Annotated in this window: 57 protein-coding genes (2 of these 57 cut by a window edge); 9 read left to right on the forward strand and 48 right to left on the reverse strand. The window is 71.6% G+C overall.

The annotated features are described in order from the left end of the window. The 9 genes in view from ACIP5M_RS28165 to ACIP5M_RS28205 are tightly spaced (at most 49 nt apart) and all read right to left on the reverse strand, a layout consistent with a single transcriptional unit that may run on beyond the window. Positions 1–9, reverse strand: the start of a protein-coding gene (locus ACIP5M_RS28165) for an AGE family epimerase/isomerase (protein WP_401201919.1). 1815 nt of this gene lie to the left of the window's left edge; 9 of the gene's 1824 nt are visible here — the first part of the coding sequence; the start codon lies at positions 7–9; its stop codon lies off the left edge, out of view. A 1-nt stretch (position 10) separates the two neighbouring features. Beyond that, complete coding sequence (locus ACIP5M_RS28170; protein ID WP_401201921.1) at positions 11–505, reverse strand: VOC family protein; 495 nt, start codon at positions 503–505, stop codon at positions 11–13. Continuing rightward, positions 505–1116 carry a DJ-1/PfpI family protein gene (locus ACIP5M_RS28175; protein ID WP_401201922.1) on the reverse strand — a complete coding sequence of 204 codons (612 nt, stop codon included), beginning with the start codon at positions 1114–1116 and terminating at the stop codon, positions 505–507. Before ACIP5M_RS28175 ends, ACIP5M_RS28170 begins: the two co-directional genes overlap by 1 nt. Further along, positions 1109–2713 carry a GMC family oxidoreductase gene (locus ACIP5M_RS28180; RefSeq protein WP_401201923.1) on the reverse strand — a complete coding sequence of 535 codons (1605 nt, stop codon included), beginning with the start codon at positions 2711–2713 and terminating at the stop codon, positions 1109–1111. Before ACIP5M_RS28180 ends, ACIP5M_RS28175 begins: the two co-directional genes overlap by 8 nt. A gap of 13 nt (positions 2714–2726) precedes the next feature. Next, complete coding sequence (locus tag ACIP5M_RS28185) at positions 2727–3116, reverse strand: nuclear transport factor 2 family protein (RefSeq protein WP_401201925.1); 390 nt, start codon at positions 3114–3116, stop codon at positions 2727–2729. Between the two features lie 14 nt (positions 3117–3130). Next, a complete protein-coding gene (locus ACIP5M_RS28190; RefSeq protein WP_401201926.1) occupies positions 3131–3586 on the reverse strand; it encodes a nuclear transport factor 2 family protein in 456 nt (151 codons plus the stop codon). A gap of 23 nt (positions 3587–3609) precedes the next feature. Then, positions 3610–4044, reverse strand: coding sequence for a nuclear transport factor 2 family protein (locus ACIP5M_RS28195; RefSeq protein WP_401201928.1), 435 nt, complete (start codon positions 4042–4044; stop codon positions 3610–3612). Between the two features lie 27 nt (positions 4045–4071). After that, positions 4072–5715, reverse strand: a complete 1644-nt coding sequence (locus tag ACIP5M_RS28200) for a thiamine pyrophosphate-binding protein (RefSeq protein WP_401201929.1) — start codon at positions 5713–5715, stop codon at positions 4072–4074. Positions 5716–5764: 49 nt separating this feature from the next. Next, a complete protein-coding gene (locus ACIP5M_RS28205; RefSeq protein WP_401201931.1) occupies positions 5765–6589 on the reverse strand; it encodes a type 1 glutamine amidotransferase domain-containing protein in 825 nt (274 codons plus the stop codon). Between the two features lie 272 nt (positions 6590–6861). Here ACIP5M_RS28205 and ACIP5M_RS28210 point away from each other — a divergent pair, with 272 nt between their 5' ends. From ACIP5M_RS28210 to ACIP5M_RS28230, 5 genes are all read left to right on the forward strand, one after another. Then, positions 6862–7134 carry a UBP-type zinc finger domain-containing protein gene (locus ACIP5M_RS28210; RefSeq protein WP_401201932.1) on the forward strand — a complete coding sequence of 91 codons (273 nt, stop codon included), beginning with the start codon at positions 6862–6864 and terminating at the stop codon, positions 7132–7134. Further along, positions 7131–8855 carry an FAD-dependent oxidoreductase gene (locus ACIP5M_RS28215; protein ID WP_401201934.1) on the forward strand — a complete coding sequence of 575 codons (1725 nt, stop codon included), beginning with the start codon at positions 7131–7133 and terminating at the stop codon, positions 8853–8855. The genes ACIP5M_RS28210 and ACIP5M_RS28215 overlap by 4 nt, the downstream gene beginning before the upstream one ends. Before the next feature lie 67 nt (positions 8856–8922). Then, positions 8923–9423, forward strand: coding sequence for a hypothetical protein (locus ACIP5M_RS28220; protein WP_401201935.1), 501 nt, complete (start codon positions 8923–8925; stop codon positions 9421–9423). An 88-nt stretch (positions 9424–9511) separates the two neighbouring features. Then, entirely contained in the window at positions 9512–9835 is a 324-nt protein-coding gene (locus tag ACIP5M_RS28225; protein WP_401201937.1) for a putative quinol monooxygenase, read from the forward strand. Positions 9836–9837: 2 nt separating this feature from the next. After that, on the forward strand, positions 9838–10305 hold the full coding sequence (locus tag ACIP5M_RS28230; RefSeq protein ID WP_401201939.1) for a group II truncated hemoglobin: 468 nt from the start codon (positions 9838–9840) through the stop codon (positions 10303–10305). Between the two features lie 46 nt (positions 10306–10351). Here ACIP5M_RS28230 and ACIP5M_RS28235 read toward each other — a convergent pair whose 3' ends face one another. The 7 genes from ACIP5M_RS28235 to fmt all read right to left on the reverse strand — a co-directional run bounded on the left by ACIP5M_RS28235 (position 10352) and on the right by fmt (position 16104). Continuing rightward, on the reverse strand, positions 10352–10813 hold the full coding sequence (locus tag ACIP5M_RS28235) for a barstar family protein (RefSeq protein ID WP_401201941.1): 462 nt from the start codon (positions 10811–10813) through the stop codon (positions 10352–10354). Beyond that, positions 10810–11256, reverse strand: a complete 447-nt coding sequence (locus tag ACIP5M_RS28240; RefSeq protein WP_401201943.1) for a ribonuclease domain-containing protein — start codon at positions 11254–11256, stop codon at positions 10810–10812. Before ACIP5M_RS28240 ends, ACIP5M_RS28235 begins: the two co-directional genes overlap by 4 nt. Before the next feature lie 49 nt (positions 11257–11305). Continuing rightward, the gene (locus ACIP5M_RS28245; protein WP_401201945.1) at positions 11306–11527 is read right to left on the reverse strand and encodes a CarD family transcriptional regulator; all 222 of its coding nucleotides are present in this window, start codon (positions 11525–11527) and stop codon (positions 11306–11308) included. 93 nt (positions 11528–11620) lie between these two features. Further along, complete coding sequence (locus tag ACIP5M_RS28250) at positions 11621–12670, reverse strand: sugar-binding transcriptional regulator (protein ID WP_401201946.1); 1050 nt, start codon at positions 12668–12670, stop codon at positions 11621–11623. Positions 12671–12775: 105 nt separating this feature from the next. Continuing rightward, positions 12776–13462 carry a ribulose-phosphate 3-epimerase gene (gene rpe / locus ACIP5M_RS28255; protein WP_401201948.1) on the reverse strand — a complete coding sequence of 229 codons (687 nt, stop codon included), beginning with the start codon at positions 13460–13462 and terminating at the stop codon, positions 12776–12778. Positions 13463–13604: 142 nt separating this feature from the next. Beyond that, positions 13605–15077: an RsmB/NOP family class I SAM-dependent RNA methyltransferase gene (locus ACIP5M_RS28260; RefSeq protein ID WP_401201950.1), complete on the reverse strand. Its 1473-nt coding sequence runs from the start codon at positions 15075–15077 to the stop codon at positions 13605–13607. Between the two features lie 82 nt (positions 15078–15159). Next, on the reverse strand, positions 15160–16104 hold the full coding sequence (gene fmt / locus ACIP5M_RS28265; protein ID WP_401201952.1) for a methionyl-tRNA formyltransferase: 945 nt from the start codon (positions 16102–16104) through the stop codon (positions 15160–15162). Positions 16105–16353: 249 nt separating this feature from the next. Here fmt and ACIP5M_RS28270 point away from each other — a divergent pair, with 249 nt between their 5' ends. After that, a complete protein-coding gene (locus tag ACIP5M_RS28270) occupies positions 16354–16875 on the forward strand; it encodes a hypothetical protein (protein WP_401201954.1) in 522 nt (173 codons plus the stop codon). Between the two features lie 324 nt (positions 16876–17199). Here the strand turns inward: ACIP5M_RS28270 and ACIP5M_RS28275 are convergent, their stop codons facing one another. The 14 genes from ACIP5M_RS28275 to pyrR all read right to left on the reverse strand — a co-directional run bounded on the left by ACIP5M_RS28275 (position 17200) and on the right by pyrR (position 33860). Continuing rightward, a complete protein-coding gene (locus ACIP5M_RS28275; protein WP_401201956.1) occupies positions 17200–19332 on the reverse strand; it encodes a primosomal protein N' in 2133 nt (710 codons plus the stop codon). 93 nt (positions 19333–19425) lie between these two features. Continuing rightward, on the reverse strand, positions 19426–20634 hold the full coding sequence (metK, locus tag ACIP5M_RS28280; RefSeq protein ID WP_385406392.1) for a methionine adenosyltransferase: 1209 nt from the start codon (positions 20632–20634) through the stop codon (positions 19426–19428). 196 nt (positions 20635–20830) lie between these two features. Continuing rightward, positions 20831–22045 (reverse strand): bifunctional phosphopantothenoylcysteine decarboxylase/phosphopantothenate--cysteine ligase CoaBC, encoded by a 1215-nt coding sequence (gene coaBC / locus ACIP5M_RS28285; RefSeq protein ID WP_401201958.1) that lies wholly within the window; start codon positions 22043–22045, stop codon positions 20831–20833. Positions 22046–22160: 115 nt separating this feature from the next. Continuing rightward, positions 22161–22433 (reverse strand): DNA-directed RNA polymerase subunit omega, encoded by a 273-nt coding sequence (rpoZ, locus tag ACIP5M_RS28290; RefSeq protein ID WP_004948662.1) that lies wholly within the window; start codon positions 22431–22433, stop codon positions 22161–22163. 64 nt (positions 22434–22497) lie between these two features. Then, entirely contained in the window at positions 22498–23061 is a 564-nt protein-coding gene (gene gmk, locus ACIP5M_RS28295; RefSeq protein WP_401201960.1) for a guanylate kinase, read from the reverse strand. Between the two features lie 61 nt (positions 23062–23122). Then, a complete protein-coding gene (locus ACIP5M_RS28300; protein ID WP_008740406.1) occupies positions 23123–23446 on the reverse strand; it encodes an integration host factor in 324 nt (107 codons plus the stop codon). A gap of 331 nt (positions 23447–23777) precedes the next feature. Further along, positions 23778–24617, reverse strand: coding sequence for an orotidine-5'-phosphate decarboxylase (pyrF, locus tag ACIP5M_RS28305; protein WP_401202057.1), 840 nt, complete (start codon positions 24615–24617; stop codon positions 23778–23780). Between the two features lie 2 nt (positions 24618–24619). After that, a complete protein-coding gene (locus tag ACIP5M_RS28310; RefSeq protein WP_401201962.1) occupies positions 24620–25738 on the reverse strand; it encodes a quinone-dependent dihydroorotate dehydrogenase in 1119 nt (372 codons plus the stop codon). An 84-nt stretch (positions 25739–25822) separates the two neighbouring features. Beyond that, complete coding sequence (gene carB / locus ACIP5M_RS28315) at positions 25823–29131, reverse strand: carbamoyl-phosphate synthase large subunit (RefSeq protein ID WP_401201963.1); 3309 nt, start codon at positions 29129–29131, stop codon at positions 25823–25825. Beyond that, the gene (carA, locus tag ACIP5M_RS28320) at positions 29124–30281 is read right to left on the reverse strand and encodes a glutamine-hydrolyzing carbamoyl-phosphate synthase small subunit (RefSeq protein WP_401201967.1); all 1158 of its coding nucleotides are present in this window, start codon (positions 30279–30281) and stop codon (positions 29124–29126) included. The genes carB and carA overlap by 8 nt, the downstream gene beginning before the upstream one ends. Continuing rightward, positions 30278–30859, reverse strand: a complete 582-nt coding sequence (locus ACIP5M_RS28325) for a hypothetical protein (protein WP_401201969.1) — start codon at positions 30857–30859, stop codon at positions 30278–30280. Before ACIP5M_RS28325 ends, carA begins: the two co-directional genes overlap by 4 nt. Next, positions 30856–32142, reverse strand: a complete 1287-nt coding sequence (locus tag ACIP5M_RS28330; protein ID WP_401201971.1) for a dihydroorotase — start codon at positions 32140–32142, stop codon at positions 30856–30858. The genes ACIP5M_RS28325 and ACIP5M_RS28330 overlap by 4 nt, the downstream gene beginning before the upstream one ends. A 2-nt stretch (positions 32143–32144) precedes the next feature. Further along, complete coding sequence (locus ACIP5M_RS28335) at positions 32145–33134, reverse strand: aspartate carbamoyltransferase catalytic subunit (RefSeq protein ID WP_401201973.1); 990 nt, start codon at positions 33132–33134, stop codon at positions 32145–32147. Positions 33135–33284: 150 nt separating this feature from the next. Beyond that, complete coding sequence (gene pyrR, locus ACIP5M_RS28340) at positions 33285–33860, reverse strand: bifunctional pyr operon transcriptional regulator/uracil phosphoribosyltransferase PyrR (protein WP_401201975.1); 576 nt, start codon at positions 33858–33860, stop codon at positions 33285–33287. Positions 33861–34132: 272 nt separating this feature from the next. On the opposite strand from pyrR, the gene bldD reads away from it, so the two are divergent. Next, positions 34133–34633 carry a transcriptional regulator BldD gene (gene bldD, locus ACIP5M_RS28345; RefSeq protein WP_030026184.1) on the forward strand — a complete coding sequence of 167 codons (501 nt, stop codon included), beginning with the start codon at positions 34133–34135 and terminating at the stop codon, positions 34631–34633. A 167-nt stretch (positions 34634–34800) separates the two neighbouring features. On the opposite strand, the gene nusB is transcribed toward bldD, so the two are convergent. The 14 genes from nusB to ACIP5M_RS28415 all read right to left on the reverse strand — a co-directional run bounded on the left by nusB (position 34801) and on the right by ACIP5M_RS28415 (position 48660). Further along, positions 34801–35232, reverse strand: coding sequence for a transcription antitermination factor NusB (gene nusB / locus ACIP5M_RS28350; RefSeq protein ID WP_048477873.1), 432 nt, complete (start codon positions 35230–35232; stop codon positions 34801–34803). 2 nt (positions 35233–35234) lie between these two features. Then, the gene (gene efp, locus ACIP5M_RS28355; RefSeq protein WP_401201977.1) at positions 35235–35801 is read right to left on the reverse strand and encodes an elongation factor P; all 567 of its coding nucleotides are present in this window, start codon (positions 35799–35801) and stop codon (positions 35235–35237) included. Positions 35802–35860: 59 nt separating this feature from the next. After that, entirely contained in the window at positions 35861–36967 is a 1107-nt protein-coding gene (locus ACIP5M_RS28360) for an aminopeptidase P family protein (protein WP_401201979.1), read from the reverse strand. A gap of 863 nt (positions 36968–37830) precedes the next feature. After that, positions 37831–38586 (reverse strand): AAA family ATPase, encoded by a 756-nt coding sequence (locus ACIP5M_RS28365; protein WP_401201981.1) that lies wholly within the window; start codon positions 38584–38586, stop codon positions 37831–37833. Between the two features lie 92 nt (positions 38587–38678). Further along, positions 38679–39119 (reverse strand): type II 3-dehydroquinate dehydratase, encoded by a 441-nt coding sequence (gene aroQ / locus ACIP5M_RS28370; protein ID WP_401201982.1) that lies wholly within the window; start codon positions 39117–39119, stop codon positions 38679–38681. Beyond that, positions 39116–40207, reverse strand: coding sequence for a 3-dehydroquinate synthase (aroB, locus tag ACIP5M_RS28375; protein ID WP_401201984.1), 1092 nt, complete (start codon positions 40205–40207; stop codon positions 39116–39118). The genes aroQ and aroB overlap by 4 nt, the downstream gene beginning before the upstream one ends. Further along, a complete protein-coding gene (locus tag ACIP5M_RS28380) occupies positions 40204–40722 on the reverse strand; it encodes a shikimate kinase (RefSeq protein ID WP_401201986.1) in 519 nt (172 codons plus the stop codon). Before ACIP5M_RS28380 ends, aroB begins: the two co-directional genes overlap by 4 nt. Further along, positions 40719–41903, reverse strand: coding sequence for a chorismate synthase (aroC, locus tag ACIP5M_RS28385; protein ID WP_401201988.1), 1185 nt, complete (start codon positions 41901–41903; stop codon positions 40719–40721). Before aroC ends, ACIP5M_RS28380 begins: the two co-directional genes overlap by 4 nt. A 190-nt stretch (positions 41904–42093) precedes the next feature. Further along, positions 42094–42927, reverse strand: a complete 834-nt coding sequence (locus ACIP5M_RS28390; protein ID WP_401201990.1) for a shikimate dehydrogenase — start codon at positions 42925–42927, stop codon at positions 42094–42096. A 6-nt stretch (positions 42928–42933) separates the two neighbouring features. Beyond that, positions 42934–44616 carry an endolytic transglycosylase MltG gene (gene mltG, locus ACIP5M_RS28395; protein ID WP_401201991.1) on the reverse strand — a complete coding sequence of 561 codons (1683 nt, stop codon included), beginning with the start codon at positions 44614–44616 and terminating at the stop codon, positions 42934–42936. Positions 44617–44717: 101 nt separating this feature from the next. After that, positions 44718–45188 carry a Holliday junction resolvase RuvX gene (gene ruvX, locus ACIP5M_RS28400; RefSeq protein ID WP_030028999.1) on the reverse strand — a complete coding sequence of 157 codons (471 nt, stop codon included), beginning with the start codon at positions 45186–45188 and terminating at the stop codon, positions 44718–44720. A 3-nt stretch (positions 45189–45191) separates the two neighbouring features. Then, positions 45192–47861, reverse strand: coding sequence for an alanine--tRNA ligase (gene alaS / locus ACIP5M_RS28405; RefSeq protein WP_401201993.1), 2670 nt, complete (start codon positions 47859–47861; stop codon positions 45192–45194). Further along, on the reverse strand, positions 47861–48223 hold the full coding sequence (locus ACIP5M_RS28410; RefSeq protein WP_401201995.1) for a DUF6167 family protein: 363 nt from the start codon (positions 48221–48223) through the stop codon (positions 47861–47863). Before ACIP5M_RS28410 ends, alaS begins: the two co-directional genes overlap by 1 nt. 8 nt (positions 48224–48231) lie before the next feature. Beyond that, positions 48232–48660 (reverse strand): DUF948 domain-containing protein, encoded by a 429-nt coding sequence (locus ACIP5M_RS28415; protein WP_401201997.1) that lies wholly within the window; start codon positions 48658–48660, stop codon positions 48232–48234. A 157-nt stretch (positions 48661–48817) separates the two neighbouring features. Here ACIP5M_RS28415 and ACIP5M_RS28420 point away from each other — a divergent pair, with 157 nt between their 5' ends. Continuing rightward, on the forward strand, positions 48818–50989 hold the full coding sequence (locus tag ACIP5M_RS28420) for an ATP-binding protein (protein WP_401201999.1): 2172 nt from the start codon (positions 48818–48820) through the stop codon (positions 50987–50989). A gap of 97 nt (positions 50990–51086) precedes the next feature. On the opposite strand, the gene rpsD is transcribed toward ACIP5M_RS28420, so the two are convergent. Beyond that, entirely contained in the window at positions 51087–51698 is a 612-nt protein-coding gene (gene rpsD, locus ACIP5M_RS28425; RefSeq protein WP_150520470.1) for a 30S ribosomal protein S4, read from the reverse strand. A 295-nt stretch (positions 51699–51993) separates the two neighbouring features. Between rpsD and ACIP5M_RS28430 the strand changes: the two genes are divergently transcribed. After that, complete coding sequence (locus ACIP5M_RS28430; RefSeq protein WP_401202001.1) at positions 51994–52644, forward strand: DUF2470 domain-containing protein; 651 nt, start codon at positions 51994–51996, stop codon at positions 52642–52644. Positions 52645–52742: 98 nt separating this feature from the next. Here ACIP5M_RS28430 and ACIP5M_RS28435 read toward each other — a convergent pair whose 3' ends face one another. The 3 genes from ACIP5M_RS28435 to hisS all read right to left on the reverse strand — a co-directional run. Next, on the reverse strand, positions 52743–54098 hold the full coding sequence (locus ACIP5M_RS28435) for a replication-associated recombination protein A (protein WP_401202003.1): 1356 nt from the start codon (positions 54096–54098) through the stop codon (positions 52743–52745). A gap of 40 nt (positions 54099–54138) precedes the next feature. Continuing rightward, positions 54139–54753: a vitamin K epoxide reductase family protein gene (locus ACIP5M_RS28440; protein WP_401202005.1), complete on the reverse strand. Its 615-nt coding sequence runs from the start codon at positions 54751–54753 to the stop codon at positions 54139–54141. Between the two features lie 139 nt (positions 54754–54892). Then, on the reverse strand, positions 54893–55709 hold the 3' portion of the coding sequence (gene hisS / locus ACIP5M_RS28445) for a histidine--tRNA ligase (protein ID WP_401202006.1). The gene runs 446 nt beyond the window's last position; only the last 817 of its 1263 coding nucleotides appear in the window; the start codon falls outside the window, past its right edge — the gene reads right to left on this strand; it ends in the stop codon at positions 54893–54895.

Genomic DNA, 55709 nt, shown 5'->3' on the forward strand with positions numbered 1-55709 from the left:
GTCCGCCATGTCATGCACCGTCCTTGTCGTGAGAGCCCTCGTGAGTGCGTACGTCCTCGTGTCCCTGGCCGGCTTCGCCCTCGTGTCCCTGGCCGGCTTCGTCCTCGTATCCCTGGCTGATCTCGACGATCACCCCGTCCGGGTCGCGGACCCAGACGGTCCGCCAGCCGCAGATGAAGTCGTCGAAGTCCAGCGGCCCCAGGGTCACGTCGGCCGCGCCCCCCAGCCGCGCCAGGAACGCGTCCACGTCGTCGGTCTGAAAGGCCAGGTGGCGCATCCGGCCCGGGGCCTGCGGCCCGTCGTCGTGCGCGGGGCGCGCCGGTTCGGCGCCGGCCGCGAAGAGCTCCAGGTACGCGTCCCCGTTGCGCAGGAACACGATCTGCGACTCCCCGAGGTCGACCACCCGGGCCCGGGCGAAGCCGAAGTAGCGGGTGTAGAACTCTTCGGTGGTCTTCTGGTCCGTGCAGTTCAGGCCCACGTGCGACCAGCGCAGACCGGCCGCCATCAGCCGGCCCCCCGGCCCCGCCCGGCCGCGATGAGCTCGATGATCCGGCGGGCGAAGAGGTGGTGGTGGGCGCCGGTGCGGCCGGTGACCAGGTCCCCGTCGACCACCACGTCCTCGTCGACGTACTGCGCGCCCATGTTGCGGACGTCGCCGATGAGGTTGTTGTGGCAGACCACCTTGCGGCCGCGCACCTTGTCGGGGATCGAGGCCGCCAGCCACATGCCGTGGCAGATGATCCCCTTGAGGACCGTCGGCTCCTCGAACGCCCGGCGCAGCAGCTCGGTCGCCGGCGCGAGGACGTCCACGTCCTCGGTGTAGCGCAGCCGGTCGGCCACCATGCCCGAGGGCACGATGAGCGCCGCGTACCGGCGCAGCTCCTCGTCGCTCAGCCCCTCCAGGGACCGGTCGGCGGTGAAGGGCGCCCGGTACTCGTGCCCGGAGAAGGTGATGGAGTCGTTGCCCCACAGCCGGGTCAGGAAATCGACCTCGGCTCCCTCCTCCGCGAAGCGGTGCCCGTAGTAGAAGATCTCCGGCTCGTAGAAGTCGCTCTCGACCAGGACCGCGATCCGGGTCCCCGTCAGCGCGCCCTCGCGCAGGACCGCGTCAGACACGGGAGGCTCCCTTCAGGAAGTCCGCCGCGCGCTCGGCGATCATCGCGATGGCGGTGTGGCAGTTGCCCGACGGGACCGCGGGCATCACGCTCGCGTCGACGACGCGCAGGTTGCGTACGCCGTGCACCCGCAGCTGGGGGTCGACGACGGAGAGGTCGTCGATGCCCATGCGGCAGGACCCGGCCTGGTGGTGGTAGCTCTCCGACTTCTGCTTCACGAAGGACCGCAGGTCCTCGTCGGTCGCGTGGCCGGGCCCGGGCTGGAGCTCCTGCTTGTACCAGGGGGAGAACGCGGAGGTCGCGAAGAGCTCCCGGGCGATCTTGACGCCCTGCACCATCCGCTCCAGGTCCCACCGGTCGCCGAGGTAGTTCGGGTTGATCAGCGGGTGGGCCAGCGGGTCGGCGCTCGCCAGCTTGATCCAGCCGCGCGAGACGGGGCGTACCACACCGGGCAGGATGGACACCGTGTTCGGGTGGTCCTGGCCGACGATCACGTCGAACGGGACGTGGACGAAGGCGATCTGGAGGTCCGGCGCGGGCAGCCCGGGCCGGGAGGAGAGGAACAGAGCGCTCTCCGACAGGTTCTGCGCCGGCGGCGGCAGCTCCTGGGTGACCTCGGCCATCAGCCCGGTCAGCACGTGGTTGTGGAAGTTCTCCCCGACCCCGGGCAGGGCCGCGGTGACCTCGATGCCGTGCTCGCGCAGCTGGTGCGGGTGGCCGATGCCGGAGAGCAGCAGCAGCTTCGGGGACTCGATCGCCCCGGCGGCCACGATCACCTCCCGGCGGGCCCGTACGGTGTGCAGCCCCGGCTCGGCGGCGCCGCTGTGGGCGTCCGCGACCGTCCGGCCGGGGAACTCCGCGGGGGCCCTGAGCTGGACGTACTCGACGCCCGTGCAGGTGTCCCCGTCGAAGAGCAGCCGGGTGGACTGGGCGCTGGTGCGCAGGGTCAGGTTGGGGCGGCCGAGCGCGGGCTCCAGGTAGGCGGCGAGGGCGCCCTGGCGGCGGCCGTCGGCCACGTCGATGTGGTGCCAGCCGGTTCCGAAGAGGCCGCGCCGCGGCCCGTCCGTGTTGAAGTCGGCGATCTCCTCGTGCCCCAGCTCGACGGCCGCGTCGATGAAGGCGCGGGAGACCGGGTTGGGGTCGTGCCGCCCGGCATGGGTGATCCGCTGCGGCCCCCGGGTGCCGGTGGTGGCCGCGGTGGCGTCCTCCTGGCCCTCCAGGAGGGCGAAGTACGGCAGGACATCCTCGTGCGCCCAGCCCGCCGCGCCCTGGTAGGCCCAGTTGTCGAAGTCCGAGGCGTGTCCCCGGATGTGCATCATGATGTAGAGGTTGCTGCTGCCGCCGGGGGCCTTGCCGCGCGGTTCGTAGGTACGGCGGCCGCCCAGGCCGGGCTGCGGGGTGCTGGTGTAGCCCCAGTCCACGGGCCCGCCGAGCAGCTTGTACCAGGACGACGGGTCGTCCACCTCGGGCGGGATCCGGGAGCCGCCCGCCTCCAGGACGAGGACGGACACCTCCGGGTCCTCCGAGAGGCGGCCCGCGAGCACGCTGCCGGCCGTGCCGGATCCCACCACGATGTAGTCGTACTCTTCGGCGCTCACGGATCGGCCCCCCTCAGCCCTGGCTCAGCACCTGGAAGGGGACGGTGTCGTGGTAGTTCGCCATGTAGGCGATCTTCCCGTCCACGATCCGGAAGAAGTTCATGACCTCGGCCTCGATGGCCTCGCCGGAGGCGCTGACGGCCGTCAGGTGCGAGACGGCCGCGGCCTTCTCCCCGTCTCCGTCGACGATGAAATGAACGGGCTCGTTCCGGAAGACCCGGTACATCGTGCCCATGCCCTTCATCATCGAGCGCAGGACCTCCAGGCCCTCGATGTGGCCGGCGAGCTGCTCGTCCATGACCTGGTCCTCGGCGAACAGGTCGCACCAGCGGTCCCAGTCGCCCGCGTTCGCGTACTCGTAATACTTCTCCAGGACTTGCGTCAGGCTCTGTCGTTCGTCCATCGCGCTGATTCCCCCTATCGGTCCCTGCGGGTTCCGTCCGGCGCGAAGGGCGCCCAGAACTGGCTGAAGGCACTGGCCGTGTCGCCGAAGAGCCCGTCGCGGCCCTCCACGACACGGCCCTCGCGCCAGCGCAAGAAGTGGAAGACGGGGTAGTCCATCCGCTCGTACGGGGAACGGCTGCCCCGGTCGGAGCCGTCCCGCAGGGCGGTGTTGCGGCACACGTCCGCGGAGCAGTCCTCGCCGACGAGGATCGCCTCCAGGTCCATCCGGAAGGTGCCGCCCGTGAGCTTGTGGGTCTGCCCCATCAGCTCCAGGAAGGCGTCCAGGCTCTCGTACCAGCCGGCGAGCGGGTGGTTGCCGGGCACCAGCCAGCGCAGGTCCTCGGAGTAGTACTCCAGGATCCGTGCCCGGTCGCCGGAGCCGAGCGCGGCGTAGGCCGCCTCGACCCGCTCCCGTGTCACTTCGGTCATCGTCGCCTCTCCTTCGCCGGCGCTCAGAGCGAGCCGGAACCGGGCATCGGAGCCAGGTCGTTGACGGTGTACTGCTTGATCAGCGGTCCGTCGGGACCGGCCACCACGGTCCAGGTCTGGTCGGCGTCGAAGCCGAGCCATTCGCTGCGGGCGGCCGGCGGGTCCCAGATCTTCGCCTGCCAGTTGACGAGGACCCGGACGACGGCCCGGCCGCCCTCGATGACCGGCGCCACCTTGGTGACCGTGTGCACCTCGTCGAAGAACCGGTGGGTGACGGCCTCGTACCAGCGGCCGAAGCCCCGGTGTCCGATGAAGGTGTCCTCGGGGACCTTGAACTCCAGGTCCTCGGTGATCAGGGCGAGTACCTGGTCGAGCTCTACGTGCCGGTCCAGCGCCACGTACCAGTCCTCGGCGAACCTGCGGATCGCGTCCTCGGTCAACTGCCGCTCGGCGGGCATGCGGTCTCCTCCTGTCCGGTGTGCGTCTCAGATCTGGATGTCGACGAGGAACGGTCCGGGGTGGGCCAGCATCCGGCTCACGGCCGCGACCGCCTCGTCCGGCTTCTCCACCCGCATCCCGCCGGCGCCGAGGGACCGGGCCAGCCCGGCGAAGTCGATCTCGGGGTGCGAGAGGTCGAAGGAGCCCGGGAAGCCGTGCTCGGGGATGTCCCGTTCGCGCCAGTACTGGGCGATGTTGTCGTCGAGCAGCCGGTACTTGCGGTTGTTGCAGACCACAAACTTGGCGTCGATGCCGTGCCGGACCGCCGTCCACAGCGCCTGGTAGGTGTACATCGACCCGCCGTCGCCGGCGAAGCCGACGACGAGCCGGTCCGGGCGGGCGAGCTTGGCGCCGACCGCACCCGGGAAGCCGACGCCCAGCGAACCGCCCCGGGTGAGGTGGTAGTCGCCCGGGCGCTCGGGCGGCAGGTATTTCGTGACCAGCGGGGAGGTGGTCAGCGCCTCGTCGAAGACGACGAGGTCCCCGCCGGTGCGCTCGGCCAGCGTCCGCAGGAAGGCGGACATCGCCGTACCCTCGTCCGTCACCGCCCGCGCCGCGCGGATCCGCTCCCGCGTCCGTACGTCGAGCCGGGCGGCCGCGGCGGCCCGGCGCTGCGGGCTCAGCCTGCGCTCCAGTACGCCGGCCAGCGCGCGCAGCGCCTGCCGGGGATCCGCGGCCAGGCCCAGGTCGACCGGGTGGTTCTTGGCGATCTCGTAGGCGTTGAGGTCGATGTGGACGACCTTCGCGCCCGCCCGGAAGGGGCTCTCCAGCTCGGGGAACACCTCCGGGAACACATAGGTGCCGACGATCAGCACCCCGTCGGCCGCGCCCACGAGGTCCTTGCTGTGCGGCCCGAACATGTGGCCCGTCTGACCCCGCCGCAGCGGGTGCGAGGCCGCGATGTTGACCTCCGAGGAGTCGACCTCGTACACGTCGGCGCCCAGCAGCTCGGCGACCGCGACGAGTTCTCGCTGCGCCCCGGAGAGCGCGACCCCGTCGCCGACGAGGACCACCGGCCGCTCGGCGGAGGCGAGCAGCTCGGCCGCCCGCCCCACCGAGGCGGGTGAGGGCGCCACGTCCGTGAGCGGCACCGTGGCCGGCAGCACGGGCTCGGAGTTGAGCTCGTCGAGCACGTCCATCGGCAGCGCCACGAACACCGGCCCGCGGGGCGGGGTGAGCGCGATCTTCACGGCCCGCCGGATGGTGCGGAGCACGGAGCGCGAGTCGGTGACACGGGTCGCGTACTTGGTCACCGGCTTCGCCATCGCCACCAGATCGGACGCCATCTGCGCGTCCATGGCGTCGTAGCGGACCCCCGCGTCGCCGGCGACCACGACGAGCGGGGTGTGGCCGCGCAGCGACTGGTAGAGCATGCCGATGCCGTTGCCCAGCCCCACCCCGGAGTGCAGCTGGAGGAGGGCCGCGCCGCCGGTCGCCCGGGCGTACCCGTCGGCGATGCCGGCGGCCACGGTCTCCTGGAGGGCGAGGACGTACCGGAAGTCCTCGGCCGCGTCCACCGCGTCGAGGAACCCCTGTTCCACGGTCCCGGGATTTCCGAACATCACATGGAGGCCGTCGGCCCTGAACTGCTCGATCAGCCTTTCCCGTCCGGGAGTGGCTCCGGTGTTCATTGAACTCCCCCTCATTCCCACGAGTTGCCGGACCGGCGATGTCCAGGACTTACCAGCCGTAACGGGTGAGACCGTCCTCCAGGACTTCCACGATCTTCTGTCCCGTGAGGTACGAGTCCGGGGTGGAACGTCCGGTCACGAACGGGAAGTCGACGATGACGGAAACCGGCTTTCCGAAATTCCCGTGGTACGCGCCGCGCGGGCCGGTGGCGTCGCTCAGGATGTATTCCAGCGGATACGGCGGCGGCCCCATGTTGAAATCAGTACCGAGGAATCCGGTGCCGTCCTTGTAGTCGTACTCCTTGCAGTGGCCGGTCACGTGCTTTCCCCAGATGATGCTCTTGCGGTCGCTCCAGTCCCGGGCGAAGGCCAGGCAGGCGACGCCGTAGCACTCCGCGGCCACGACCTTGCCCGCCTTCTCGAAGGCCAGGATCAGGGCGTGCACGCGCTCGTTGTTGGCGAGGTCGGCGATCGGGCCGCTGCCGCCGACGATGAGGATCGCGTCGTAGTCGGCGATGTCGGCGTCGAGCCTGTCCAGATCGCGGTGGTACTGCTCGAGCTTGCGCAGATAGCCCTCGTCGCTCGTGTAGGGGCGCTCGGGCACCCATGCCTCGATGTCCAGGGGCGAGTCCAGCCGGCTCGACTGCTCGAACTCCCGTCCCAGACGGGCGTTCTCCTCGGTGGTGACCGAGCGTCCCAGTGGAGGATCGATGTAGTGCGCGTCGAGGCTCGGCGGAAGAGCGTGCGCACGCTTTCCGGTCGGCGTGGCGAAGGTGACCTCGTAGCCGCGTTCGTCGAACTTCGATACGGGCCCTATCAGTTCCTCGGCCCAGTAACCGTGTTCGGAGACAATGACCAGAATCTTTCTGCTCACGTATTCCTCCAGGCGCCGCCTGTTGTCGTTGGCGTCCACCACACTGGCCGCGCCCGGAGCCCGCGTCAAAGCGCGGGCATGCGACTTCGTGAGGTAGCGGGCCAGGTGAGGGGGGCACCTCAGGAAGTCGTCATACGACGTCATGAAGTAGCTTCAGGACTACCTGACTTCGGCCGAATCACTGAACCATTACCGGTTCCCCGTCTTATGGTCTGGACGCGCCGCGCATCACGGGCGCGCAGAGCAGGATCGCGAGGAGAGGGACGGGGACGATGACGATGGACCTGTTGTGCACGCACATCGACCGGATACGTCCGGTGAAACCCGGGACCGAGGGCTGCGAGGAATGCCTCATCGCCGGAGACACCTGGGTGCACCTGCGGATGTGCCTCAGTTGCGGGCACGTCGGATGCTGCGACTCCTCGAAGAACCGTCACGCCACCCGGCACTACCGCACCACCGAGCACCCCATCGCGGCCTCGCACGAGCCCGGCGAGGACTGGGCCTGGTGCTACGCCGACCAGCTGATGCTGGACCCGGCGTGAGCGCCGCCGCGGAGAGCCGCGCCTCCGCCGTCACCGCCGGGGCGGCCACCGAACGCGCGGAGAGCAGGAAGCCGGTCATCCTGGCCGTGGACGACGACCCGCAGGTGCTGCGCGCCGTCCGCCGCGACCTGCGCAGCGCCTACGGCGACCGCTACCGGGTCCTCGGCGCCTCCTCCGCCGCCGACGCGCTGAAGATCCTGGACTCCCTCGACGAACGCGGCCACGACCCGGCGCTCTTCCTCGTGGACCAGCGGATGCCCGAGGTCACCGGGGTCGAGTTCCTCCTCGAAGCGGTCAGCCGCTTCCCCGACGCCCGACGCGTCCTGCTCACCGCCTACGCGGAGACGGACGCGGCGATCACCGCCATCAACCGGGTCCGGCTGGACTACTACCTGCTCAAGCCGTGGGACCCGCCGCACGAGCGGCTCTTCCCGGTCCTCGACGACCTGCTGTCGGACTGGCTGGCCACCTACCGCCCGGCGTACGACGGGATCATCGTCGCCGGCCACCTGGTCTCCCCCGGCACCCACGCCGTCCGCGACTTCTTCACCCGCAACGGCCGGCCGTTCCGCTTCCTCAACGTCGAACGGGACCCGGAAGCCCTGACCCTGATCGCCGCCCAGCCCGATGCCCCGCTCCCCCTCGTCCGCTTCCCGGACGGATCGGTGCTCTCCGCGCCGACCGACTCCCAGCTCGCCCAGCGCCTGGGCCTGGCCACCACCGCCTCCCGCCCGCACTACGAGTGCGTCATCGTCGGCGCGGGCCCGGCCGGGCTGGCGGCGGGCGTCTACTCGGCGTCCGAAGGCCTCTCCACCCTGATGCTGGACTCCCGCGCCCCGGGCGGCCAGGCCGGCACCTCCAGCCTGATCGAGAACTACCTCGGCTTCCCCTCCGGCCTCTCGGGCGGTGACCTGACCCGCCGCGCCACCATCCAGGCCTCCCGGTTCGGCGCCGAGATCCTGCACCCGGTGGAGGTGGTCTCGCTGACCCGGGACGACCCCGCGAAGATCCTCACGCTGGCGGACGGCACGGAGATCTCCGCGGAGACGGTCCTGCTGGCCACCGGGGTCTCGTACAACCGCCTCGAAGCCCCCGGCGCGGACCGCTTCGAGGGGGCCGGCCTCTACTACGGCGCGGCGACCACGGAAAGCTCGGCCTGCATCTCGCAGCACGTGTTCATCGTCGGCGGCGCGAACTCGGCCGGCCAGGCGGCGGTCCACTTCGCCAAGTACGCGGCCCGCGTGACGATCCTGGTGCGCGCGGCCTCCCTGGACGCGAGCATGTCCCGCTACCTGATCGACGAGATCGACCGCACCCCGAACATCGAGGTGAAGGTCCGCACGACGGTGGTGCGCCTCGACGGCGACGAGCACCTGGAACGGCTGACCCTGCACGACGCCGACACCGGGGAGGACACGGAGGTCCCGGCCCGCTTCATGTTCACCTTCATCGGCGCCCGCCCGCACACCGGCTGGCTGTCGGGAGTCGTCGAGCGCGACGAGTACGGCTTCGTCCTCACCGGCTCCGACCTGATCGCGAACGGCGGCGAACTGCCGGCCGAGTGGAGCCTGGAACGCGCCCCCTACCCCCTGGAGACGAGCGTCCCCGGCGTCTTCGCCGCGGGCGACGTCCGCGCCCACTCGGTCAAGCGGGTCGCCTCGGGCGTCGGCGAGGGCGCGATGGCGGTCTCCCTGATCCACCGCTACCGCTCGATGGGCTGAGAGCGCTGGGACATTCCCCGGGCCGGACCCTTGCGATCAAGGAGCCGTCCGACGCAACGTTGATTACATGATTACACCAGAACAGAGCGAACAGCTCCGCGCATGGTTCGCCGAGCGCCTGCCGGTGGACATCTACGCATCCCTCGTCTCGGTCACGGTCGACCGCGAGGAGATCACGGTCGTCGGCACCATCCCGGAGACCGAGTCGGTCAAGGAGTTCCGCGAGCGCACCCGCGAGCAGCGCATCGAGGTGGCCCGAGAGGCCGAGGAGCTCTACCGCCGCAAAGTCGCCTGGGGCGTACGGGCGGGTGAGGAGACGACCCTCTTCACCCACCTCGCCGTCCCCGTGATGACCCGCCTGCGCCAGTCCGAACGCCAGGTGCTCGACACCCTGGTCGCCGGCGGCGTCGCCCGCAGCCGGGCCGACGCCCTCGCCTGGTGCGTCCGTCTCGTCGGACGCAACACCGACGCGTGGCTGACGGAGCTGCGCGAGTCCCTGAACAAGGTCCACGAGGTCCGGGCACAGGGGCCGGACGTCCCCAACTCCATGAAGTCCGGGTCCGAATGAGCGAAACGCCCCACTCCGGCGCATGATCGCGTAACGCTGGCCGGGACCACCACCCAGCCAGGACCCCCGCCCAGGGAGGGCACGCACCATGACGACCACCGTCGAATACATCCGCTACCGGATCGGACTGGACGACCAGGCGGCCTTCGAGGACGCCTACGGCCGGGCCGCCGAGGCCCTGGCCGCCTCGCCCGAGTGCCTCGACTACGAGCTCGCCCGCTGCGAGGAGGAGAAGGAGCGCTACATCCTCCGCATCCGCTGGACCTCGGTCGACGCCCACCTCAACGGATTCCGCAAGGGCGAGCACTTCCCGGCCTTCTTCAGCGCGATCCGCCCGTACGTGACGGCCATCGAGGAAATGCAGCACTACACGGTCACCGACATCGTGGGCACGGGAAAGGCCTCCGCATAACCATGAGCACCACACCCACCATCTACGAGTGGATGGGCGGCGCGGAGGCGATGAACCGCCTCACCGACGTCTTCTACGGCCATGCCCTGCGGGACGAGATCCTCGCCCCGGTCTTCGCCGGCATGGACGCGGAGCACCCGCAGCACGTCGCGGTCTGGCTGTCGGAGGTCTTCGGCGGCCCGTCGGACTACACCGCCCACCACGGCGGCCACCAGCACATGGCCACCAAACACCTGGGCCGCGGCATCACCGAGCGGCAGCGCCGCCGCTGGGTGGACCTCCTGATGGACACGGCCGACGAGGTCGGCCTCCCGGCCGACCCGGAGTTCCGCGCGGTCTTCGCCTACTACATCGAGTGGGGCACCCGCATGGCCCTGATCTACTCGGGCTCCAACCCGCCCCCGGTGGACGCGGCCGAGATCCCGGTCTGGTCCTGGGGTCAGACCCCGCCCTGGATCCCCAAGAGCTGATCCCTCAAGAGCTGATCCCTTCCGCCCCGGGCCTCCGCCTGCCGACTCAGCGCATGAACTTGTAGCGCCGGGGAGGCAGGCGCGGGGTCTGGGGCGCCATGCCCTCGGCGAGGAGCACGGTGAGCGGTACGGCCGCCGCCCCGGCCCCGGGCTCCGCGTGCTGCCAGAAGTCCACGGCCCCCTCCAGGATCTCCACCAGCTTCTCCCAGTCGCCGGGCTGTGCCTCCGCGCAGCCCCGCCAGGAGGTCACCGTCACCAGCCGCCCCGGCGCCTGCGGCAGCCACGACAGGTCCCGCAGCACGTCGGCCAGCGCGTCCCAGTTCCCGCCGAACCACTCCGGCAGCTGCAGGGCCGCCTGGCAGCGCCGCATCAGCTCGGCCTTGCTCCGTACCCCGTCCAGATCCAGCTCCATGGTCGCCCAGCCGGCCTTCTCGGCTGCGTCGAGCGCCGGAGCCAGCGGCAGCGGCTCCAGGGAGGTGGACGGGGACAGGGGGGAGATCGGGGTCATCGGAGAACCGCCTTGAAGGTGTCGTAGTGGTCGTCTGTGTAGTAGAACTCGCCGCCCTGGCCCGTCACGATCCGCCGGGCTCCGCGGTCCCGTTCCCCAGGCGTCCTGACCGTGAACTCGTGGTAGTAGCCGCGCTTGCGCTCCGGCAGGGCCTTCTCGAAGTTCCCGAAGACGGTCCCGTCCTGGCGGTAGGGGTACGGCCCGCCCTTGTCGATCAGCGCGAGCACGTCCCGGGCCTGCTGCGGCAGCGCGTCCGCCCGTACGGTGGGCATCCCCTTCGCCCACCCGGGCACGGCGATGCCGGCGGTACTACTCCCGGAGGCGCTGGCGGCGGCGGGCGCGGGTTTTTGCCCACCGCAGCCCACCGCACCGACCAGTGCGGCGCAGAGGAACAGGGCCCCCAGCGCACGCAGCAACGATCGGGGCACGTTCCGAAAGATCATGCACCGATCGTGCCAAACATCCGATTCGCTCGCGAATCGCCCGGAGGCCTCAGAGCGCGTTCATCTTGGTGTAGGGACTCAGGATTCGTTTCTGGACCGAACCGAAGTCGACGAGAACAGCGATCCCCTCCTCGATTCCGACGACACGGCCGAGGCCGTGCTCGTCGTGAGTGACCCGGTCGCCGACGCTGAACTGCCGGATGGGCTGTTCCGCGGGGGCCTTGAACGGGCTGGACGGCAAATGGCGGCGAGGTACTGCTGACTTTGTCATTGAGACCAGTATGCGCCCAGCACCGCTCTCCGCGGTCCGCCGTTCCGATCTCAATTACGGCACCATCCGCACCAGCGGCCGCGCCCGCGGCGCCTACAGGTCGTCCGGGTCGGCCCGCTCCAGGGCCGGCCGCAGCCCCGGCGCCGACTCGGTCAGCAGGTAGTCGGCGACCGCCGTGTCCGTGACGAGGCTGGTCACGAGCCCCGACCGCAGCACCGCTCCGATCGCGGAGGCCTTGCGCAGCCCGCCCGCGATCGCCACCACCTCGGGGATCCGGCGCAGCCGGTCCGCCTCGACGGTGATGCACCGCTCGCCGAGGTCCCGGCCGACCCGCCGACCCTCGGAGTCGAACAGGTGCGCGGACATCTCGGCCGCCACGCCGAGAGAGGCGTAATGGGCCCGCTCCTCGTCGCTCAGCATGTCGTGCACGGTGGAGATGCCCGGCTCCCACGAGCCGATGGAGACGGCCGCGACCGTCACCTTGTCGAAGTACTCGAAGGCGCGCGCGATCCCGGTCTGGCTCCGCAGCGCCGCCGCCGTCGCCGGATCGGGCAGCAGCATCGGCGCGTAGATCGGGTGGGCGTCGCCGCCCGAGACCTGGGCGGCCCTGCGCACGGCCTCGACCGAACCCCGCTCGGCGGTGCCCGCGTCGTAGACACCGGTCAGCTGCACCACGGTGCAGGGCGGCAGCCGGTGCAGCGAGGCGGCCATGTGGATGGTCGAGCGCCCCCACGCGAGGCCCAGTACGTCACCCTCGTTGACCAGCTCACCCAGCAGATCGGCGGCCACCGCACCCAGGTTCTCCGGGTCGGGCGCGTCCTCGGTGGCGTCGGCGGGCGACTCCACCACGACGGCGTGCCGCAGGCCGTACCGGGCCCGGAGCGCGTCGGACCGCTCCGCGTCCAGTTCGGCCGGTACGCGGATCTCGATCCGTACGAGGTCGCGTTCCAGGGCGGTCTCCAGGACCCGGGCCACCTTGAAGCGGCTCACGCCGAACTCCTCGGCGATCTGGATCTTGGATTTGCCCTCGAGGTAGAAGCGGCGCGCCATGGCCGCCGCCTGCACCAGCTCCGCGGGTCCCATCCGCAGGGCTGACCGTCCCGCCGACATTGCAGACACCGCGTTCTCCTCACTGCTGTTCACACTCTCGTGTTCACACTCTCGACTCGTCGTTCATCCTGTCAGATCCAATGGCTGTTGATCAGCCCGGACAGCTCCCGTTCACCGAGCTGTTCACCAACCCTTGGCTCAGTGGTCGCACGCCCACGGCGCCACCGAGATGGCCGCGTCCGCCTGCTCACGCAGCGTGCGTACGGCGGCGGCCGGCTCGACCGCCCCGTAGACCGCGCTGCCTGCCACGAAGACGTCGGCGCCGGCCTCGGCACAGCGTTCGATGGTCGACGCCGAGACCCCGCCGTCCACCTGGAGCCACAGCTCCAGACCGTGCTTGGTGATCAGCTCCCGGGTACGCCGGATCTTGGGCAGCATGATGTCGAGGAAGGCCTGGCCGCCGAAGCCCGGCTCGACCGTCATGATCAGCAGCATGTCGAGCTCGGGGAGGATGTCCTCGTACTGCTCGATCGGGGTGGCGGGCTTGAGCGCCATGGACGCCCGCGCCCCCTTGGCCCGGATCTCCCGCGCGAGGCGCACGGGGGCGGCCGCGGCCTCCGCGTGGAAGGTGACCGATCCGGCGCCGGCCTCCACGTACTGGGGCGCCCAGCGGTCCGGGTCCTCGATCATCAGGTGGAGATCGAGCGGGATGTCCGTGGCCCTGCTCAGGGACTCCACGATCGGCATGCCGAGGGTGAGGTTCGGGACGAAGTGGTTGTCCATGACGTCGACATGCAGCCAGTCGGCTCCCTCGACGGCCTTCGCCTCCTCGGCGAGCCGGGCGAAGTCGGCGGACAGGATGCTGGGAAAAATCTGGGCGGCCATGCCCCCAAGCCTGCCATGCCCCCGCCCGGTTCCGGCCACGACCCCGGAACTCACGCCTGACCGGGGCCCCGCAGGCGGCGCACCGGGGCGCGTACCAGTGCCCGGAGCAGCGTGGCGTTGATCAGCCCCTGCCCGGCCCCTGCTACGCCACCCGGCGCAGGAGGGCCAGGTACATCGCGTCCGTGCCGTGCAGGTGCGGCCACAGCTGGACGTCCGGGCCGTCGCCCAGGCCGGGGACACCCTCCATGTACGGGCGGGCGTCGATCAGTTCGGCGGCGATCGGGGAGTTGCCCGCGCCGCGCCCCTTCAGGACGTCCTCGACGACGACCCGGGTCTCCGCCAGGTGCGGGGAGCACGTCGCGTAGCCCACGACGCCGCCCACCCGTACCGCCGACAGGGCCTCGCGCAGCAGTGCCCGCTGGAGCGGGGCGAAGCCCTCCAGGTCTTCGGGGCGCCGGCGCCAGCGGGCCTCCGGGCGGCGGCGCAGGGCGCCGAGGCCGGTGCAGGGCACGTCCATCAGGACGCGGTCGAAGGAGCCCGGCCGCCACGGCGGACGCGTGCCGTCGGCCGCGATGACCTGGTACGGGCCCGGATTGCCGGCCAGAGCGCGCTCCACGAGGCGCGCCCGGTGCGGCTGCTTCTCCGAGGCCAGCAGGAACGCCCCGCGCTGCGCCGCGAGCGCGCCGAGCAGGGCCGCCTTGCCACCGGGGCCCGCGCAGCCGTCCAGCCAGCGCTCGTCACGGCCCTCGACCGGCGCGGCCGCGAGGGCCATCGCCACCAGCTGGCTGCCCTCGTCCTGCACGCCCGCGCGCCCCTCGCGCACGGCCTCCAGCGCGCCCGGCTCGCCGCCCTCGGCCATCCGGACGGCGTACGGGGACCAGCGGCCCGGCAGCGCCGAGTCCTCCCCGACCGCCTCCAGCAGCTCCTGCGGGGTGGACCGCCCCGGCCGTGCGACCAGGGTGACCTCGGGCCGTTCGTTGTCGGCCTCCAGCAGGTCCTCGATCCCGGCGCGGCCGCCGCCCAGTGAGTCCCACAGGGCGCTGACGACCCAGCGCGGGTGCGAGTGGTAGACGGCGAGGTGTTCCTCGGCGTCCTCCTCGTAGGGCGGCGCGACCCGCTCCAGCCAGGCGTCCAGGTCGTGGGCCGCGATCTTGCGGAGCACGGCGTTCACGAACTTCGCGCGCCCGTCGCCGAGCACCACCCGGGCCAGCTCCACGCTCGCGGAGACCGCCGCGTGGGTCGGGATGCGGGTGCCGAGCAGCTGGTGGGCGCCGAGCGAGAGCACGTCCAGCACCGGCGGGTCCACCTCGCGCAGCGGCCGGTCGATGCACGCCTTGATGACCGCGTCGTAGGTGCCCTGCCGGCGCAGCGTCCCGTAGACCAGCTCGGTGGCCAGCGCCGCGTCGCGCGCCTGGAAGCTCTCGTCCTGACGGGCCTTGCGCAGCAGCGGGGGCAGCACGAGGTTCGCGTACGCGTCCCGCTCGTCCACCGCCCGCAGCACCTCGAAGGCCAGCATCCGGACGGGGTCCTTCTGGGGCCTGCGGTACGGCTTGGCCGGCCGGGTCTGCTTGCCGCCCGCGCCTGCGGCGGGACGACGACGAGGCTGTTCGCTCACTGAAAGGTGCTCCGGATGTACGAGTGCTGCGGAAGTGACGAGGTGCTGCGGGCCGGCGATCAGGCCGGCGCGGCTCTACGGATCAGCCTACGTCCGCCCCGCCGAGACGCTCGCCGGGGGCGATCCGCACCCCGCGCGCCCAGTCGGCGCCGCGCATCGGCTTCTTGCCCTGCGGCTGCACCCAGAGCAGCTCGACGGCGTGCGAGCCGGTGCCGACGTAGACGTTGTTCTTGGCGGCGGCCAGCTCGCCGGGGGTCAGGTCGGTGCGGTCGGGGACCAGGCCGACCGAGATCAGCTTGAGGCGCTCCCCGCGGAAGACGGTCCAGGCACCGGGGGCCGGGGTGCAGCCGCGTACGACGCGGTCGGCGCGCATCGCGGGGGCCTTCCAGTCGATCCGGGCGTCCTCCACCGTGATCTTGGGTGCGACGGAGATCCCGTCGGCGGGCTGCTCGACCGCGCGCAGGGTGCCGTCCTCGATGCCGTCCATCGTGGCGGCGAGCAGGCCGGCGCCGGCGAAGGCGAGGCGGGTGAGGAGGTCGCCGCTGGTGTCGGTGGGCCGGATCTCCTCGGTGAGGATGCCGTAGACCGGGCCGGAGTCCAGACCCTCCTCGATCTGGAAGGTGGAGGCACCGGTGACCTGGTCCCCCGCCATGATCGAGTGCTGGACCGGCGCCGCGCCGCGCCAGGCCGGCAGCAGCGAGAAGTGCAGGTTGACCCAGCCGTGCCGGGGGATCTCGATGGCGCTCTTGGGGATCAGCGCCCCGTACGCGACGACCGGACAGCAGTCGGGGCCGATCTCGCGCAGCCGGGCCTGGAACTCCGGGTCGCGCGGCCGGGTGGGCTTCAGGATCTCGATCCCGGCCTCCTCGGCGCGCTCGGCGACCGGGCTGGCGACGAGCCTGCGGCCGCGGCCGGCCGGTGCGTCGGGCCGGGTGACGACGGCCGCGACCTCGTGCCGCCCGGAGGCGATCAGGGCGTCCAGGGCGGGCACGGCGACCTCGGGGGTGCCTGCGAAGACCAGCTTCACTGGGGGCTACCTCGCTATCTCGGCTGTCAGCAGCACACCAGTCTATGGGGCGCCCGCCGGGCCACCCGCCCGTGGTGTCCGGGGGCGTGCGCACACCCGCGCGCCTCTCGCATATGCCGACACGCCCCCATACCGTGACCTGGGCGCCGGGTGGCGCGTTGGTCAAGAGAGATTGACCAAAACGGGCCGCGTCGTGAACGGTGTCTGCGGCCCGATCCGCCCTTCAGCACCGGTTCGAGAGGCTTCTTCATGGCCGACCACGCCACCCACGACGCCCAAGCCCGGGCCAGCCTGCACCTGTTGGTGCGGGACATCGAGCGGGTTCGCCGGCAGGTGGATGCCCTGCGTACGCTCACCGCCCAGCTCGGCAACGTGTACCGCCCGCGCCGCTCGGGCCCCTCCACGGGCTTCGTCGTCTACGGCCGGGCGCCCGCGCCCACCGTCCGCCTCGCGCAGGAGCTGCGGGACAGCGTCGAGACGCTGGTGACCGCCGCGGTGGACTTCGACCGCTCGCTCGGGTTCTCGTGGGACGCGGTCGGTTCGGCGCTCGGCGTCACCAAGCAGGCGGTGCACCGGCGGTACGGTGCGCGGCGCGCGCAGGCGACGGAGTCCGCCGAGGCGCCGGTCGAGGGGACGACGACGCGGACGCTGGGGCCGCTGCCCTCGATCCCGGCGGCGCGCTCGGTGCCGCCGCAGCCGTTGCGCGAGGAGTCCCAGCCCGCCGCGAGCGCCTCCCGCTCCCCGGCCTTCCCGGGCCCCCGCAACGGCTGACCGGCTCCCGCCGCCGGGACGCCGACCCCCGACGGCAGGCCCGGGCCTCCGTGCCTGACCCGCGCCCTCGGTGGGAGCGCCCCATCCGGCCGCTCCCACCGGGGGCTTTCGCCGCACCCGCGGCGGGCCCGTGCCCTGCGGGCGGTCTTCCCCCGCCCCGCGCCTCAACACGGGCGAGGCTGGATATTTCAGCCCGCCCGGCGTTTGAGGGCACGGGCGCGCAGCGCTCGTACGGGGTCTGGGGCAAAGCCCCGGGGAACGGTGGAAGGGCGGGTAGGGGACGGCCCCGCGCAGCGGCCCCGACGCGAAGCCGCACCCCGCCCGTCAGCCGATGTCCAGGGGGTCGATGCGGATCCGGACCGCCTCGGACGCCGGGACGCCCCGCGCCAGGCGGGCCGCCTGAGCCGCCTTCAGCGCGGCAGCCAGCGCGGCACCGCTGCCCGGCGGGACACGGACCAGGGCCCGCTCACCGGGAGAGGCCTCCCCCCGCCGCCCCGGCACCGGCACCGGGCCCAGCACCTCCGCATCCGCCGGCAGCCCGGCCCCCGCCAGGAACGCCTCGACGGCCTCGCCCCGCCCCGCCACGGCCGCCATCCGGGACACCGGCGGGAAACCGAGCTGCGCCCGCTCCGCGAGCTCCCGGACCGCATGACCGACCGGGTCCCACCGCACCAGCGCCTGGACCGGCCGCAGCGTCGGCTCGGCGACGACCACGACCTGTCCGTCCCCCCGTACCAGCGAGGCGGCCGCGATCCACCGCCGCAGCGCGTCCTCGCCCGCCCGCAGGTCGGGCCGGGTCAGCATCGCCCAGCCGTCGAGCAGCAGCGCCGCCGCGTATCCGGCGCCCGCCGCCACCGGCTCGGCCCCCGGGGTGCACACGACCAGCGCCGGCCGGTCCGGCACCTCGTCCAGGACGTGGTCGCGCCCGGAAGTCCGGACGGGCACGGCCGGGAAGGCGCGCCCCAGCTCTTCGGCGGTCCGCCGCGCGCCGACGACCCGGGCCCGCAGCCGGAAGGACCCGCACTCCTCGCAGTGCCAGGACGGTTCGGGCCGCCCGCACCACCCGCACTGCAGGTCCCGCGCGTCGGGCGCCTCCAGCGGCCCGGCGCAGGCCGTGCAGCGGGCCGGCGTCCGGCACCGCTCGCACGAGAGCCGGGGCACGTAGCCGCGCCGCGGCACCTGCACCAGGACCGGCCCGGTCTTCAGGCCCTCCCGTACGGTCTCCCAGGCCAGGCTCGGCAGTCGCGCGGCGCGGGCCGCCTCGTCGCGGGCCAGCAGTTCGTCCCCCACCGTGCGGATCCGGGGTGCGCACTCCCGGACCGTCTCGCGGCTCGCGACCAGCGGGCGCGCCCAGCCGGACTCGACCAGCTGGGCGGCTTCGACGGTGCAGCTCGTACTGCCGGCGAGGAAGGCGCAGCCGTCACTGACCGCGCGCAGCTCCAGGACCTCGCGTACGTGCGGGAAGGGGGCGCGGTCGTCGCTGTGGCTGGAGTCGCCGTCGTCCCAAATCGCGACCAGCCCGAGGTCCCGTACGGGCGCGAACATCGCGGCCCGGGTGCCGACGACGGCGCGCACCGAGCCCCGGCTCACGGCCAGCCACTGGCGGTAGCGCTTCTCCGGGCCCGATTCGGCGGTGAGCAGCGCGTGCCGCCCTTCGCCGAGGAGGGCGGTGAGCGCGGCGTCGACGCGGGCGGCGGTGCGTCCGTCGGGGCAGACGGCGAGGGCCCCGCGGCCGGAGGCGAGGGTGGCGGCCATGGCGCGGGCGAGTTCGTCGGCCCAGCCGGGGCCGGGCAGGGCGGTCCAGACGGCGCGCGGGGTGCCGCCGCCGGCCAGGGCCCGCAGGAAGGCGGAACCGGCGCCGTAGCGTTCCCATCCGGCGGGCTCGGGTGCGGCGGGCGGGGGCAGCGGCGCGGGTGAGGGCTGGGCTTCGGCGCGGGCGTTGCGCGGGGGCAGGGCGAGCTGGAGCACGTCGGCCAGGCTGCCGGCGTACCGGTCGGCGACGGCCCGGGCGAGGGCGAGCATGCGGGGGCCGAGAACCACTTCGGGCGAGACCACCTGGGCGAGGGCGGCGAGGGCTCCCTCGTAGTCCGACTCGGCGCGGCGCTCGACGATGAACCCGTCGATGAGCCCGCCGCCCTCGCGGCGGCCGCCGTGCACCCGGTGGGAGCCCGCGCCGAAGCGGACGCGGACCCGGACGCCCGGCTGGGCGGACTCGGAGAGCTCGGCGGGGACCGCGTAGTCGAAGAGCCGGTCGAGGTGGAGCACGCCCTTGTTCACGAGGACGCGGGCCACGGGCAGTTCCTCGGCGACGGCGGCGCCGCGCCAGGTGCGGGGCTTCGCCTTGGGCGCCTTGGCCTTCGCTTCGGCGACCATCTCCCGGATCAGCGCGAGCTGCTGCGGCGGGCCGCCGGGGCTGCCGTCCCCGCCCCGCTGCTCGGACTCGTTCGCACTGCTCACATCAGCATTCTTACCAAACGCCACCGACAGCGGACGCATGCGAACGGCCCCGGACCGAGGTCCGGGGCCGTTCGTCTCAGGCGCGGGTGCCGCTTACAGGCCGGCGGCCGCGCGCAGCGCGTCCACGCGGTCCGTGCGCTCCCAGGTGAAGTCCGGCAGCTCGCGGCCGAAGTGGCCGTAGGCGGCGGTCTGGGCGTAGATGGGCCGCAGCAGGTCCAGGTCGCGGATGATGGCGGCCGGACGCAGGTCGAAGACCTCGCCGATCGCGTCCTCGATCTTCTGGACCTCGACCTTGGCGGTGCCGAAGGTCTCGACGAACAGGCCGACGGGCTCGGCCTTGCCGATGGCGTACGCGACCTGGACCTCGCAGCGCGAGGCCAGACCGGCGGCGACGACGTTCTTGGCGACCCAGCGCATGGCGTAGGCGGCGGAACGGTCGACCTTCGACGGGTCCTTGCCGGAGAAGGCGCCGCCGCCGTGGCGGGCCATGCCGCCGTAGGTGTCGATGATGATCTTGCGGCCGGTCAGGCCGGCGTCGCCCATAGGGCCGCCGATCTCGAAGCGGCCGGTCGGGTTCACCAGCAGGCGGTAGCCCTCGGTGTCCAGCTTGATGCCGTCCTCGATGAGCTGGGCCAGCACGTGCTCGACGACGAACTCGCGGATGTCGGGCGCGAGCAGCGAGTCCAGGTCGATGTCGGAGGCGTGCTGCGAGGAGACGACGACCGTGTCGAGGCGGACGGCCTTGTCACCGTCGTACTCGATGGTGACCTGGGTCTTGCCGTCGGGACGCAGGTACGGGATGGTCCCGTTCTTGCGGACCTCGGACAGCCGGCGGGAGAGCCGGTGGGCCAGGTGGATCGGGAGCGGCATGAGCTCCGGGGTCTCGTCGCAGGCGTAGCCGAACATCAGGCCCTGGTCGCCGGCGCCCTGCTTGTCGAGCTCGTCCTCGTCACCCTCGACCCGCGTCTCGTAGGCGGTGTCGACACCCTGCGCGATGTCCGGGGACTGCGCGCCGATGGACACCGACACGCCACAGGAGGCGCCGTCGAAGCCCTTCTTGGAGGAGTCGTAGCCGATCTCGAGGATCTTGTCGCGGACGAGCTGCGCGATCGGCGCGTAGGCCTTCGTCGTCACCTCTCCCGCGATGTGCACGAGACCCGTGGTGATGAGGGTCTCCACGGCCACACGCGAGGTGGGGTCCTCGGTGAGGAGTGCGTCGAGGATCGTGTCGCTGATCTGGTCAGCGATCTTGTCGGGGTGGCCCTCGGTCACTGACTCCGAGGTGAACAGACGACGGGACACAACGCTCCCTGGGGGTTGCAGCGGCTGCTGGCTGATCATTTGGCGGAACCACACCGGGGGCTGCGCCCGATCACGTTCCGAGTGCAGTTTATCGGTCGCCACCGTTCGCCGGACCACCCGTCTCGACCTGTGAATCAGGTGTGACCTGCGGCACTCCATTCTGGACTACGGAAGTGACCATGAGAAGGGATCCCGGTCAGGCGCGTCGCGCGGGCAGCCGGGGCGCCACCTGGTCCCAAATGACTGCCGCCAGCGCCTCCTTCGGTCCGTAGGGCACCTGGATCTCGGACCCGTCCGACGCCAGGATGACCGCCTCGTTCTCCTCGGAACCGAAGGTCTTGGCTTCGCCGACCTCATTGACGACGAGAAGATCACATCCCTTGCGCCGGAGCTTGGCGCGCCCGTTGGCCAGGACGTCGTCGGTCTCGGCGGCGAATCCGACCACGACCTGCCCGTCCCGCGCCCGGTCGGCCGAGATCTCCGCCAGTACGTCGGGATTGCGCACGAGGGCGACCGGCGCGGGCTCCTGCCCGTCCTTCTTCTTGATCTTCCCGCCCGCGTACTCGGCGGGCCGGAAGTCGGCCACGGCCGCCGCCATCACCACGGCGTCGGCGTCCGCGGCCGCCTTGAGCACGGCCTCGCGCAGCTGCACGGCCGTCCCCACGCGCACGACGTCCACCCCGGCCGGGTCGGCCAGCGCGGTGTTGGCCGCCACGAGGGTGACGCGGGCCCCGCGCGCGACGGCCGTACGGGCGAGGGCGTAGCCCTGCTTGCCCGAGGAGCGGTTGCCCAGGAAGCGGACCGGGTCCAGGGGCTCGCGCGTGCCGCCGGCGCTGATCACCACGTGCCGCCCGACGAGGTCCGGCTCGGCCGCGCCGCGCACCAGGACCCCGCGGCACACCTCGTAGATCTCCTCGGGGTCGGGCAGCCGCCCCTTGCCCGTGTCCTTGCCGGTGAGCCGGCCCACGGCGGGCTCGATGACGACGGCTCCGCGCCGTCGCAGGGTGGCCACGTTCTCCTGGGTGGCGGGGTGCTCCCACATCTCGGTGTGCATGGCGGGGGCGAAGACCACCGGACAGCGTGCGGTGAGCAGGGTGTTGGTGAGCAGGTCGTCGGCCAGCCCGTGGGCGGCCTTGGCCAGCATGTCCGCGGTGGCGGGGGCCACGACGACGAGGTCGGCCGCCTGCCCGATGCGCACGTGGGGCACCTCGTGGACGGTCTCCCACACCTCGGTGGAGGCCGGGTTCCCGGACAGTGCGGCCCAGGTGGCCTCGCCGACGAACCGGAGGGACGCGGCCGTGGGCACCACCCGCACCTCGTGCCCGGACTCGGTCAGCCGGCGCAGCAGCTCGCACGCCTTGTAGGCGGCGATCCCGCCGCTGACTCCCAGCACGACCTTCGGCTTGCCCACGACGCACTCTCCTTCTTCGACACATCCGCGCATCCGCGCATCCGCCGTACCTACCCATGACACACCACAGGCCCGGCAGATGTTCTGCCGGGCCTGTGGTGAAAGGAAACGTGCCTTACTGAGCCGGGGCCTCGATGGCCTCGGAGGTCAGCAGACCCGCGTTGATCTCGCGCAGCGCGATCGAAAGCGGCTTCTCGTGGACGTGGGTGTCCACCAGCGGGCCGACGTACTCCAGCAGGCCCTCGCCGAGCTGGGAGTAGTACGCGTTGATCTGACGCGCGCGCTTGGCCGCGTAGATCACGAGGCTGTACTTCGAGTCCGTGGCCTCGAGCAGCTCGTCGATCGGCGGGTTGATGATGCCCTCGGGCGCAGTGATGGAAGAGGACACGCTCTACCTTCCGAAGATGGGTGAAAGATCAGGCATTGACCGAATCGAAAAGACCGATCAACGATCAGACAACTTCCATCAAGGCTAGCAGCTCACGCGACACGTCCTCGACGGAGGTGTTGACCAGGGTGGTGTCGAACTCGGATTCGGCAGCGAGCTCGATCTTGGCGGTGGCCAGCCGGCGCTCGATGACCTCGGCCGACTCGGTACCCCGGCCGGTCAGCCGGCGGACCAGCTCGTCCCAGCTCGGCGGGGCCAGGAAGACCAGTTGGGCTTCGGGCATGGACTCGCGTACGAGCCGTGCGCCCTGGAGGTCGATCTCCAGCAGTACCGGCTCGCCGTTCTCGAGGCGTTCCAGCACCGCGCCGCGCGGCGTGCCGTAGCGGTTGCCCGCGAACTCGGCCCACTCCAGCAGCTCGCCGTTGGCGATCAGCTTGTCGAACTCGTCGTCGTTGACGAAGAAGTACTGGACTCCGTGTCGCTCACCGGGCCGCGGCTTGCGGGTGGTGGCCGACACCGAGAGCCAGACCTCGGGGTGGACCTTGCGCATATGCGCGACGACCGTGCTCTTGCCGACCCCCGAAGGGCCGGAGAGCACGGTCAGCCGCGGACGAACCTCTGCTGCCATAGAGCGATTATCCAGGTTCCCGGGACTGCCTGAGAACGCCGGAAGAACTTCAGGCGACGCGTCAGCCGGCGGGAGTGCCGAACTCACGCTCCAGAGAAGCGATCTGGTTGGAGCCGAGACCTCGGACACGCCGGGATTCGGAGATGCCGAGGCGCTCCATGATCTGCTTGGCGCGCACCTTGCCCACGCCAGGCAGGGACTCCAGCAGGGCGGAGACCTTCATCTTGCCGATGACGTCGTTCTCCTGGCCCGTCTTGATGACCTCTTGGAGCGAGGCGCCGGAGTGCTTGAGTCGATTCTTCACCTCGGCCCGCTCCCGGCGAGCCGCGGCGGCCTTTTCGAGCGCGGCTGCGCGCTGTTCAGGGGTAAGGGGCGGAAGAGCCACGCCTACGTCACCTCGGATGTCGAACTGTCGGATACGGACCGGTGGGGAACCCAAAGGCACCACACCAGGCGAGCTCCCGAACAGCGGTGGAACTCGTTCGCTGCACGTTCACTCTGGTCGGAGACTAGCGGCCATGACCGCTCCAGTCAGCGCAAACGGACGAAAAGTCCTGGTCAGCCTCCACTGAACCGTACATCACGGACAAAGTACCCATGTTTTGTCCGGTGAAAGACGTTCGAATTTCGTCAGGCCGTGCGACGCGCGTGTCCGGCGGGGTCCTTCCGGGCACCGGATCGGTGTGCGGAGCGGCTCCCGCCGGTGGTGGTGCGGGTCACGTCTGCGCGGAGACGGCTTCCCAGATCTCGCTCGCGAACGCGGCCGCGCTCGCGCGGAGGGCCGCGATGTCCGGGCCGTGCTTCAGGACGCCCCGCGACACGTTCGGGACGACGTTGCGGACGGCCTTGCCGAAGACCGCCGGGAGGTCCGCCGCGGTCGCACCCTGGGCACCGATGCCCGGGGCGAGCAGCGGGCCGTTGATGTCCAGGTCGAAGGAGGACAGGTCGCCCAGCGTGGCGCCGACCACCGCTCCGAAGGAGCCCATCGGGTCGGCACCCTCGTTCTCCGCCGCCAGGTGGGCCAGCATCGTCGCGCCGATCGACCGCCCGTCCGCGCGGACCGCCCGCTGGACCTCCGCACCCTCCGGGTTCGAGGTGAGGGCCAGCACGAACAGGCCCGCCCCCGACTCCCGCGCCAGGTCGACGGCCGGCTTCAGCGAGCCGTAACCCAGGTACGGGGAGACGGTCAGCGCGTCCGAGAAGAGCGGGGAGGACGGCGCGAGGAAGGTCTCGGCGTAGGCCGCCATCGTGGAGCCGATGTCACCCCGCTTCGCGTCCATCACCACCAGCGTGCCCGCCGACCGCGCGTCGGCGACCGTGCGCTCCAGCACCGCGATGCCCCGCGAGCCGAACCGCTCGAAGAAGGCGGCCTGCGGCTTGAACACCGCCACCGACTCCGCCAGAGCCTCGACGACCGTACGGGAGAACCGCTCCAGGCCGGCCACGTCGTCGTCCAGGCCCCACTGGGCCAGCAGCGCGGCGTGCGGGTCGATGCCCACGCACAGCGGGCCGCGGGAGTCCATCGCCTCGCGGAGGCGGGTGCCAAAGGGGGTCACGGTCACTGCGCGGCCTTTCGGGTCTCGGCGGTCTCGGCGCCCACCGCTTCGGCGAGCGTCGCGTACGGGCTGGCGGCCAGGCGCGCGGCCAGGCCCTTGTGGATGGCGCGGGCGTAGAAGGGGCCCTCGTAGATGAAGGCGCTGTAGCCCTGGACCAGCGTGGCACCGGCCAGGATCCGCTGCCAGGCGTCCTCGGCGTTCTCGATGCCCCCGACACCGACGAGGACGAGCCGGTCCCCCACACGGGCGTACAGGCGGCGCAGGACCTCCAGGGAGCGCTCCTTGACGGGGGCGCCGGACAGGCCGCCGGTCTCCTTCACCAGGGCCGGGGAGGACTTCAGGCCCAGACCCTCGCGGGCGATGGTGGTGTTCGTCGCGATGATGCCGTCCAGGCCCAGCTCCAGGGCCAGGTCCGCGACGGCGTCGACGTCCTCGTCGGCGAGGTCCGGGGCGATCTTGACGAGCAGCGGGACCCGGCGGTCGGTGACGGCGCGGTCGGCGGCCTCGCGCACGGCGGTCAGCAGCGGGCGCAGCGACTCGGTGGCCTGGAGGTTGCGCAGACCCGGGGTGTTCGGGGAGGAAACGTTGACGACGAGGTAGTCCGCGTGCCGGGCGAGCCGCTCGGTGGAGAGCACGTAGTCCGCGGCGGCCTCGGCCTCCGGCACGACCTTGGTCTTGCCGATGTTGACGCCGACGACGGTCTTGAAGACCGGCCGGCGGGCGGCGAGCCGCTCGGCGACGGCCGCCGAGCCCTCGTTGTTGAACCCCATGCGGTTGATCAGGGCGCGGTCGGGCACCAGGCGGAACAGCCGCTTCTTGGGGTTGCCGGGCTGGGCCTGGCCGGTGACGGTGCCGATCTCGATGTGGTCGAAGCCGAGCATCGACATGCCGTCGATGGCGACGGCGTTCTTGTCGAAACCGGCGGCCAGCCCGAAGGGGCCGTGCATGCGCAGGCCCAGTGCCTCCGTGCGCAGCTCCTCGTAGCGGGGGGCGAGCCAGGCGGCGATGAAGGTGCGAAGGACGGGCGTGCGGGCCGCGAGGCGGATCCAGCGGAAGGCCATGTAGTGGGCCTGCTCCGGGTCCATGCGCTTGAAGACCAGGTTGAAGAAGAGTTTGTACATCGGGGAGGCTCCTCCGTGCGGTCATGAGAAGGGGGACACCCGTCGCCTCGGCGAATCCGGTGTCCCCCTGCCTCGTACGGGCTGCTAGTCGCGGGCCGCGGTCAGGTGCTCCGCGTGCTCCTGGAGGGAGCGCACGCCCACGTCGCCGCGGTTCAGCGCGTCGATGCCCTGGACGGCCGCGGCGAGCGCCTGGACCGTGGTCAGGCACGGGACGCTGCGCGCCACGGCCGCCGTGCGGATCTCGTAGCCGTCGAGGCGGCCGCCGGTGCCGTACGGGGTGTTGACGATCAGGTCGACCTGGCCGTCGTGGATCAGCTGGACGATGGTCTTCTCGCCGTTCGGGCCCTCGCCCTCGCTGAGCTTGCGCACCACGGTGGCGTTGATGCCGTTGCGGCGCAGCACCTCGGCGGTGCCGGAGGTGGCGAGCAGCTCGAAGCCGTGGGCGACGAGCTCGCGCGCCGGGAAGATCATCGAGCGCTTGTCGCGGTTGGCGACGGAGATGAAGGCACGGCCCTTGGTGGGCAGCGGGCCGTAGGCGCCGGCCTGCGACTTGGCGTAGGCCGTGCCGAAGACGGAGTCGATGCCCATGACCTCGCCGGTGGAGCGCATCTCCGGGCCGAGGACGGTGTCCACGCCGCGGCCGTGGATGTCGCGGAAGCGCGACCACGGCATGACGGCCTCCTTGACGGAGATCGGCGCGTCGAGCGGCAGGGTGCCGCCGTCGCCGGTCTTCGGGAGCATGCCCTCGGCGCGCAGCTCGGCGATGGTGGCGCCGAGCGAGATGCGGGCGGCGGCCTTGGCGAGCGGAACCGCGGTCGCCTTCGAGGTGAAGGGGACGGTCCGGGAGGCCCGCGGGTTGGCCTCCAGCACGTAGAGGATGTCGCCCGCCATCGCGAACTGGATGTTGATCAGGCCGCGGACGCCGACGCCCTTGGCGATGGCCTCGGTGGAGGCGCGCAGGCGCTTGATGTCGAAGCCGCCGAGGGTGATCGGGGGCAGGGCGCAGGCGGAGTCGCCGGAGTGGATGCCGGCTTCCTCGATGTGCTCCATGACGCCGCCGAGGTAGAGCTCGGTGCCGTCGTACAGGGCGTCGACGTCGATCTCGATGGCGTCGTCGAGGAAGCGGTCGACCAGCACGGGGCGGGTCGGCGAGATCTCGGTGGACTCGGCGATGTACGACTCGAGGCGGGCCTCGTCGTAGACGATCTCCATGCCGCGGCCGCCGAGCACGTAGGACGGGCGGACGAGGACCGGGTAGCCGATCTCGTCGGCGATCGCCTTCGCGCCCGCGAACGTGGTGGCGGTGCCGTGCTTGGGCGCGGGCAGGCCCGCGTCGGCGAGCACCTGGCCGAAGGCGCCGCGGTCCTCGGCGGCGTGGATGGCCTCCGGCGGGGTGCCGACGACGGGGACGCCGTTGTCCTTGAGCGCCTGGGCGAGACCGAGGGGGGTCTGGCCGCCGAGCTGGACGACGACACCGGCGATCGGGCCGGCCAGCGACTCGGCGTGGACGATCTCCAGCACGTCCTCGAGCGTCAGCGGCTCGAAGTACAGGCGGTCGGAGGTGTCGTAGTCGGTGGAGACGGTCTCCGGGTTGCAGTTGACCATCACGGTCTCGTAGCCGGCGTCGCTGAGGGCGAAGGAGGCGTGGACGCAGGAGTAGTCGAACTCGATGCCCTGGCCGATGCGGTTCGGGCCGGAGCCCAGGATGATGACCGCGGGCTTCTCGCGGGGCGCGACCTCGGACTCCTCGTCGTACGAGGAGTAGAAGTACGGGGTCTTCGCCGCGAACTCGGCGGCGCAGGTGTCGACCGTCTTGTAGACCGGGCGGATGCCCAGCGCGTGGCGTACCTCGCGGACGACGTCCTCGCGCAGGCCGCGGATCTCGGCGATCTGGGCGTCGGAGAAGCCGTGGCGCTTGGCCTCGGCGAGCAGCTCGGGGTAGAGCTTGTCGGCCTCGGCGAGCTCGTCGGCGATCTCCTTGATGAGGAAGAGCTGGTCGACGAACCAGGGGTCGATCTTCGTGGACTCGAAGACCTCTTCCTGGGTGGCGCCGGCGCGGATGGCCTGCATGACGGTGTTGATGCGGCCGTCGGTCGGGCGGACCGCGGTGGCGAGCAGCTCGTCCTTGTCGCCGACGGGCCCGGTGAAGGTGAACTGCGAGCCCTTCTTCTCCAGGGAGCGCAGCGCCTTCTGCAGGGCCTCGGTGAAGTTGCGGCCGATGGCCATGGCCTCGCCCACCGACTTCATGGTGGTGGTGAGGGTCGCGTCGGCGGCCGGGAACTTCTCGAACGCGAAGCGCGGGGCCTTGACGACGACGTAGTCGAGGGTCGGCTCGAAGGAGGCCGGCGTCTTCTCGGTGATGTCGTTGGGGACCTCGTCGAGCGTGTAGCCGATGGCCAGCTTGGCGGCGATCTTGGCGATCGGGAAGCCGGTGGCCTTCGAGGCGAGCGCCGAGGACCGCGAGACACGCGGGTTCATCTCGATGACGATGACGCGGCCGTCTTCGGGGTTGATCGCGAACTGGATGTTGCAGCCGCCGGTGTCGACGCCGACCTCGCGGATGATCGCGATGCCGATGTCGCGCAGCCGCTGGTACTCGCGGTCGGTCAGCGTCATCGCCGGGGCGACGGTGATCGAGTCACCGGTGTGGACGCCCATCGGGTCGAAGTTCTCGATCGAGCAGACGACGACCACGTTGTCCTTGGTGTCGCGCATCAGCTCGAGCTCGTACTCCTTCCAGCCGAGGATCGACTCCTCCAGGAGCACCTCGGTGGTCGGGGAGAGCGTCAGGCCCTGGCCGGCGATCCGGCGCAGTTCCTCCTCGTTGTGGGCGAAGCCGGAACCGGCGCCGCCCATGGTGAAGGAGGGCCGCACGACGACGGGGTAGCCGCCGAGGGTCTCGACGCCCCCGAGGACGTCCTCCATCGAGTGGCAGATGACCGAGCGGGCGGACTCGCCGTAGCCGATCTTGCCCTTGACGGCCTCGACGACGCCCTTGAAGAGGTCGCGGTCCTCGCCCTTGTTGATGGCCTCGACGTTCGCGCCGATGAGCTCGACGCCGTACTTCTCCAGCACACCCTGCTCGTGCATGGAGATCGCGGTGTTCAGCGCGGTCTGGCCGCCGAGGGTGGGGAGCAGCGCGTCGGGGCGCTCCTTCGCGATGATCTTCTCGACGAACTCGGGGGTGATCGGCTCGACGTACGTGGCGTCGGCGATCTCCGGGTCGGTCATGATCGTCGCGGGGTTGGAGTTGACCAGGATGACCCGCAGGCCCTCGGCCTTGAGGATGCGGCAGGCCTGGGTGCCGGAGTAGTCGAACTCGGCGGCCTGGCCGATGACGATCGGGCCGGAGCCGATGACCAGGACGGACTGGATATCGGTGCGCTTAGGCACGCTCGGCCTCCATCTGGGTGGTGCTCATCAAAGACGTGAAGCGGTCGAAGAGGTACGCGGCGTCGTGCGGGCCCGCGGCCGCCTCGGGGTGGTACTGGACGGAGAAGGCCGGCTGGTCGAGCAGCTGGAGGCCCTCCACGACGTTGTCGTTCAGGCAGACGTGCGAGACCTCGGCGCGGCCGTAGGGGGTCTCGGACACCTTGTCGAGGGGCGCGTCGACGGCGAAGCCGTGGTTGTGCGCGGTGACCTCGACCTTGCCGGTGGTGCGGTCCTGCACCGGCTGGTTGATGCCGCGGTGGCCGTACTTCAGCTTGTAGGTGCCGAAGCCGAGCGCGCGGCCCAGGATCTGGTTGCCGAAGCAGATGCCGAAGAGCGGGGTCTTGCGGGCCAGGACGCCCTGCATGACGGAGACCGCGTGGTCGGCGGTGGCCGGGTCGCCCGGGCCGTTGGAGAAGAACACGCCGTCGGGGCCGACCGCGTAGACGTCCTCGATGGTCGCGGTGGCGGGGAGCACGTGCACCTCGATGCCGCGCTCGGCCATGCGGTGCGGGGTCATGCCCTTGATGCCGAGGTCGACGGCGGCCACGGTGAACTTCTTCTCACCGATGGCGGGGACCACGTAGGTCTCCTTGGTGGCGACCTCCGCGGAGAGGTTCGCACCCGTCATCTCGGGGGCCTGGCGGACCTTCGCGAGGAGCGTGCCGTCGTCGGCGAGCGCGTTGCCGGAGAAGATGCCGACGCGCATGGCGCCGCGCTCGCGCAGGTGGCGGGTCAGGGCGCGGGTGTCGACGCCGGAGATGCCGACGACTCCCTGCTTGACGAGCTCCTCGTCCAGCGAGCGCTGGGAGCGCCAGTTGGAGGGGATGCGGGCGGGGTCGCGTACGACGTAGCCGGACACCCAGATGCGGGAGGACTCGGGGTCCTCGTCGTTGACGCCGGTGTTGCCCACGTGCGGGGCGGTCATCACGACGACCTGGCGGTGGTACGACGGGTCGGTGAGGGTCTCCTGGTAGCCGGTCATGCCCGTGGAGAACACGGCCTCGCCGAAGGTCTCCCCGTGGGCGCCGTAGGCGCGGCCCCGGAAGATCCGACCGTCCTCCAGGACGAGAACGGCGGGAGTTTTGTCTGCTCCCCTGGTGGAGGTCGTCATCGTTCGGCGCCTTCCCTCGTGATGGATTGGTTCATGAGATTGACGGCTTCGACCCAGGCGGCGTGTTCGGCCGCGCGGTCGGAGCGGAATCCGGAGTCGATCAGCTTGTCGCCGTGCGCCCATGTGACGACGAGCAGACCGCCCTCGGTGAGTACCTTGCCCGCGATTCCCTTGTCGAGGCGGGCGCCGCGCAGTTGCGCGGCCGGTACGAAGAAGTCGGTGGCACCCGGTCGGACCACGTCGAGGCCCGCGTCGGTGAGCGTGAGCTCCACCCGGCTGCGCACCCCCAGACCGTGGGCGACGATCCGGTCGAGCCATTGGCCGGCGGTGGTAGACCCGTGGTAGCGGCCGGTCAGGGCCAGCCGGTGCGCGGGGAGACCGTCGGGGGCGGCGGGGAGCTCCGGCAGGTCGTTCTGCAGGGCTCCGCGCCATTTCCAGCCTTGCCGCATCAGCCAGTACACGAAGGCGATGAAGACGGCCAGGCCGATCACCCACGCCATGCGGGCGCCGAAGCTGGTCACCTCCGCCGACTGTCGCTCGGCGGCCTCGGCGGCCAGTTGGATTACTGCAGGTGTCACGCCAGCGTCCCGTCCATGACCGTTGCCCGGCCCCGCAGGAAGGTGTGGGTGACGCGCCCCGGCAGCTCACGGCCCTCGTAAGGCGTGTTGCGGCTGCGGGAGGCGAAGTGTGCGGGGTCCACGACACCACGGTACGAGGTATCGACCAAGGTCAGGTTGGCGGGTTCACCTGCCGAGACGGGACGGCCGTGGTGGTCCAGGCCGCCGATGCGCGCCGGGGCGAAGGACATCCGCTCGGCGACGCCCGCCCAGTCGAGCAGCCCGGTCTCCACCATCGTCTGCTGGACGACGGAGAGGGCGGTCTCCAGGCCGACCATGCCCATGGCGGCCGCGGCCCACTCGCAGTCCTTGTCCTCGTGCGGGTGCGGGGCGTGGTCGGTGGCCACGATGTCGATCGTGCCGTCCGCGAGGGCCTCGCGCAGGGCCAGCACGTCCTTCTCGGTGCGCAGCGGCGGGTTGACCTTGTAGACCGCGTTGTACGAGCGCACGAGCTCGTCGGTGAGGAGGAGGTGGTGCGGGGTGACCTCGGCGGTGACGTCGATGCCGCGGGACTTGGCCCAGCGGACGATCTCGACGGAGCCGGCGGTGGAGAGGTGGCAGATGTGCACGCGGGAGCCGACGTGCTCGGCGAGGAGCACGTCGCGGGCGATGATCGACTCCTCGGCGACGGCCGGCCAGCCGCCCAGACCCAGCTCGGCGGAGACGACGCCCTCGTTCATCTGGGCGCCCTCGGTGAGCCGGGGCTCCTGGGCGTGCTGGGCGACGACGCCGCCGAAGGCCTTCACGTACTCCAGGGCGCGGCGCATGATCACGGCGTCGTCGACGCACTTGCCGTCGTCGGAGAAGACGGTGACGCGGGCGGCGGAGTCGTGCATGGCGCCCAGCTCGGCGAGCTGCTTGCCCTCGAGGCCGACGGTGACGGCGCCGATGGGCTGCACGTCGCAGTAGCCGGACTCCTTGCCCAGGCGCCACACCTGCTCGACGACGCCGGCGGTGTCGGCGACGGGGAAGGTGTTCGCCATGGCGAAGACGGCGGTGTAGCCGCCGGAGGCGGCGGCGCGGGTGCCGGTGAGGACCGTCTCGGAGTCCTCGCGGCCGGGCTCGCGCAGGTGGGTGTGCAGGTCGACGAGGCCGGGGAGGAGGACCTGGCCGGCGGCCTCGATGACCGTCGCGCCGTCGGCGGACAGGTTCTGCCCGACCTCGGCGATGGTCTCGCCGTCGATCAGGATGTCCTGCGCCTCGCCGCCGAGTACCTTCGCGCCACGGATCAGGATCTTGCTCATGGTTACTTGCTCTCCTCGGTGCGCGCGGCGGGGGTGGTGGTGACGGCGGGCTCGGAGCCTCCGAGCAGCAGGTAAAGGACGGCCATCCGGGTGGAGACGCCGTTGGCGACCTGCTCGACGGCCGTGCAGCGGTCGGAGTCGGCGACCTCGGCGGTGATCTCCATGCCGCGGTTCATCGGGCCGGGGTGCATCACGATGGCGTGCTCGGGCATCTTCGCCATGCGGTCGCCGTCGAGCCCGTACCGGCGGGAGTACTCGCGTTCGGTCGGGAAGAAGGCGGCGTTCATGCGTTCGCGCTGCACACGCAGCATCATCACCGCATCGGACTTCGGCAGCACCTCGTCCAGGTTGTACGAGACCTCGCAGGGCCAGCTCTCGACGCCGATCGGGACCAGGGTCGGCGGGGCCACCACGGTGACCTCGGCGCCGAGCGTGTGGAGCAGCTGCACGTTGGAGCGGGCGACGCGGCTGTGCAGGACGTCGCCGACGATGGTGATCCGGCGGCCGGCGAGGTCCTTGCCGAGGCCGGCGTCGCGGCCGACGAGGCGGCGGCGCATGGTGAAGGCGTCCAGCAGGGCCTGCGTGGGGTGCTCGTGGGTGCCGTCGCCGGCGTTGACCACGGCCGAGTCGATCCAGCCGGAGGTCGCGAGCCGGTAGGGGGCGCCGGAGGCGTGGTGGCGGATGACGACCGCGTCGGCGCCCATGGCCTCCAGGGTCAGCGCGGTGTCCTTCAGGGATTCGCCCTTGGAAACCGAGGAGCCCTTGGCGGAGAAGTTGATGACGTCGGCGGAGAGCCGCTTGGCGGCCGCCTCGAAGGAGATCCGGGTGCGGGTCGAGTCCTCGAAGAAGAGGTTGACGACGGTGAGGCCGCGCAGCGTGGGCAGCTTCTTGATCGGCCGGTCCGCGACGCGGGCCATCTCCTCGGCGGTGTCGAGGATCAGGACGGCGTCGTCGCGCGTGAGATCGGCGGCCGAGATGAGGTGGCGCTTCATCTGGATGGCTCCGTAGGTCAGGAGGGCAGGCTGGCTGGCGGGGTTTCGGGCAGGGCAGCCGAACGGGGCACCACGAGGGGGGCGTCCGCGCAGGGCGGGTCAGGGCAGACTTCGGCGCGGACCCCGTGGGGGCCCGGGGGTGCGCAGGGGCTACTGCCCGGCTGCCCGGGCGGTCCGCTGGCCGAGCAGCACGGCGTCACGGCCGTCCTCCTCCTGGAGCTGGACCTTGACGGTCTCCCGCAGCGACGTGGGGAGGTTCTTGCCGACGTAGTCGGCGCGGATCGGCAGTTCCCGGTGGCCACGGTCGACGAGGACGGCGAGCTGCACGGCGCGGGGGCGGCCGAGGTCGCCGAGGGCGTCGAGGGCGGCGCGGATGGTGCGCCCGGAGAAGAGGACGTCGTCGACGAGGACGACGAGGCGGCCGTCGAGGTCGTCACCGGGGATCTCGGTGCGGCCGATCGCGCGGGCTGGCTTCATCCGCAGGTCGTCGCGGTACATGGTGATGTCGAGGGAGCCGACCGGAATCTTCGTACCGGTGATCTCTTCGAGCTTGGCGGCCAGCCGGCGGGCGAGGTACACACCGCGGGTGGGAATGCCGAGGAGCACCACGTCGTCGGCGCCCTTGGCGCGTTCGACGATCTCGTGGGCGATCCGGGTCACCACCCGGGCGATGTCCTGCGCTTCGAGAACGGAGCGCGCGGCATCGGTGTTCTGCTGGGTGTCCATGAAAAGGACCTCCTTCTCCGCCTCACGGGACGGACCTTAAAGGACGTCTGATGTACGCCTCACAGGATAGCAGGGGCGGCCGGCCGGGCCCGCACCGGCCCGGCGCGGGGGAGCTCCCACGGGGCTCCTGGGGCCGTTCCCGAGGGGGCGACGGTGACCATTCGGCTTGACGCGGCCAAGTAACGCTGCGTAACCTCACAGTGAGTTACCAGCCGCGCGGCGGAGCCGCATGTCAGCCATGTAGTCACAGCGTCACAGCGTCCGGGAGCGTTATGTCCAGCGAATACGCCAAACAGCTCGGGGCCAAGCTCCGCGCCATCCGCACCCAGCAGGGCCTCTCCCTCCACGGTGTCGAGGAGAAGTCGCAGGGCCGGTGGAAGGCCGTGGTGGTCGGTTCCTACGAGCGCGGGGACCGCGCCGTGACCGTCCAGCGCCTTGCCGAGCTGGCGGACTTCTACGGGGTTCCGGTGCAGGAACTGCTGCCGGGTACGACGCCGGGCGGGGCCGCCGAGCCGCCGCCGAAGCTGCGCCTCGACCTGGAGCGCCTGGCGGGCGTGCCCGCCGAGAAGGCCGGCCCGCTCCAGCGGTACGCGGCAACGATCCAGAGCCAGCGCGGCGACTACAACGGCAAGGTGCTGTCGATCCGCCAGGACGACCTGCGCACGCTGGCCGTCATCTACGACCAGTCCCCCTCGGTCCTGACCGAGCAGCTGATCAGCTGGGGCGTGCTGGACGCGGATGCGCGTCGCGCCGTGGCCCACGAGGACGTCTGAGTCCCCGGTCCCAGGACCAGCAGAAACGTACCGGCGGGTGCCGGGAGCCCGAGAGGGTTCCCGGCACCCGCCGTTTTCGCGTTCGAAGTCCGCGCGGCCGCACACAAACGGAGGGCCCGCAGCGCGCGTGCGCTGCGGGCCCTCCGTGGTCGCCGATCGGCCGGGGGCTACTCGCCCCGGCGCAGGCTCGGCTTCAGGTCCTTGAAGCGGGCCAGCAGCCCGTTGACGAACGAAGGCGAGTCGTCCGTCGAGAACTCCTTGGCCAGCTGGACGGCCTCGTCGATGGCCACTGCGTCCGGGGTGTCGTCCACCCAGATCAGCTCGTAGGCACCGAGCCGCAGGATGTTGCGGTCCACGACCGGCATGCGGTCGAGTTCCCAGTCCACGGCGTAGGTGACGATCAGGTCGTCGATCCGGTTCACCTTGTCGGCGTACCCCTCGACGAGATCCATCGTGAAGGCGCTGACCGGCGGCTGCCGGTCGTCCGACCGGGCGTGGCGGATCCAGTCCGCGAGGACCTCGCGCACGGGCACCCCGCGTTGGTCGGCCTCGAACAGGATCTGGAAGGCGCGCTTGCGCGCGTTGCTCCGGGCAGCCACGGTTAGCTGCTCACCCGGCCGAGGTAGTCGCTGGTGCGGGTGTCGACCTTGACCTTCTCGCCGGTGTTGACGAAGAGCGGGACCTGGATCTCGTGGCCCGTCTCGAGCTTCGCCGGCTTGGTGCCACCGGTGGAGCGGTCGCCCTGGACGCCCGGGTCGGTGTGCTCGATCACGAGCTCGACGGCGGCGGGGAGCTCGACGTAGAGCACCGAGCCCTCGTGCTGCGCCACCGAGGCGGTCATGCCCTCGATGAGGAAGTTGGCGGAGTCGCCGACGGCCTTGCGGTCGACCATCAGCTGGTCGAAGGTCTGCATGTCCATGAAGACGAAGTACTCGCCGTCCATGTACGAGAACTGCATGTCACGCCGGTCGATCGTGGCGGTCTCGACCTTCGTGCCGGCGTTGAAGGTCTTGTCGACGACCTTGCCGGAGAGCACGTGCTTGAGCTTGGTGCGCACGAAGGCCGGGCCCTTGCCGGGCTTGACGTGCTGGAACTCGACGACGGACCAGAGCTGGTCACCGTCGAGCTTGAGCACCATGCCGTTCTTGAGGTCGTTCGTGGAAGCCACGGTTGCGGAATCTCCTGCACTGGAAGACCACGGGTGCGCGCACAGTCCGGCGGAGCGGACTAGAGCGCGAGCAGCTCCTTGGTCGTAATGGTGAGTAGCTCGGGACCGCCGTCCGCCTCGGGGCGCACGACGAGCGTGTCATCGATCCGGACACCTCCCCGGCCCGGGAGGTGAACCCCCGGTTCGACGGTGACCGGCACGCAAGCGTCCAGTTTACCCATTGCCGTAGGTGCAAGCTGCGGGTCCTCGTCGATTTCGAGACCCACACCGTGTCCGGTCGACGCGGCGAGCGCCTCCCCGTGGCCGGCGGAGTCCAGTACCGACCGTGCCGCATGATCCACATCACGGTACGCGGCCCCGGGCAGGAGCGCCTCGCGCCCGGCGCGCTGAGCGGCGAAGACGAGGTCGTACAGCTCGATCTGCCAGTCGGCGGGGGTGGTGCCGATCACGAAGGTGCGGCCGATCTCGCAGCGGTAGCCGCGGTAGTTGGCCCCGAGGCAGACGGAGAGGAAGTCACCCTCCTCGACCCGGCGGTCTGAGGGCCGGTGCCGGGGGCGGCCGGAGTGCGGGCCGGTGCCCACGGAGGTCGGGAAGGCGGGCCCGTCCGCCCCGTGGTCGACGAGGCGCCGCTCCAGCTCCAGCGCCAGATGGCGTTCGGTACGGCCGACGAGGATGGACTCCAGCAGCTCACCGAGGGCCTGATCGGCGATTTCGGCGGCGATGCGCAGGCAGGCGATCTCCTCCTCGTCCTTGACGAGGCGCTGCTGCTCCACGGCGGTGCCGAGGTCCGCGAGGCGCAGCTTGGGCGCCACGGAGCGCAGGGCCCGGTGCCGGGCCACGGTGAGGTGGTGCTCCTCCACCGCGAGGGAGTCGGCCCGCAGCGCGGCGGCCATGTCACCGGCCGCGACGGCCGGGTCCCCGCCGGGGCTCGCCAGCACGGAGACCCTGAGCCGGTCGTCGAGCCGCCCCTCGTCCACCTCGCCGGTGGGTGCGCTGCCGCAGAACATCACGTCTTCGGCGGGCCCGACGAGCAGGACGGCACCGAGGGGGGAGGCCCCGGAGAGGTAGCGGACGTTCGCCGGACGCGTGATCAGCGCGGCGGCGTTCCCCGCGGCGGCACAGCGGTCGCGAAGCGAGCTCCGGCGGGCGGCGTACACGTCTGACATGTCTTCGAGCGTACGAGTGCCTCGCGCATCCGTCCTGGTGAGCGCGTCCGGACGGGGCCGGCCCCGATCCCCCGGGCGGGCCCGGTTCGCCTCAAACGCCGGCGGGGCTGGGGTGGTGCCCTTGGGGCGGGGCCCCGTTCCCCGGGCCGGGTGCGGTTCGCCTCAAACGCCGGCGGGGCTGGGGTGGCGCCCCCGGGGCGGGGCCCCGGTCCCCCGGGCCGGTGCGGTTCGCCTCAAACGCCGGCGGGGCTGGGGGGTGCCCTCCGGGCGGGGCCGGAGCGGGGCTCGGGGCGGTGCCCCTCCGGAGTGTCTCCTCGGCTCGCGCACGAAGGCGTGCTTCGACATGTTCCAGGGGGTTGCGCGCTCGTCCTGCGGGGACACTCCGGCGTGTCCCCACCCCAAGCCCCACTCCGGCCCCGCCCGGGCCCGGCTTGGAATCCACTCCCCCGCACACCGGGCCGGGCCCTGGTGCCTGCTGGTGGAGCGGGGGCACTCCGGGATGTCCCCGCAGGACGAGCGCGCAACCACGCTGAACTGCTGGTCCGTGCCTTAGTGCGCGAGCCGAGGAGACGTCCCGGAGGGACCCCGCGACCCCGACCGGCAAAGTCGCTCCGCCCGGAGGGCACCACCCCAGCCCCGCCGGCGTTTGAGGCGGAACCGCCCCGGCCCGGGGATCGGGGCCCCGCCCCGGGGCATTCCAGCCTCGCCGGCGATTGAGGCGCGGGGTCTGGGGCGGAGCCCCAGCAGCGGGACCCGACCGGCGGTCAAACCCCGCCCCGGGGGCACCACCCCAGCCCCGCCGGCGATTGAGGCGCGAAGAGCGGGGCGGAGCCCAGCCGCGGCGGCGAGCCGAGGAAGACCGGTCAAGCCAGCGCACGCGCCAACGTTTCGTCGAGCGCCCGCGCCGTCCCCTCCACATCAAGATGCGAGTTGTCGATGATCGGCAGACCGGAGCCGTACCAGCCCGCCATCCGCCCGTGGATCCGCGCGACCTCCTCGTCGGAGAGCCGCCGGTTGCCGGAGCGTGCGGCGTTGCGCTCCAGGACGATTTCCAGGCCGGGCAGGAGGACCACCGGCAGCAGCGCGGGGCCCACGTGCCGTTTCCAGCCGCCCAGGCCGACGACCGGCCGGTCGGGGAAGACGGCGTCGTCGAGGATGCAGGAGATCCCGTTCGCCAGGTAGTTGCGGGCGGCGAAGCCGCAGGTGCGGCGGGCGAGGCGGTATTGGGCCTCGGAGTGCTCGTTCCAGCCCGCCTGCGGGTCGGCGAAGCCGGAGCACACCCACTCGCGGACGTCGTCGAGGCTGACGTGCGCGGTCGGGACCGGCCTGGTGCTGGCCCAGTGCCGGGCCACGGTGGTCTTCCCCGCGCCGGCCGGGCCGATCAGCAGCACGGCGAGGGTGGCCGCTCCGGTGCCCGGCACCGCGGGCGGCAGCGGAACGTGCCCAGTGGCCTCCGGTACGGGCGTCACCGGCTGCGACGGCGGCCCGGCGTGGTGGGCGTGCGGCGGCGGCATCCCCGGCCAGCCCTGCGCCGGAGGTATCGGCGGTTGCGGAGGCGCCGCCGGACGGGGTCCCGACTGCCCCCAGCCCGCGCTCGCGCCCCCCACTCCTTGCTGCATCCGCTGCCACTCCGTCTCGTTCCGGCGACTGATGCGAGAACGTTATATGACCCCGGAGGCCCGGCGGTCCACCAGCACCGCCGGGCAGGGCGTCAGAGGGAGATCTCGTCCGCCAGCGCGCGCAGCGCCAGCCGGTAGGAGCCGATGCCGAAGCCCGCCACCGTCCCGGTCGCCACCGAGGCGATGACCGAGGTGTGCCGGAACTCCTCGCGGGCGTACGGGTTCGAGATGTGCACCTCGATGAGCGGCGCGGTGCGCTGCGCGGCCGCGTCCCTCATCCCGTACGAGTAGTGCGTGAAGGCCCCCGGGTTGATGACCACGGGAATCTTGCCGTCCGCCGCCTCGTGCAGCCAGCGGATGATCTCGCCCTCGTCGTTGGTCTCGCGGACCTCGACGTCGAAGCCGAGCTCCTCGCCCAGCGTCCGGCAGCTGTCCACCAGCCCTGCGTACGAGGTGGCCCCGTACACATCGGGCTCGCGCGAGCCGAGCCGGCCCAGGTTCGGGCCGTTCAGCACCAGCACCCTGCGGCTCACGCGGACACCTCGCCGTAGGCGGCGATCAGGTGCGCCGGGTCGGGGCCCTCCAGCACCGTGGGCTTGCCCAGTCCGTCGAGGACGATGAAGCGCAGCAGGTTGCCGCGGGACTTCTTGTCGACCTGCATGGTCTGGAGCAGCTTGGGCCACTGGTCACCGCGGTAGGTCAGCGGCAGGCCGACGGCGGCGAGGATCTCCTTGTGGCGGTCGGCGGTGGCGTCGTCGAGGCGGCCCGCGAGCCGGCCGAGTTCGGCGGCGAAGACCATGCCGACGGACACGGCCGCGCCGTGCCGCCACTTGTAGCGCTCGTTCTTCTCGATGGCGTGCGCGAGGGTGTGGCCGTAGTTGAGGATCTCCCGCAGGCCCGATTCCTTGAGGTCGCTGGAGACGACGTCGGCCTTGACCTGGATGGAGCGGCAGATCAGTTCGGCGGTGTGCGGGCCCTCGGGGGTGCGCGCCGCGGCCGGGTCGGCCTCGATCAGGTCGAGGATCACCGGGTCGGCGATGAATCCGGCCTTGATGATCTCGGCGAGGCCGCTGACGTAGTCGTTGACCGGCAGCGAGTCCAGCGCGGCCAGGTCGCAGAGCACGCCGGCGGGCGGGTGGAAGGAGCCCACCAGGTTCTTGCCCTCGGCGGTGTTGATGCCGGTCTTGCCGCCGACGGCCGCGTCGACCATCGCGAGGACGGTGGTCGGTACGGCGATCCAGCGCACGCCGCGCAGCCAGGTGGCGGCGACGAAGCCGGCGAGGTCGGTGGTGGCTCCCCCGCCGACGCCGACGATGACGTCGGTGCGGGTGAAACCGGACTGGCCGAGCGCCTTCCAGCAGTAGGCGGCCACCTCGGCCGTCTTGGCCTCCTCGGCGTTCGGCACCTGGATGGCGACCGCCTCGTAGCCCTGCTCGGCCAGGTCGTCGCGCAGTGCCTCACCGGTCGAGGCCAGCGCCTCGGGGTGGATCACGGCGACCCGCTGGGCCTTCGTACCGATCAGGGAGCCGAGCTCGCCGAGCAGCTGCCGGCCGACGAGCACGTCGTACGCGTCATGGCCGGCGCTCGCGCCGACGTGGATCCGCGTCACCTGGTCTGTCATACGTCCTTCAACTCCAGAGCGTCGAGGACCGCCTGGGCGACCTCTTCGGGGGTGCGGTCGTCGGTGGCCACCACGACGCGCGCGACTTCGGTGTACAGGGGCCGCCGGGCGTCCATCAGCTCGCGCCACTGGCGGCGCGGGTTGACGGCGAGCAGCGGGCGCGCGGCGCCGAGGCCGACGCGCCGTACGGCTTCCTCGACGTCCATCGACAGATAGGCGACGGGGAGGCCGGTGAGCAGCGTACGGGTTCCCTCGTCGAGGACCGCGCCGCCGCCGAGGGCGAGGACTCCGGTGTGCTCGGCGACGGCGGTGGCGACCGCCTGCCGCTCCAGCTCACGGAAGTACGGCTCGCCCTCGTCGACGAAGATGTCGGAGATCTCCCGGCCCTGGGCCGCGACGATGTCCGCGTCCGTGTCCCGGTAGGGGACGCCGAGCCGTTCGGCGAGCAGCGCCCCCACCGTGGACTTGCCGGACCCCATGGGCCCGACGAGGACGACCAGAGGTCCGCCCGTCACCGGATCTGCAGGTTGTCGAGGTACGACCGGACGTTGCGGCGGGTCTCGGGGACGGAGTCGCCGCCGAACTTCTCGACGACCGCGTCGGCCAGGACCAGGGCCACCATGGCCTCGGCGACGATGCCCGCGGCCGGGACGGCACAGACGTCGGAGCGCTGGTGGTGCGCCACCGTCGCCTCACCGGTGGCCACGTCCACGGTCGCCAGCGCGCGCGGCACGGTCGCGATGGGCTTCATGGCGGCCCGTACGCGCAGCAGCTCGCCGGTGGTCAGACCGCCCTCGGTGCCGCCGGAGCGGCCGGAGGTCCGCTTGAGGCCCTCGGGGGTGGAGACGATCTCGTCGTGCGCCTTGGAGCCGGGTACGCGGGCGAGCTCGAAGCCGTCGCCGACCTCGACGCCCTTGATGGCCTGGATGCCCATGAGCGCGGCGGCGAGGCGGGCGTCGAGGCGCCGGTCCCAGTGGACGTGGGAGCCGAGGCCGACGGGCACGCCGTAGGCGAGCACCTCGACGACACCGCCGAGGGTGTCGCCGTCCTTGTGGGCCTGGTCGATCTCGGCGACCATCGCCTTGCTCGCGTCGGCGTCGAGGCAGCGCACCGGGTCGGCGTCGAGCTTCTCGACGTCGGCGGGGGTCGGGAGGACTCCGTACGGGGCCTTGGCCGCGGCCAGTTCCACCACGTGGGAGACGATCTCGATGCCGGCGGCCTCCTTGATGAAGGACCGGGCGATGGCTCCGAGGGCGACGCGGGCGGCGGTCTCACGGGCGCTGGCGCGCTCCAGGATCGGCCGGGCCTCGTCGAAGCCGTACTTCTGCATGCCGGCGAGGTCGGCGTGGCCGGGCCGGGGCCGGGTCAGCGGCGCGTTGCGGCCGGTGTCCTTCAGCAGCGAGGGGTCGACCGGGTCGGCCGACATGACGGTCTCCCACTTCGGCCACTCGGTGTTCCCGATCATGACCGCGACCGGCGAACCCAGCGACAGCCCGTGCCGGACGCCGCCGAGGAAGGTGATCTCGTCCTGTTCGAACTTCATCCGGGCACCGCGGCCGTAGCCGAGCCGGCGCCGGGCCAGGTGGTCGGCCACCAGCTCGGTGGTGACCGGGACGCCGGCGGGAAGCCCCTCCAGCGTCGCTACCAGCGCCGGTCCGTGCGACTCCCCGGCGGTCAGCCAACGCAACCTGCTCAACGATGCTCCTCATGCTCGCGCCTGGTAAAGCGAGGGCGCGATCGGGTGCGCGGCCCGGACCCGCCTCACCCGATCCTCCCATGTCCGGAGGGGTTCAACGGGCCCCGGTCCAACTATCGGACGCCTTGTCCGTCAGGTGACCCGACCACGGCACTGCGCGGGGCGGCGGAACCTGCGAGTCCGAAAACGATCAGCCGGCGTGACGGGAGGCCAGCGCCCGCTCTCCCGCAGCCCTCATGGCGGCCAGCGGGCCCGGGGCGCGGCCCGTCATCTGCTCGACCTGGAGCACGGCCTGGTGGACCAGCAGGTCCAGCCCGCCGACGACTTCGCCGCCCCGGCGGGACCAGGCCGCCGCGAGGGCGGTGGGCCAGGGGTCGTAGAGGACGTCGAAGAGGGTGCCCGGCGCCTGCGGTACGGACGCGGCCAGGGCGTCGGTCGTACCGGCCGGTGTGGTGGCGATCACCAGCGGCGCGGTCAGCGCCTCGGCCGCCTCGGACCAGTCCGCCGTGCGTACGGCGACGCCGAGCCGCTCGCCCCACTGCCGCATCTCGTCGGCGCGGGCGCGCGAGCGGACGTACGCGGTGACCTCGCCGGTACAGATCCGCGAGAGCGCGGCGAGCGCCGAGGAGGCGGTGGCGCCGGCGCCGAGGACGGCGGCGGACGGCACCTTCTCGACGCCGCGCTCGTGGAGCGCGGAGACGATGCCGGGGATGTCGGTGTTGTCGCCGAGGCGGCGGCCGTCCTCGGTGAGGACGACCGTGTTGACCGCCTCGACGGAGGCGGCCGTGTCGCTGATGACGTCGAGCAGCGGGATGATCGCCCGCTTCAGCGGCATGGTCAGCGACAGCCCGGCCCATTCGGGGCCGAGACCGGCGACGAACCCCGGGAGCGCGGCCTCGTCGATCTCGAAGCGGTCGTACGACCAGTCGTCGAGGCCGAGCTCCTGGTAGGCGGCGCGGTGCAGCACCGGTGAGAGGGAGTGCTCGATGGGCGAACCCAGCACCGCGGCCCTTATCCGTGACATGTCCTGCTACCCGCCGTTCTTCTGCTTCTGCCGCTCGAGGAACTCCGCGACCAGCGTCTGGTGCTCTTCGTAGGTCTTGGTGAAGGTCGTCTTGTCGCCGTCGACCGACACGAAGAACATCCAGCCGCCGTGGTCGGGGTTGAGCGTAGCGTTCAGCGCGTCCGCACCGGGGTTCCCGATCGGGCCGGGAGGCAGGCCCTTGACGAAGTGCGTGTTGTAGGGGTGGTCGAGCGCCCTCGCCTCCTTGATGGAGAAGTTGATGTCGCTCTTGCCCTTGATGTAGTTGTACGTCGAGTCGAACTCGAGCTTCTGGTTCGTGACGTCGTTGGTCTTCTTGAGGCGGTTGTAGACGACCTCGGACATCTTCCGGAAGTCCTCGTGGTTCTTGCCCTCGGCGTTGACGAGGCTGGCGACCGTGACCACCTGGAGCGGGTTCTCCAGGCCCAGCTCCTTGGCCTTGCCCTCGATGCCGAGCTCCGCGTACTTGTCGGTCGCGTTCTTGATCATCTGCTTGAGCAGGGACTCGGGGGTGCTGTCCTTGCTGAGGTCGTAGCGCGCCGGGTAGAGGAAGCCCTCGAGCGGGTCCATGAGCTTGGGGTTGTTGCCGGCCCAGGCGGGCAGTCCGAGGTTCTTGGCCTCGCGCTGGGCGATGTCCCGGGTGGTGCCGTCGGGCTTGCCCAGCTTCTTGTCGATCGCCTCGTACACCTTGGCGTTGCGCCAGCCTTCGGCGACGGTGATGACGTTCAGCTTGCTCGGGTCGATCATCAGGGCGACGGCGGCCGCGGCCGACATCTTCTTCCTCATCGGGTAGACACCCGGCTGGATCGACTTGCCCTTGGGGTTGGCGCCCGCGGCGTCGACGAAGGCCTGGGCGCTGGCGACCACGCCGGCGTCCTTGAGGATCCGGCCCATCTGGCCGAGGCCCGCGCCCTTGGGGATCTCGACGTCGACGACCTCGTCGGTGCCCTCACCCGCGAAGTCCTCGGCGGCGCCGAACCTCGCCTTGAGGTAGCTGTAGCCGTAGTAGCCGCCCCCGCCGACCACGCCGATGATCACGACGGCGGCGATCAGGCAGGCCATGCCGCTGCGCTTCTTGGGCTTGCCGCCCTTCGAGCGGCCGGAGCGGCGGCCGCCGCCGGGCTCGTCGCCGTCGTCGCCGCCGCGGCCACCGCCGCCGGCGATGAACGAGTCCTCGGACTCCTCCTCGTCGGCTTCCTCGACCGGTTCCGGTTCCAGGTGGCGCCGGCCCGGGGGCCGCGGAGGCGGGTAGGCGTCGTCCGTGCCGTAGAGGTCCGGGGTCTCGCCGGGGTAGACGGGGACGGGCTGCGAGGCGTACGGGTCGGCGGCGACGTACGGGTCGACCTGCACCGCTCCCGTGTACTGGCCCTGGCCGGTGTCCCAGCCCTGGCTGTCGTACACCGGCTGGTGCGGGGCGTAGCCCTGGTGCTGCTGCTCGACGTACTGCGGGTGCTGCGGGTGCTGCGAGTACGGCTGGTGGGGCTGCGTCGGGTAGGGCTCCTGGTACTGCGGCTCCTGCGGATACTGCTGCTGCGGGTACTGCTGCTGCGGATCGCCGCCGTAGGGCGCCTGGCCCTGCTGGGTCTGGTGCCCGGTCCACCCCTGGTCCCCGTACAGGGGATCCTCAGGGTGCCACGGTTCGGAGCCTCGGCCCCGGCCATACTCAGTCATCGGTCCCCTAGAGCCGCGAGACGAAGGCCACGGATTCCGGCTTCCGTGGGCGACGGCTGTTCGAATGCCGTCTCATCGCGCGGAACGTTACCGTATCGCGATCAGACAACCACTTCGACGCACTCACCGGGCGGATTACCTGATACCCGTTCGGTCTCAAGAGCGTTCTGAAGGATCACCACTGCGGCTGCCTGGTCGATGACCGACCGGCCCTTCTTCGCGTTCCTGCCGGAGGCCCGCAGCCCCTGGGCGGCGGTGACCGTGGTCATCCGCTCGTCCACCAGACGGACCGTCACCGGCTTGATGCCCTTCGCGAGTTCGTTCGCGAAGGCGCGCACCTTGGCCGCGGCCGGCCCTTCCCGCCCGCTGAGCGAGCGGGGCAGGCCGACCACGACTTCGAGGGGCTCGTACTCCTCGACGAGCTGCCGCAGCCGCCGGTGGGCGAAGGGGATGTCCCGTCCCGGAACGGTCTCCACCGGTGTGGCCAACACCCCATCGGGGTCGCACGAGGCGACTCCGATGCGGGCGTCCCCCACGTCGATGGCGAGCCGGCGGCCGCGGCGCAGTGTCATCGGTCAGGCCGTCTCTACGACGAGGCGCTCGACCGCGGCGATGGCCTCGGGGATGGCGGCCGGGTTCTGGCCACCGCCCTGAGCCACGTCCGGCTTGCCGCCACCGCCGCCGCCGAGGGTCTTGGCGGCCGTACGGACCAGGTCGCCGGCCTTGAGGCCGCGCTCGCGGGCCGCCTCGTTGGTGGCGATGACGGTCAGCGGGCGGTCGTTCGCCGTGGTGAACAGGGCCACCACGGCCGGGCGGTCGCCCTGGATGCGGCCGCGGACGTCGAGGACCAGCTTGCGCAGGTCGTCGGCGCCGGTGCCGTCCGGGACGGTGCCCACGACGAGGGCGACCCCGCGGATGTCCTGGGCGTTCTCGGCGAGACCGGCGGCGGCCTGGAGGACCTTCTCCGCGCGGAACTTCTCGATCTCCTTCTCGGCGTCCTTCAGCTTGCCGAGCATGGAGGCGATCTTCTCCGGCAGCTCCTCCGGACGGCCCTTGACCAGCTCCTGGAGCTGGGCGACGACCGTGTGCTCCTTGGCGAGGAAGTTGTACGCGTCCACGCCCACCAGGGCCTCGACGCGGCGCACGCCGGAGCCGATGGAGGACTCGCCGAGCAGCTTCACCAGTCCGAGTTGGCTGGTGTTGCCGACGTGGGTGCCGCCGCACAGCTCCTTGGAGAAGTCGCCGATCGTGACGACGCGCACGCGCTCGCCGTACTTCTCGCCGAACTCGGCGATGGCGCCCTGCTTCTTCGCCTCGTCGATGCTCATGATCTCGGCGGTGACGTCCAGCTCGCGGGCGAGCACGTCGTTGATCTTCTGCTCGACGTCGGTGAGGACCGTGCCGGGGACGGCGTTCGGCGAGCCGAAGTCGAAGCGGAAGCGGCCCGGCGAGTTCTCGGAACCGGCCTGGGCGGCCGTCGGGCCCAGGGCGTCGCGCAGCGCCTGGTGCGTCAGGTGCGTGGCGGAGTGGGCTCGGGCGATGGCCCGGCGCCGGTGGACGTCGATGGCGGCGTACGCGGAGGCGCCCACCGTCACCTCGCCGACCTGGACGGAGCCCTTGTGCACGGAGACACCGGGGACCGGCTGCTGGACGTCGCGGACGACGATGACGGCGCCGGAGTCGAGCTTGATGCGGCCCTGGTCGGCGAGCTGGCCGCCGCCCTCGGCGTAGAAGGGGGTGCGGTCGAGGACGACCTCGACCTCGTCGCCCTCGGAGGCGGCGGGCGCGGAGACGCCGTTGACCAGGAGACCGACGATGGTGGACTCGCCCTGGTTGACGGCGTAGCCGGTGAACTCGGTGGCGCCGGCGCGGTCGGCGATCTCGCGGTACGAGGAGACGTCGGCGTGGCCGGTCTTCTTGGCCTTGGCATCGGCCTTGGCCTGGTCCCGCTGCTGCTGCATGAGCCGCCGGAAGCCGTCCTCGTCCACGGAGAGGCCCTGTTCGGCGGCGATCTCCAGGGTGAGGTCGATCGGGAAGCCCCAGGTGTCGTGGAGCAGGAACGCCTTGTCGCCGGACAGGACCGTGCCGCCGGCGGCCTTGGTCTCGGTCACGGCGGTGTCGAGGATGTTCGTGCCGCCCTTGAGGGCCTTGAGGAAGGCGGCCTCTTCGGCGAGCGCGACGGTCTCGATGCGCTTGCGGTCGGTGACCAGCTCCGGGTACTGCTGCCCCATCGTGTCGATAACGACGTCGACGAGGTCCTGGACGACCGGCCCGGTGGCGCCCATGAGGCGCATGTTGCGGATGGCGCGGCGCATGATGCGGCGCAGCACGTAGCCGCGGCCCTCGTTGCCGGGGGTGACGCCGTCGCCGATGAGCATGACGGAGGTGCGGATGTGGTCGGCGACCACGCGCATGGACACGTCGGTGTCCTTCGCGGCGCCGTACTGCACGCCCGTGAGCTCGGTGGCCTTGTCCATGACCACGCGCAGGGTGTCGGTCTCGTACATGTTCTGCACGCCCTGCAGGATCATGGCGAGGCGCTCGAGGCCGAGACCGGTGTCGATGTTCTTCGACGGCAGGTCGCCGAGGATCGGGAAGTCCTCCTTCCCGTCGCCGGCGCCCCGCTCGTACTGCATGAAGACGAGGTTCCAGATCTCCACGTACCGCTCGTCGTTGACGGCGGGGCCGCCCTCGACGCCGAACTCGGGGCCGCGGTCGTAGTTGATCTCGGAGCAGGGGCCGCAGGGGCCGGGAACGCCCATGGACCAGAAGTTGTCCTTCTTGCCCAGGCGCTGGATGCGCTCGGCGGGGACGCCGATGACGTCGCGCCAGATCGTCTCGGCCTCGTCGTCGTCGAGGTAGACGGTGATCCAGAGCTTCTCCGGCTCCAGGCCGTAGCCGCCGTCCGCCACGGGAGTCGTGAGGAGCTCCCAGGCGTACTTGATGGCGCCTTCCTTGAAGTAGTCGCCGAAGGAGAAGTTGCCGCACATCTGGAAGAACGTGCCGTGGCGGGTGGTCTTGCCGACCTCTTCGATGTCCGGCGTACGGACGCACTTCTGCACGCTGGTGGCGCGGGGGGCCGGGGGCTTGGTCTCGCCGAGGAAGTACGGCTTGAAGGGCACCATGCCCGCGTTGACCAGCAGCAGAGTCGGGTCGTCCGCGATGAGCGACGCCGAAGGGACAACGGCGTGACCGCGCTCCTCGAAGAAGCTCAGCCAGCGGCGGCGGATTTCAGCCGACTCCATCAGTGGTCCTCATTCCGGTTGTACGAGACCGTCGAGCGGTTCGATCGGTGGGTGGTCTTGTCGTGCTGGTCGTGCTCGATGGCCCGCAGCCGCCGCGGCCCGGGAAGGGCAGTGACGTTCGCGGGCCGGTCGGGATCCTGGTGCAGGCCCAGTGCATCGTTCAGCTCGTCCTCGCGCTGCGTCATTCCCGCTTTGACGTCGAGGGCGAAGTCCTTGAGGCGGTGGCCCGCCTCCACGGCCTTGTCGGCGGCCTGGGCGGCGAGGCTCTCCGGCGTCAGCTTCTTCAGCTGCCGGTTGACCTTGGTGGTGGCCCACACGCCTGCGGCGGCGCCTGCGGTGAACCAGAAGGCTCGGCGGAACATCGGTGGTCTCAGCCCTTCTGCTTCCGGCGCCTGGCCGCCGGTACCGTACGGCCGACGATCACGCTGCGCCGGCTCGTCTTCGCGGGCGCCCCGTCGGCCTTGCCCAGCGCTTTGCGGACTCCGTAGCCGAAGGCCGCGACCTTGACCAGCGGTCCCCCGAAGGTGGAGGCCACGGTGGAGGAGAGCGCGGACGCGTTGGAGGTGACCTCCTGGACGTCGCTCGCGATGGCGTCGACCCGGTCGAGCTGGGTGCGCGCGGAGCGGACGGTGGTGGAGGCCTCGGCCAGCAGCGGGACGGCCTGCTCGGTCACGTCGGCCACCAGCTTGGTGGTCGCCCTGAGCACCTGGGCCAGCCTCACCAGCACGACGGCGAGGAAGGAGACCAGGATGGCCCAGAAGACGGCCACGAGGATCCCGGCCACCTCTCCACCGGACACGTCACACCGCTCTCTGTCTGTACTTGGACTGCTCGGACTGCACTGAAGACTCGTCCTCCGACCCTATCGCGCCGGAGATCCCCGGCCGTACCGGAATTCCGGGCCCGTTGCGATCGCTTTGTACGCAGCGCTCGCGGACCAGTACCCTCCGTGTCCCATGCGACAGAGACCGCCTCGATCCACCGACCGCGGCAATCTTCCCTCGGAGCCGGGCCGCTTCGTCGGGCGGGGTGCCGAACTGGCCGGGCTGGGGCGCCTGCTGGAGGCCTCCCGCCTGGTCACGGTGACCGGCGTGGGCGGGGTGGGCAAGTCCCGGCTGGTGCTCGCGGCGGCCCGGTCGGCCGCGGAGGGGGCGCAGGAACGCTACTGCGACGGGGTGTGGCTGGCCGAGCTGGCGACCGTACGCGATCCGGCGCTGCTGGAGCTGGCGCTCGCGGAGGCGTTCGGGCTGACCGACCACACCACCCGGCCGCCGCGGACGGTGCTCGCGGAGCACCTGGCGGAGCGGCGGCTGCTCCTGGTCCTGGACGGCTTCGAGCAGCTGGTCGACGAGGCCGCCGCTCTGGTACGGGACCTGCTGCGCCGCTCCCCCGGCCTGCGGGTGCTCGCCGCGGGCCGGCGCCCGCTGGCGCTGGACGGGGAGCTGGCCTTCCCGCTGGCCCCGCCGGTCCCGGAGGAGGCGCTGGCCCTCCTGACGGCCCGGGCGGCCGCCGCCGACCCGTCCTTCGCCGTGACGGACGCGAACCGGGCGGCTCTGGTCGAGCTGTGCGCCCGCCTCGACGGGATCCCGCTGGCGCTGGAGCTGGCGGCGGGGCGGCTGCGGGCGCTGTCCCCCGATCAGGTGCTGGCCCGGCTGGAGGACCGCTTCGCGCTGCTCACGGGCGGGGCGCGCGGGGTGCTGCCCCGGCACCGGACGCTGCGCACGGCGATCGGCTGGAGCCACGAGCTGTGCACGGCGCAGGAGCGGCTGCTGTGGGCGCGGCTGTCGGTGTTCGCCGGGCCGTTCGACCTCGACGCCGCCGAGTACGTGTGCGCGGGTGCCGGTCTGCCGGTGGCGGAGGTGCTGGACCTGGTCGGGCAGCTGCTGGAGCAGTCGCTGCTGGTCAGGGAGGAGACGGCGACCGGGGTGCGCTACCGGATGCTGGAGACCGTACGGGTGTACGGGGCGGGGTGGCTGGAGTCGACGGGCGACGCGGAGCGGCTGCGGCGGCGCCACCGGGACTGGTACGTGGGCCTGGCGACGTGGTGCGAGCTGGAGTGGTTCGGCCCGCGGCAGGAGGAGGTCGCCGCGCTGGTGGAGGCGGAGCTCCCCAATCTGCGGCTCGCCCTGGAGTGCTGCCTGGACGAACCCTCCGAGGTCCACCTGGGCCGGTACCTCGCGGGCACGCTGTGGTTCTGCTGGGCGGGCTGCGGCCGGCTCACCGAGGGCCGCCACTGGCTGGACCGAGCCCTGGAGGCACCGGACGAGGGGGCGGCCGGGTACGAGGATTCACGGCTGAAGGCGCTGTGGGTGCTGGGTTACGTCGCCGCCCTCCAGGGTGACGCGGTGGCCTCGATGCGGGCCCTGCACGAGTGCCGGGACGGGGCGGCCGAGAGCGGGAACCGGGTGGCGGCGGCCTACGCCGTGCACCGGCTGGGCTGCCTGGCCCTGGTCTCGGACGACATGGCGCGGGCCGGGGAGCTGCTGGGCTCGGCGCTCCGGCGCTACCGGGAGGCCGGGGAGCTGAACAGCAACGTGCTGATGTGCCAGGTGGAGCTGGCGATGGCGAGGGCGTTCCAGGGCGAGCCGGCGGCCGCGCGCACGCTGTGCGAGGAGGTCCGGGAGATCTGCGAGGAGCGCGGGGAACGCTGGACGAAGGCCTACGCGCTGTACGTCCTCGCGTACGGAGAACTGGACGCCGGGGACACGCGGGGCGCGCGGCGGCTGCTGACGGAGTGCGTGGCGATCAACCACGCCTTCCACGATCTGGTCGGGCTGGTGCTGGCGCTGGAGCTGCTCGCGCTGGTCACGGTCGCGGAGGGTGATCCGGCCGAGGCGGCGGTGCTCCAGGGCGCGGCCGAGGCGATGTGGGGCGGGGTGGGGCTCCGGCTGTTCGGCTCGGGGTACTTCAACGCGCCGCGGCTGATGTGTCTGGAGCGGGCGGGCGAGCTGCTGGGCGCGGAGCGGTACGCGGCGTACGCGGCCGAGGGGCGGCGGCTGAGCCGGGAGGCGCTGGTGGTGCGCGCGCAGCACGGCCCGGCTGCGGCGCCGCGGGCTGCGGGGCGGGGCGGCCCGCGCGGCGCGCGGGCGACGCGCAGCACGGCGGCGGACCAGCCGGATCCCGCGTAGCCGGTCGCCCGCGGGCCCCGGCCCACGGAACGCGGAAACCCGCCGCCCCCCGAAGGGGACGGCGGGTTTCCACCAGCCTGTGAGGGCTACGCCTGCATCAGCGGGCGTAGTACTCGACGACGAGCTGCTCGTCGCAGATGACCGGGATTTCCTTGCGGTTCGGGTCACGGTCCAGGCGGAAGGCCAGGGCCTTCAGGTTGACCTGCAGGTAGCGCGGGGTCTCGCCCTCGCCTGCGTAGCCACCCTCACGGGCAACCTGGAACGGAACCTTCTCGCGGCTGCGCTCGCGCACGGTCACGACGTCGTCCGGACGGACACGGAACGACGGCTTGTCGACCTTGCCACCGTTGACCTCGATGTGGCCGTGAACGACCATCTGGCGGGCCTGGTAGATGGTGCGGGCGATGCCCGAACGCAGGACCAGGGCGTCGAGGCGACGCTCGAGCTCGACGACCAGCGCCTCGCCCGTCTTGCCCTCGGCCTTCTTGGCGCGGTCGTACGCGCGGGCCATCTGACGCTCAGAGATGTCGTACTGAGCGCGCAGACGCTGCTTCTCGAGCAGACGAACCTTGTAGTCCGAGTTCTGCTTGCGGCCACGGCCGTGCTCGCCCGGCGGGTAGGGGCGGGCCTCGAAGTACTTGACGGCCTTCGGGGTCAGCGCAATGCCGAGGGCACGCGACTTCTTGACCTTGGGTCGCTTCTGGTTCACGTGGAACCTACCTCCATGTAAGTTAGGTGAGGCTTACCTTATCGAGGAGGACGTAATGTCTCGACCACATGGGATCCCCCTGCCCAGTGCGCACCGAAGTTCGGGTTCCAACGAAACGGAATCCGCTTTCGGCGACGATAAGCAAGGTCAGCCGCGTCCCAGGGAAGGCGTTCGGCAGCTCACCGGAGCCGAACGCGTACGAACCCTCGTAGAGTCCAACGCCTCAGTATCCCTCACGCTGCCGGGTGCTTTCGACCAGCTGTGGTCTCGTGACCGCGGAGAACTCGGGACAGGAATGCCGGCCGCACGGACCGTCACCCCGGACGGGGACGTGATTCTCCTGGTGTCAGGGGAATCCGCAGCTGCCAGGGCAGCCGCTCACGCCCAGGACGACGACCTCACCGCCGTGATCGAGATCACGGATGTGGCGCCGGTGTCCGTGCCCCATCGTATCCGAGGCCGTGCGTGGCTGTCCGGGTGGCTGACGCCGGTGAGCCGGGACGACCGCGCGGCCTGCGCCGCCCTGCTGGCGGAGCGCCGGCCGGTGGCCGAACTGCTGGGTCTGGCCGAGGGCCGCTGGACGCTGCTGCGCCTGGAGGTCGGCGAGATCTCGGTCGACGACCTGTGGGGCGCGGAGCACGTGGACCCCGAGGAGCTGGCCGCGGCCGAGCCGGACCCGATGGTCGCGCACGAGACGGAGCTCCTGCAGCACCTGTACGCAGCCCACGGCGACCGCATCGGCGAGCTGTGCGGGCTGCTCGGCCCCCGCGAGGCCGACGGCCTCGGGGCCGTCCCGCTCGCGCTGGACCGGCTGGGCCTGCGCGTCCGCTTCAGCGGCGGCGTGGCCGGCTCCTTCGACGCCCGCTTCGACTTTCCGGAGCCGGTGGCGGACATCTGCGGTCTGCGCCGCGCGATGCACACGCTGTTCACAGCGGCGGGCCACTAGGCAGATCCAGCCTCGCCGGCGTTTGAGGCGCGGGGTCTGGGGCGGAGCCCCAGGAGCCCGGGCGCAGCCCGGGGGCGCTTGCGCGGCGGCGCCGCAGGTCAGGACCCGGCACCCCGCAGCCGCTCGCGGACCTTCTCCACGACGTCCGCGTAGCGCGCCTCCGCGCCATACCGCGTCGGCTCGTAGTACCGCTTGCCGTGGACCTCGTCCGGCGCGTACTGCTGCGCCGCGATCGCCCCGGGCACGTCGTGCGGGTAGACGTAGCCCACCGCGTGCCCCAGCTTGGCCGCCCCCTTGTAGTGCCCGTCCCGCAGGTGCGCCGGCACGGACCCCGCCAGCCCCGCCCGGACGTCGGCCAGTGCGGCGCCGATCGCGGTCGTGGCGGTGTTCGACTTCGGAGCCAGCGCCAGCGCGATGGTGACGTGCGAGAGCGTCAGCGCCGCCTCCGGGAAGCCGATCATCGCCACCGCCTGGGCTGCGGCCACCGCGAGCGGCAGGGCCGTGGGGTCCGCCAGGCCGATGTCCTCGCTCGCCGAGATCATCAGGCGCCGCGCGATGAAGCGGGGGTCCTCCCCCGCCTCGATCATCCGGGCCAGGTAGTGCAGCGCCGCGTCCACGTCCGAGCCCCTGATCGACTTGATCAGCGCGCTCGCCACGTCGTAGTGCTGGTCGCCGTCCCGGTCGTACTTGACCGCCGCCCGGTCGACCGCCTCCTCCACCGTCTGGAGGGTGATCTCGGACTCGCCCTTGGCGATCGCCGAACCGGCACCGGCCTCCAGCGCCGTCAGCGCCCGCCGCGCGTCGCCGCCGGCGATCCGCAGCAGGTGCGCCTCCGCGTCCGCCGGCAGGGTCACCGCCCCGCCGAGGCCGCGCTCCTCTGCCAGCGCCCGGCGCATCAGCGCGCTCAGGTCCTCGTCGGTCAGCGGCTCCAGCGTCAGCAGCAGGGAACGCGACAGCAGCGGGGAGATGACCGAGAAGTACGGGTTCTCCGTGGTCGCCGCGATCAGCGTGACCCAGCGGTTCTCGACGGCCGGGAGCAGCGAGTCCTGCTGCGCCTTGCTGAAGCGGTGGATCTCGTCGAGGAAGAGGACGGTCTCCTTGCCGTAGCCGCCGGCCGCGCGCTTGGCGCCCTCGATGACCGCCCGTACCTCTTTGACCCCCGCCGTGATGGCCGACAGCTCCACGAACCGCTTCTGCGTGGCCTGGCTGACCACGTAGGCGAGGGTGGTCTTGCCGGTGCCCGGCGGCCCCCAGAGGATCACCGACGAGGCGCCGGCCGGTCCCCCGGCCGCCTCCTCCACCAGACGCCGCAGCGGCGAACCCGGCTTCAGCAGGTGCTGCTGTCCGACCACCTCGTCCAGGGTGCGCGGGCGCATCCGGACGGCGAGCGGGGAGCTCGCGGGGTCCTTCTCCCTGCGGTCTTCGGCAGCTGCGGTGAACAGGTCTGGTTCCACATGGGAAGCCTATGCGAGCCCACCGACAGTCCCGCCGCCCCTACGAGGTCCAGAAGTCCCACCAGCGGGTCAGGATCAGCATCCCGATGATCCCGATGTGCAGCACCGGCAGCACCCAGGTGAACTCGTCGAGGAAGCCCTTGAGCCACCCGGGCGCGGGAAGCAGGCCCTGCCGCACGTTGTGCGAGGTGACGTACCAGAACATGAGGATCGTGGCGACCCAGGCCAGGCAGCACCACAGGCACAGCGAGTTGATGTTGTACAGGGACTGGTACATCAGCCAGGCGCAGAAGACGACGCCGAAGAGGGTGCCCGCGTTGAAGGTGAGCCAGTACCAGCGGCGGAACCGGGCGCCGGCCAGCAGGCTCATGCCGACGCAGATCACGATCCCGTAGGCGACGAGCCCCAGCATGGGGTTGGGGAAGCCGAAGGCGGCCGCCTGGTCGCTCTTCATGATGTTGCCGCAGGAGACGACCGGGTTCAGGCTGCAGCCCGGAACGAAGTTCGGGTCCTCCAGCAGCTTGAACTTGTCGAGCGTGATCACCCAGGCGGCGAGGAGTCCCGCCGCCCCCGTGATCACCAGCAGCAGGGCCAGCGCCCGGCTGCCCCCGATCGTCCTCGGGGCGGTGTCCGCGTCCGTGTCTCGTGTCGTCATCCCGCCCGCTCCACATCTGCAAGGTCATCAAGCACGGGCCATTGTGCCGTACCCGGCTGTGTGGCCACCGTTCGACGGAGACGGAGACGAGGAAGGGGCGGGGGAGCCGACGCTCCCCCGCCCCTCACCTGCCGCAGCCTCAGGCCAGGCGGTCCCGGACGGCGGCGACCAGGTCCGCGACGGGCACGGCCGTCTGCTCCCCGGACTCCATGTCCTTCAGCTGTACGACGCCCTCGGCGAGGTCGCGCTCACCGGCGACCACCGTGAACCGCGCGCCCGAGCGGTTGGCGTCCTTCATCGCACCCTTGAGGCCCTTGCCCCCGTACGAGAAGTCCGCCGCGACCCCGGCCTTGCGCAGCTCGGTGACCGCACCGAAGAGCAGGCGCCGCGCCTCGGCGCCGATCGCCACGGCGAAGACCTCGGTCGTGGCGGGGATGTCCAGCTCGACGCCCTCGGCCTCGAGGGCCAGGACCGTACGGTCGACGCCCAGCGCCCAGCCGACCGACGGCAGCGCCGGTCCGCCGATCATCTCGGACAGGCCGTCGTAGCGACCGCCGCCGCCCACCGCGGACTGCGAGCCCAGACCGTCGTGGACGAACTCGAAGGTGGTGCGGGTGTAGTAGTCCAGGCCGCGCACCAGCTTCTCGTCGTCCTCGAAGGCCACGCCGGCGGCCGTGATCAGCTCGCGGACCTCCTCGTGGTACGCCTTGCACGCGTCGCACAGGTAGTCGCGCAGCATGGGCGCGCCGACCAGCTGCTTCTGTACGTCGGCCCGCTTGTCGTCGAGGACGCGCAGCGGGTTGATCTCGGCCCGGCGGACGGTCTCCTCGTCCAGGTCCAGACCGCGCAGGAAGGACTGCAGCGCCTCCCGGTACACGGGACGGCACTCCTTGTCGCCCAGCGAGTTCAGCAGGATCCGGAAGTTGCGCAGCCCGAGTGCCCGGTAGGCCTGGTCA

Origin of the sequence: Streptomyces sp. NPDC088762 (assembly GCF_044750905.1) — a bacterium.
Classification (GTDB): domain Bacteria; phylum Actinomycetota; class Actinomycetes; order Streptomycetales; family Streptomycetaceae; genus Streptomyces.

What these genes read in the sequence shown, in the direction of transcription:
- ACIP5M_RS28170 (WP_401201921.1), bottom strand. Translation starts at nt 505, where the DNA reads ATGGCGGCCGGTCTGCGCTGGTCGCACGTGGGCCTGAACTGCACGGAC.
- ACIP5M_RS28185 (WP_401201925.1), bottom strand. Translation starts at nt 3,116, where the DNA reads ATGGACGAACGACAGAGCCTGACGCAAGTCCTGGAGAAGTATTACGAG.
- ACIP5M_RS28190 (WP_401201926.1), bottom strand. Translation starts at nt 3,586, where the DNA reads ATGACCGAAGTGACACGGGAGCGGGTCGAGGCGGCCTACGCCGCGCTC.
- ACIP5M_RS28195 (WP_401201928.1), bottom strand. Translation starts at nt 4,044, where the DNA reads ATGCCCGCCGAGCGGCAGTTGACCGAGGACGCGATCCGCAGGTTCGCC.
- ACIP5M_RS28200 (WP_401201929.1), bottom strand. Translation starts at nt 5,715, where the DNA reads ATGAACACCGGAGCCACTCCCGGACGGGAAAGGCTGATCGAGCAGTTC.
- ACIP5M_RS28210 (WP_401201932.1), top strand. Translation starts at nt 6,862, where the DNA reads ATGACGATGGACCTGTTGTGCACGCACATCGACCGGATACGTCCGGTG.
- ACIP5M_RS28220 (WP_401201935.1), top strand. Translation starts at nt 8,923, where the DNA reads ATGATTACACCAGAACAGAGCGAACAGCTCCGCGCATGGTTCGCCGAG.
- ACIP5M_RS28225 (WP_401201937.1), top strand. Translation starts at nt 9,512, where the DNA reads ATGACGACCACCGTCGAATACATCCGCTACCGGATCGGACTGGACGAC.
- ACIP5M_RS28230 (WP_401201939.1), top strand. Translation starts at nt 9,838, where the DNA reads ATGAGCACCACACCCACCATCTACGAGTGGATGGGCGGCGCGGAGGCG.
- ACIP5M_RS28235 (WP_401201941.1), bottom strand. Translation starts at nt 10,813, where the DNA reads ATGACCCCGATCTCCCCCCTGTCCCCGTCCACCTCCCTGGAGCCGCTG.
- ACIP5M_RS28240 (WP_401201943.1), bottom strand. Translation starts at nt 11,256, where the DNA reads ATGATCTTTCGGAACGTGCCCCGATCGTTGCTGCGTGCGCTGGGGGCC.
- ACIP5M_RS28245 (WP_401201945.1), bottom strand. Translation starts at nt 11,527, where the DNA reads ATGACAAAGTCAGCAGTACCTCGCCGCCATTTGCCGTCCAGCCCGTTC.
- rpe (WP_401201948.1), bottom strand. Translation starts at nt 13,462, where the DNA reads ATGGCCGCCCAGATTTTTCCCAGCATCCTGTCCGCCGACTTCGCCCGG.
- ACIP5M_RS28270 (WP_401201954.1), top strand. Translation starts at nt 16,354, where the DNA reads ATGGCCGACCACGCCACCCACGACGCCCAAGCCCGGGCCAGCCTGCAC.
- gmk (WP_401201960.1), bottom strand. Translation starts at nt 23,061, where the DNA reads ATGGCAGCAGAGGTTCGTCCGCGGCTGACCGTGCTCTCCGGCCCTTCG.
- ACIP5M_RS28310 (WP_401201962.1), bottom strand. Translation starts at nt 25,738, where the DNA reads ATGTACAAACTCTTCTTCAACCTGGTCTTCAAGCGCATGGACCCGGAG.
- carA (WP_401201967.1), bottom strand. Translation starts at nt 30,281, where the DNA reads ATGACGACCTCCACCAGGGGAGCAGACAAAACTCCCGCCGTTCTCGTC.
- ACIP5M_RS28330 (WP_401201971.1), bottom strand. Translation starts at nt 32,142, where the DNA reads ATGAGCAAGATCCTGATCCGTGGCGCGAAGGTACTCGGCGGCGAGGCG.
- ACIP5M_RS28335 (WP_401201973.1), bottom strand. Translation starts at nt 33,134, where the DNA reads ATGAAGCGCCACCTCATCTCGGCCGCCGATCTCACGCGCGACGACGCC.
- pyrR (WP_401201975.1), bottom strand. Translation starts at nt 33,860, where the DNA reads ATGGACACCCAGCAGAACACCGATGCCGCGCGCTCCGTTCTCGAAGCG.
- bldD (WP_030026184.1), top strand. Translation starts at nt 34,133, where the DNA reads ATGTCCAGCGAATACGCCAAACAGCTCGGGGCCAAGCTCCGCGCCATC.
- ACIP5M_RS28360 (WP_401201979.1), bottom strand. Translation starts at nt 36,967, where the DNA reads ATGTCAGACGTGTACGCCGCCCGCCGGAGCTCGCTTCGCGACCGCTGT.
- ACIP5M_RS28365 (WP_401201981.1), bottom strand. Translation starts at nt 38,586, where the DNA reads ATGCAGCAAGGAGTGGGGGGCGCGAGCGCGGGCTGGGGGCAGTCGGGA.
- aroB (WP_401201984.1), bottom strand. Translation starts at nt 40,207, where the DNA reads ATGACAGACCAGGTGACGCGGATCCACGTCGGCGCGAGCGCCGGCCAT.
- ACIP5M_RS28390 (WP_401201990.1), bottom strand. Translation starts at nt 42,927, where the DNA reads ATGTCACGGATAAGGGCCGCGGTGCTGGGTTCGCCCATCGAGCACTCC.
- mltG (WP_401201991.1), bottom strand. Translation starts at nt 44,616, where the DNA reads ATGACTGAGTATGGCCGGGGCCGAGGCTCCGAACCGTGGCACCCTGAG.
- ruvX (WP_030028999.1), bottom strand. Translation starts at nt 45,188, where the DNA reads ATGACACTGCGCCGCGGCCGCCGGCTCGCCATCGACGTGGGGGACGCC.
- alaS (WP_401201993.1), bottom strand. Translation starts at nt 47,861, where the DNA reads ATGGAGTCGGCTGAAATCCGCCGCCGCTGGCTGAGCTTCTTCGAGGAG.
- ACIP5M_RS28410 (WP_401201995.1), bottom strand. Translation starts at nt 48,223, where the DNA reads ATGTTCCGCCGAGCCTTCTGGTTCACCGCAGGCGCCGCCGCAGGCGTG.
- ACIP5M_RS28420 (WP_401201999.1), top strand. Translation starts at nt 48,818, where the DNA reads ATGCGACAGAGACCGCCTCGATCCACCGACCGCGGCAATCTTCCCTCG.
- ACIP5M_RS28430 (WP_401202001.1), top strand. Translation starts at nt 51,994, where the DNA reads ATGCCGGCCGCACGGACCGTCACCCCGGACGGGGACGTGATTCTCCTG.
- ACIP5M_RS28440 (WP_401202005.1), bottom strand. Translation starts at nt 54,753, where the DNA reads ATGACGACACGAGACACGGACGCGGACACCGCCCCGAGGACGATCGGG.